Raw genomic sequence first — 48,012 nt, forward strand, 5'->3', positions numbered from 1 at the left:
CTCCCCCCCACCGTACAACCTCTCGCCCGGCAGTTTCCCGGCCTGCCGGACAGCGCGCTCGAAGCATTGCTGGCCAACATCAGCACCGTGGAGCAGGAACGCCTGGCAAACGGACGTGTGCCTCTTCGCATTGCCGAGGAAGCCCGCCTTCTGCAAGCACGGGGGCGGCTTGACCGCGCCATCCTTGGCATCTTCAGGCCCAGCCTGGCTAATGACGACAGCCAGCGCCTGATACAAGCGCTGCAAGCTGAGCACCCACAGGCCGACTCGGCCCAGTTGCTGCAACTCGCCCTGGGCGATCGCCAGCACTGCGCCTCACTGCTCGGCCAGCAACCGATCAACCCCAGATTCCGCTCCCCCTTGCGATTGGCCAGCGGCCAGCTTGGCTATCCCCTGAGCGGCCGAGGCTCCCAAGGGCGCGCCTTGCCAGCCGCGCGCCGGCTTCGGGCACTGTACCCCGAGCTCAGCGGCCAGCAGATCAGCGCACTGCAAACCGAACTTGCCTTGGGAGGCGACCTGGGCAGCGTGATCAGTCGGCTTGAAGTAGAGCAACGCACCCTCAACCGGGATCTCAATCGCTGGATTAACACCTCAGCCACCCTTGACGAACGCTTTGATCGGCAGCGGTGCACGGCGCGACTGCTGAGTGCTTCGCGCCGAGAAGGCGGCACGCAACGCGCAGCACTTGTGCTGAACCATATGCACATGGAAGCGCTGCCACCGTTCACTGCCCCTATGCCGCATATCCGGCAACTGGTAGTTGATGGGCTGCAGATGCGGCGCCTGGAAAGCGGTTTTTTGCCAAACTTCCCTAACCTGGAAACCCTGGAAATCATCGGCAACCCGGATATGGACGCCGAAACATTGTTCGAGGCACTCAAGTCTGTGCCACGGCTACGCGAACTGGCCCTGACAGACAATGGCTTGACCAGCCTTTCAGCCACTGCCCGACAGGCCATCGGGGCGATGCCCGGCCTGAGGGTACTGATCCTCAGCCGTAATGGGCTACGGCTCGATACTGCCAGCCTGGCCTTCCTGACGCGTTTGCCCCTGGATGGACTTGGCCTGAGCAGCAACCAGATCACACTTGATGAAAGCCTGGCCGTCCAGTTTCAGGACATGATCCACCCCAGGGTGTTACACCTGTCGGGCAACCCCCTGCGGCTGGCGCCAGACCTGCGCTTCATGGCCCGCCTGAGCCATCTGGACCTCGAGGGTTGCCAACTGCAGCAGTGGCCGCACAGCCTGACAATCCTGATGAGCCAGCCGCAGTATCAGCTGCGCTATCTGAACCTCTCCTTCAACCGCATTCGTACCCTGACAGATTTGCCAGGCGTGCTGCGAACCCCGTTCGCCCGCGATGTCGCGGCGCGCTTGCCGGAGCGCCGCTGGCTGTTCAACTACAACACCTTGGAAGCCCAAACACGCGAACGCCTGGGCAGCAGTGGCGTCAACGTATTCGAGCACGCAGGCGACATGCCGCAGTGGCAAGGCCTGTACCGTGGCCAGGCGAGCAGTGCCGAAGAGCAACTGTGGCGCGACCTGTTCGACCAAGGTGAGAATGCGGCGGTGCTTGGGGTGCTGGAGCGGCTTGCCCAGTCGGCAGAAGCGCGGCGCGATGCCGTGGCGTTGAGGGAGCGTGTCTGGAGCTTGCTGGAGAACGCTGCCCAGGACACCGTGCTGCGCGAACGCCTGGCCACAGTGGCCGGCGATTTCCCGCCAACCTGTGGCGATGCAGGTGCCGACGCTTTCAGTGCCTTGGAGATAGAAGTGCTGGCCCACGAAGCTGCAGGCCAGGCCGGTAGCCGAGCGGCCGATCTGCTGAACCTGTATTGCAAGTTGTATCGACGCGATCAGGTCAACCAACTGGCCGACCGTATCAGCTTGAAAAGGTCCGTGCGCAAACAGGCACTGCTCGATGGCGTCTTTAACGGCGACCTCCCCCCATACGACGAGCTCGACGACCCCTCTGCCTTTCCAGACATCGACCTTGAAACGGGGCTGGTGGACGATATCGAGCTGCGCCTGGCCTTGCGCCAGTCCTTGGCGACTGCGCTGGATTACCCTGAGCCGAGCCGAGGCATGCTGTATCGCGACACGGCCAGGGTCAACCAGACAATCATCAACCGTGTGAAAGCAGCAGTCGTGGCACTTGATACAGACGCCACAGCCCGGGAGCAATGGTTAAACCAGCAGCCGGGCTGGGTGGAGTACCTGAAACGGGAACATGCGGCACAGTTCAGCCTGATAACCGATTTTTGGCGGCCAGGCCTGGACTACCTCTACTACTGCCTGGATGAAACCGCCGACCCGGTAACGTCCCTGGACAACTCTGTGCGACGAGCATTGACCAGCGTCATGCCGGAAAACCCCTTGGATGCTCGGGGTGTTCTGCATCGCGTGGCGATCACCGAGCAGCAGTACCGTCAAGGCGTGGACTTGCTGACTGCCGAGCAGCAGCAGGTGGAACACGGCCTGCTGACAAGCCTCACCCGCCATACGCAGACAATGGGCAGTTAACCCGCAGTCATTGGCCGCGCAAGCCTTCAAGTAAGGCCTGCCGGCCACCTGCCTGACAGAACGCACGCAACACCCGCATACGCATGAGCGCCCTGGGCAGGCAATTATCTACCGCACAGTGCGCCCGCGTATGCGGCCCCATAGCGGCTCCCGTACACGGAGTGCCGACATGAGCCACACCCCTTATCACCACGCGCAAATGGCGCGTACCCTGCCCGGCTGGAGCAAGGCATTGCATGGCGAGCATGCCCGCCAGATCACGGCGCGCTTGCACAAGGACTACCAGGACGGCCAGGGCAATACCTACGCCTGGTATCAACAGGCAGACGAAGCTACCCGCCAAGCCCTGCAGCGCGCCATCGCCAAACGCGATGCAAGCAGCAGGGCCTTGCAGGCAGCGCTCGGCAACTTGCAGGGCGTCACCGAGTTCTGCGCCCCTTTGCTGCAAAAGCAGCTGAACATCGACACCCCGGTCACCCAGGCGCAATACGTTTATCAAGCGACCACGGTCAAGCAACCCGTCGGGCTGCCCACGGGTCCGGCAGTGCCCCATGAGCAGGGCGAGATCGTTGCCAAGGGGGCCCCGCAGTACCGCAGCCTGCTCGAAGCGGCCCTGCACAACTTCGAAGGCACTGCCGACACCACGCGGTTCAGTCGCCTGCAGCACAGCCGGCAGGACATCCGGGCCATGGCTGGTCTGACGTTGACAGGCTTCATTGAGCAATGCCGGGCGCTAAACCTGGGTCAGCGCTACCAGCTGCACCTTGACCAAATCTTCGCCGGGCCAAACAGGACCGAACTGCAAGCGCTGGCCATCAACGCACGGCGTGACGAGTTTCGTGTGCAAACCCGTATCGCTGGCTGCAAAGGCCACCTCAGCGCCCCCGGCGCTCTCGCGTTGCATGGCCTGTGTGCCGAACGCGCCGACCCCACCTATCAAGGGCGTCCCCTGCGTTGCTGGCAGTTGCAGCTGTTTGGCATCCCGATCCATGAGCTGCTGTTCATTGCCCCCCTGCAAAACCGCAAGCACGACCCGGTATTTCTCTACAACCCGATGGATGTCGATGCGCTCAGGGAGTTCGCCTCGCTGGGCGAAGCACGCAAGTATTTGCGCCAACAGCTGATGCAGGACGACTACCGCAAGCGCTTCGTCGCCCTGGCATTGCAGTCACAGCAGGCTACCTTGAGCAAGCGGCTCGAGCGCGCCCTCTACAGCAACGCCGACCAGGAAGAAGGGGCGCAGCTGAAACCCCGCAAGTCGGTACACCTGGAATCCATCGACAGAAGCTTGCCCGATGCCCCTTGGGGCCTACTGGAGTCCAGCCACCTTGCGCGCCTGAGAGCGGATGCTCGCAGGGTCGCGGTTCCCACCGAAGATGTTGACGCCAGGGTACGCTTGCAGAACATCGAATACTGGCTGGACCTGGGTATGACCGTGCTGAATGTCGCAGCGATGGTCGTGCCATGCCTGAACCCGATCATGTTGACCCTCGGCGCCGCGCAAATCATGGGCAGTGTATTCGAGGGCATCTCGGCCTGGGAGGAAGGTGACAATGAAGAGGCTGCAGCCCAGCTTGAGTCGGTGCTGCTGAACATTGTCACGGTCGCTGCCGTAGGTGGCGGTGCCGTGGCGCTGAAGGCTTCCGGCTTTGTCGACGCCATGCAGAGCATCGTCAAGGATGGCAAGGACTACCTGTGGAACGCCACGTTGAAGGACCATGCAAGCCCCGTGTCGATTGGCGAAGACCTTGAACCCGATGTGCAGGGCCGTTACACGGTTGACGGGCGTCACTACATACGTATCGAGGGTGTTGTGTACGAACAGTTGCAGGAACGCGGCCAATGGCGGATCCCCCACCCGCAAGACCCGCAGGCCTATCGGCCAGTGATTCGGGACAATGGCGCAGGCGCGTGGCGCGCGGCACACGAAGTGCCTCTGGAGTGGGATGACCTGCAGCTCTTGCGGCGTTTGGGGCCGATCAGTGAGGGCCTGACTGACAGCGAGTTGCAGGCCGCGCTGGAGTGCTCAGGGGTGCAAGGTGATGAACTGCGCCACACCCAGGTGGCCGCACAGTATCCGCCCACCTTGCTGGCCGACGCACTCGAGCGGTTGAAAGCGCCAAACCCGCCCAGGCTACCCGAAGAGGCCGGGCCGCTGGGCAGGCAATTCCCAGGCCTGCCGCAGCATGCCATCGAGCAGATCATGGCCAGGACCTGTGCCCGTGAACGCCTGCTGATGGCCCAAGGCAGGGTGCCCTTGCGCGTTGCCGAAGAGGCCCGGGCCCTGCAGGCACACACCCGCCTGAGCAGGGCCTTGCTGGGGCTGTATCGCACTGATCTGGCCACCGCCGACAGTGAGGTACTGGACCTTGCGCTGCAAGCAGAACACCCTGATCTCGATGCGCGCCAACGGTATCACGTGGCCATCGCCGACCGGGGGCATGCGGCCAGCCTGATCGGGCAACAGCCCATCAGGCCTGGTTACCGTTCGCCAATGCGCCTGGCCGATGGGCGCGTTGGCTACCCACTCAGCGGGAGGCTGCCTTGGCCCAATACTGCAGATCGACGTTTGCGTGCGCTCTACCCTGGCCTGAACGCAAGCGCACGCAATACATTGCGGGGCCAGCTACGCCAGCGCGGTAGCGTCTCGGCACAGCTCAGGGCACTGGAAATCGAGCGCGACACCCTTGACGACTCGCTGCGTGACTGGGCGAACCAAGGCAGTGAAAGCCAGCGCAACGCGCGCACCGTGGTGCGTGAACTGTTCAATGCCGCCTGGCGCCGTGACGACCCGTACAGCCTGACACTGCAAGACCTGGAACTCGACACCCTGCCATCACTGCCAGCGCGCTTCGATCACATCACCACCTTGAACATCCGCGCCATTGGCATCCGCCAGATACCGTCAGACTTTTTCCAGAGCTTCCCCTCGCTGCGCGTCCTGCGCCTGACGCAAAACCCAGAACTCGACTTCGAAGGGCTGTTCCAGGCACTGGCGGCCACCCCGCAACTCGAAGTACTGGATCTGGGCAACAACCAGTTGAACAGCCTGACTGAGGTAATGCGTCACCGGCTGGGTGGCCTTACCCGCCTGCGCCGGCTGAGCTTGCGTTTGAACAGGTTGCAGCTTGCCGAAGCCGACCTGCAGACCCTTGCACGGTTACCCCTCGAATACCTTGACCTGGAGAACAACCACATTGCGTTGAGTGAAGCCCTGGCAGCGCGTTTCGCCGACCTGCGCAGCCTGCGCCATCTGCGCCTGACCAACAACCCGCTGGGGCAGGCGCCTGACGTGACCGGCCTGACATTCCTGGCCAACCTGCAACTGCGCAACTGCGGCCTGCGTGAATGGCCACGTGGCCTCACCTCGCTGATGACGCCGACCGCCCCGCAATTGCGTCACCTCAGCCTGAGCTACAACCCGATCGGCGAGGTGCCGGACCTCGATCAGGTACTGGCCAGCCCCTTTGCCGAAGCCTTGCGTACGCCTGGACGCGATAGCTTCTGGGACTTCAATGAAAACAACCTGGATGCCGCCAGCAACCGCCGGCTGCGCACGGCAGGGGTCGAAGTGCACGGCGCCGATCAGCTGTCGGATATCAGCGAGGACTTCTGGCTGGTGGATGCCAGCCCGGAACAGGCGCAGCTCTGGGACGCGCTGTTCGAGGGTGATGCAAACCGCCATTTGCGCGAAGTGGTCGAACGCGTGGCACGCTCGCAGCAAGCCGAGCGCAACCTGCGAGCGCTGACCCAGCAGGTTTGGCAGCTGCTTGAACAGGCCGGACGTGACGAGGCGTTGCGCACCCATCTGGACAATGTCGCGCAAGATTACCCACCTACCTGTGGCGACGCCGGCACCGATGCATTCAGTGCCCTGGAGCTCGAAGCCCAGGTGTTCAGGCAAGTGGCCGAGGAAGCGGAGCGCCCTGCCTACCTGTTCACCTTTTTCAGAAGCCTCTATCGCCGCGAAATGGTCAACGCGCTGGCCGAACGGATTCAGCTTGCCCGCCTGGCCCGCCAGGCGCGCCTGCTGGAGCTGGAACGGCTGCCCGCCCAGGCTCAGCCCGCAAGGCTTGACGTACCTGAACTGGACCCCCTGGACGAACTGAGTGACGACGCCCTGCTCACCGGCGGCACTGACCTGATCGAAATACGCCTGGCCTTGCGCCAGTCACTGGCAGAACCGCTCAATTTCCCGGAAACCAGCCAAGGCATGCTGTATCGCCAAGAAGCGATGATCTCGGCACGTGTGGCCAGCAATGTCGAACGCGCTGTCCTGCAGCTCGACGATACTGTTGCCGAACGCAGGGCCTGGGTTGCCCGGCAGCCCAGCTGGCAACGCTACCTTGCCCAGCGCTTCGCCAGCCGCTTCGCCGCGCTGGATGAGCGTTGGTACCACGGCATGCAGTACCTGGATTATTGCCTGGATGGCGAAAGCGAAGCCGTCACCTTATTGGATGGCGCGGTGCTGCAAACCCTCACCGAGGTACTGCCCGCGCCACCGCTGGATGTAAACGGTCAATTGCACAGGATGGACTTGGGTAGCCAGGCTTACGACCTGGCCAGTCGGCGCCTGAATGCCGGGCGTGACCAGCAGCGCGAAGCATTGTTCGAAACGCTGACCCACGCGCAAGACCCGAACCGCTGAGCCTCTCAGGTTCACCTGAAGCCTCTCAGTCACGCCATTTGGGGCCGCTTTGCGGCCCTTCGCGGGCACGCCCGCTCCCACAGGGACTGCACATTTGGGAAGCTGTGGGACCGGGCGTGCCCGCGAGGGGCTGCAAAGCAGGCCCAGGAGTGCTTAGGCTTTGGCCTACTGCCCACGCAGGTCTTCGAAAAAGGCCTGCCTGCCATCCACCTGGCTGGACGCCCGCGGGGCAGCGGCCGCATCACCATTGGCGGCCTCGACATGCCAATAGCAGTGCTGCACTGCGCGCGTCACCGCCACGTAGGCCAGGCGTTGCACTTCGTCCTTCTGCGCCGTATCGAACGGCTGGGCGTCACCGGCCTTGCCCAGACCGGCCTGGCGATACACCTGGTTCTTGTAAGGCGAGCTGGTCAGGTAATGGCAGTCGCCCAACATGAACACCGCATCGGCCTGCAAGCCCTTGGCACTGTGGTAAGTCAGCTGTCGCAGCCGGCGCTGCTCGGCCGGCAATGCGGCCTCGGCGTGCAGCACGCTTTGCAGGTGCTCGCTCATCAAGGCCCTGTCACTGCCCTTGCGGTACAGCATCATGACCGTCTCGCCCCGTTGGTAGTGCTCGATCAGCGTCTCGCCCAGGGCAGCCTCATCACGGTCGAACACCTTGACCGGCGAGCAGGGCAAGCCGGCTGCCGGGCCGCTGGCGCGGGCTTTCTTGCCGGCAATTGCCGGGGTCCCTTTGACCAGGTGCTCAGCCGCGTCGATCACCTGCTGCTGGCAGCGGTAGTTGTCGACCAGCATCACCCGCGTGCTGGCCGGTGACGGGAAGGCTTTGCTGAACTCCATGAAATACTTGGGCGAACTGCCACGCCAGCCATAGATCGACTGCCAGTCGTCACCCACACAAAGCAATGACGAGTGCTGTGCATGGCGCCCGGTGTGCATGGCGGGGCCACGCCGGCGGATTTCTGCAAGGCTGGCACGCAACCAGCTGACGATCTGCGGCGACACGTCCTGGAACTCATCGATCATCAGGTGAGCCAAAGGCCGCAACAACGGGTCGGGCAGCAGTTGAAGGTTTTCCGGGTTGTTCTCGCCGAACAGGGCGAACATGCGGTTGTAGCTCATCACCGGCGGCGACTGGTCCAGCAGGTGTGCCTCCAGTGCCTTCCAGTACAGCGCCAGGGCCTCGAAGAACAAGGCATCGCTGTCGCCGGAAGGAAAGCTCATTGCCGCCACCGCGTTGTTCACGTCCAGGCCAAGGTTCTCGATGAAGTTGGCCGCACCGACAAAGGCATCCAGCAACGGCGCCGGGGCCAGTTCACCCTTGACCTTGTACTCGAACCCGGGGCCGGCCACAGCATCGCCAGCCAGCGAAGCCGCCAGGCGCCGGGCCATGGCGTAGTTGTCGAGCCAGATCAGCGGCCGATCACAAAAGGCCTGCAACAGTGTGCGCTTGACCGCCCACTCGGCACGCACTGCCAGCTTGGCCCCGGGGCGCTGGTACTGCGCGCTCTCGGCAGGGTCGAAGCCCAGCACGACCAGAGGCCCTTGGCCAGCCAGGCGGCCATGCACATGGAAGCGGCTGCCCCGGATATCCACGGTTTCGCGGCAAGGCTCTATGCCCTTGATCGGCCAGGCGCCGGCGGCGAACCACAGGTCCTCGATCACGTCGCACAGTTCTTCGTCGCGCTGGGCCGCCAATTGGGTCACCTGTGCACGCTTCTGTACGTCGGGGTTGTTCGGGTCCAGTGGTTTCAGCTGCAAGACTTCGCTGCGCAGCAGCCCTACCAGCTCGGCAAAACGCGGGCTCTCGCCCAGCAAGCCGCTGTAGCACTGGTTAAGTTGCTGGCGCTGGGCATCGTTAAGGCGCAAGTCGAACGGGTTACTGTCAGCCTCGGCTTCGCGCCCGGCAGGCATCTCGTTGCCCAGGGTTTCGAATGCGCGTACCTGGCCGAAACCCGGCAGGCTGCGCACCAGCGGCAGGATGCGTGAATGGAAGGTACGCACCAGCTCGCGCGCCTGTGCCGGCTGCAGGTTGATCTGCCACAGGGCGAACACCTGCAGCAGGCGCTTGATGAAGTCCTTGCGCGACTCGCGGGTGAACGTGACCACGGTCATCGCGTCCAGTTCGTAACCCAGATAATGGCGCAGCAGCAGAATGCGTAACACCAGCGACGTGGACTTGCCTGCCCCGGCGCCGGCCACCACACAGGTAGACGGGGTGTCACTGAAGATCAGCTTCCACTGCGCGGCACTGGGCTGCGCCTCGGCGGGCAGGCGCTGGGCGACATCGGCCTTGAAGCGTTTCTTCAGCTCGGCCGTCAGCGGCAGGCGCCAGTCGTCGAACAGGTTGTCGTCCCGGCCGGGTACCGCAGCGGTGTCAGGGCGCGAATCGCGAATCACCAGTACCTGGCGCCCAGCCTCATAGCCCTCCAGCCGACCGCGCTCCAACCCCTCACGCACACCGTCGGCATGCCCAGTGCGCTGGCCCGTGGCGTGGCCCAGGAACCAGGAGTCACGATGCTGGGCTTGCAGGCGGGTCAGGCCACGCCCCAGCAGGCGGGCGGCCAGGCGGCGAAACCAGGGCAGTTGTGCAGGCGGCGTAAGGTCGGCGGGGGCCTGGGGTTGCTCGTGGGCCACGGTCACTCCGTTGAAAAACAAAAACAGCCGGCATGTTCGCCGCATCGACGGAAAATCGCCAGCGAATGCTTGCAGATCAGTGGATTAGGCGATGAAGCGAGTCAAACACCGCAAAAATAATATCGACCATTATGATTGTTTTGAGCCGATATTTACGCTTATTTTCGATGTTTCTTTAGCGCATCATGGCGTCATTCCACTGATTCAAGGAGCACGATCATGCTGCAACTGCGACCCTTTGAAGGCCTTGGCCACGCCAACCACGGCTGGCTCGATGCCCATCACCATTTCTCGTTCGCCGAGTACCACGACGCGCAGCGCATGCACTGGGGCAACCTGCGTGTATGGAACGACGACCTGATCGCGGCTGGCAGTGGCTTCCCGCCGCACCCGCACCGCGACATGGAAATCATCACCTATGTGCGTGAAGGCGCGATCAGCCATCAGGACAGCCTGGGTAACAAAGGCCGCACCGAGGCCGGTGACGTGCAGGTGATGAGTGCCGGTAGCGGCATCGTGCACAGCGAGTACAACCTGGAAGACGTCGACACGCGTATTTTCCAGATCTGGATTGTGCCTGAGCGCACGGGTGAAGCACCGCAGTGGGGTAGCCGGCCGTTCCCCAAAGGCGAGCGTGGCGAAGGCTTCGTCACCCTGGCCAGCGGCCGTGCCGGTGATGAAGACAGCCTGCAGATTCGTACCGATGCCCGACTGGTAGCTGCCACCTTGCGTGCAGGTGAAACCGCCGAGTATCGCTTTGAGGCCGCACGCCGGGGTTACCTGGTGCCGGCCAAGGGGCTGGTGGAGATCAATGGGCTGCGGGCCAAGGCGCGCGATGGTGTGGCGATCGAGCAGGAAGAAGTGCTGCGGGTCACCGCCGTCGAGGACAGCGAGATCGTGCTGGTGGATGTGGCCTGAAATCGCAGCGGACAGGGCTCCCACAGAGTCCCTGCCAGATCGATGAGTCATGGTTTGTTCTAGGAGAGCGGGCTTGTGCCGCGATTGGGGCGCACAGCGCACCCGACTGTCGACAATCCTCGCCCAATCCCGCTGAACATTGGCGCCATCGGCCACCCTGCACTAGCGTTGTGCTACCAGCCAGCCCCAACGTTCATGCGGAGCCCTCACCCATCATGCCGGACCTGCGCCCGAACCCGACGCTGTGCCTGGAGTACCGTGCCGACCAGCCGATTCATTACGCCTTCCTCGAACAGGCCGGCCGCTGCCCGGATGCCACCGCCATCCTGGCCCGGCACACCACCTGCAGCTATGCCCAACTGGCGCAGATCAGCCAGGGCATTGCCGCCTGTCTGCTGGAACAATCTGCCAGTGGCGCCGATCGTGTGGTTATCGTCGCCAGCCGGGGCGCGGGTCTGGTGTACGCCATGCTCGGCTGCCTGCGCGCCGGCCTGGCCTTCACCGTGGCCGACGCCGCCTACCCGCCCGCGCGCATCGGGCAGATCATCCGCACACTGACGCCGGCTGTGGTCTTGCGCTGTGGCGAGGCATCCGTCGATACCGACAGCCCCCTTGTCATATCGGTGCCGGAAACCACCGCCGAGGCACTGCAAGCCTTCCCTTGCCACTGCGTCGCGCTGCCCAGTGTGAGCCCCGAGCAACCGGCTTACATCACCTTCACCTCGGGCAGCACCGGTGAACCCAAGGGTATCGTTACCCATCACGCGCCCCTGGTGCATTTCATCGACTGGCATGTGCGCCAGCATGGCTTCACCCAGGCCGACACCTTCTCTCTGCTTTCCGGTCTGGGCCATGACCCGGTGTACCGCGACGTGTTCACGCCCCTGTCAATTGGCGCAACCCTCGCCTGCCCCGCCCAGTCGACCCTGACCGACCCGGCACGGCTGGCAGGCTGGATTCACCAGCACGGCGTGAGCGTGATCCACCTCACCCCGCCGCTGGGCAAGCTGATCGAAACCGGCGCACACTTGAATGGCCAGCTACTCGAACAACTGCGCTACCTGTTCTGGGGCGGCGATGCGCTCAGCCCGGCGCTGTACCAGCACATCCGCGCCATTGCGCCCAATGCTGTCAACGTGAACTTCTATGGCACCACGGAAACGCCACAAGCCATGGCCTTCCATACCCTCGACCCTGATTCGGACAGTACCCGGGTGCCCTTGGGCAAAGGCATCGCCAATGCGCAGCTGCTGGTGGTCGACTCGACCAACCAGTTGGTCAGCGTGGGCGAAACCGGTGAAATCCTGATCCGCAGCCCCTACCTGTCGCAGGGATACTGGGGCGACCCGGCGCTGACCGAGGCCAAGTTCATCGCCAACCCGTTCACCGGCGCCGCAGGCGACCGCTGTTATCGCACCGGTGACCTGGGCACCTACCTGGCCGATGGCAGCGCCAGTTTCCTGGGGCGCGGTGACAACCAGGTCAAAATCCGTGGCCATCGCATCGAGCTGGCGGAAATCGAGAACGCCATTACCCGTCACCCGCTCATCGGCCAATGCGTGGTGGTAGCCAACCGCGACAGTGCGTCGCCCCGGCTGGTTGCCTATTGCGTTGGGCAAAAACCCATACCCGCCGATGACCTGCGCCAGGCGCTCACACGCCAGTTGCCGGACTACATGGTGCCGGCGCTATTCGTGTTCCTCGACGCCCTGCCGCTCACCCCTAACGGCAAGGTGGACAAACCCGCCCTGCCTGCGCCATTTGACGACAGTGCCCACCCACCTTTGTCCCCTCTGGCCGAAAAACTGAGCTCGGCCTGGGCTCGCATTCTGCAGGTGCCACGCCTGGACGCCAGGTTGAGCTTTGTCGAACTGGGGGGCGACTCGTTGTCATTCGTGCAGGCCTCGCGGGTGCTGGAGGAGCTGATCGGCCACCTGCCGCAGCGCTGGGAAACGCTGCCGGTGTGCCAGCTGGCCGAGCTGAGTGCGCCCCCCAAAGGCGCGTTGCGGTCGATGGAAATGCCGGTGTTCGTGCGCATGCTCGCCATCATCCTGATCGTGGTCGGCCACCTGAGCGAGTTCGACCACTGGCTGATCGTCGGCGAAACGTCTGTGCTGTTCCTGGTGTCCGGCATCAGCCTGGCGCGGTTCCAGCTCAAGGCAATCGACGAACGCGGCGATGCCCGCACGCTGCTCAGGTCGCTGGCGGCCATTGTGGTGCCGACGCTGTTGTACACCGCGCTGATCCAGTTGGTGTTCGACCGGTTGCACTGGCAATCACTGCTGCTGGTGTCCAACTGGTTCCCGGCCAATGAGGTGAGCCTGTTCAATTACTGGTACATCGAAGTGCTGGTACAGATGATCGTGATCATCGGTATCGTGCTGTCGATCAGGCGCGTACGTCGGGTCGTCCTCGCCGACCCGTTCCGCTGCCTGATCATTGCCAGCTGTGCGCTGGTGGCGCTGGATGTGCTGCTCAACCGCTTCGTGTTCGACGCCAGTGCGCTGCTCAACAGGGTACCGCAGCACTTCCTGGCGGTCATGGTGCTGGGCATGGCCGTGCACCATGCCGACACCACAGCGCGCAAGTGGGTAGCCAGCGCGGTGGCCGTGCTGGTGGTCGCCGAGCTGGATTTGATGGCGGTTGCCGGCGTTGGCTGGGAGGCTTTCTCGCGCTATGTCGATATCGCCCTGCCAGCAATCCTGGCCCTTATCTGGTTCCGCTCGGTGCCAGTGCCTGCCCTGGTCGCACGGGCGGGTGCGGTCATCGCATCGTCAACCTTGTTTATCTACCTGACGCATTTCCAGTTCCAGTCGCTGGCAGACCATGTTTTAAGGCACCCGTTGTTCGAGGTAGCCCTGGCACTCGCCGGAGGGGTGCTGGTGGGTTACTGCTGGAACACCCTGTTGCGTCTGCTGTTTGCGCGCAGGCACAAGCAGAACCAGGCGCGTGAGGCTGATTCGGCCAGGCGTGCTACCTCTGCCTGAGCTGAATTGCCGGCACGGGATCTGTGATTGCAAACCCTGAAACACTCTGCCTAAAATGCGAACAATTAACATTTGCAAGCATTTTCAGGCGGCACGGATGAGCATCCCGGATGTAGCGTTCACTTCTCAAGTCAGCCAGCTGTACCGGGCCCAGAGCAAATGGTTGCATAACTGGCTGAAACCGCGGGTGAACTGCAGCCACCTGGCAGCAGACCTGGTCCAGGATGTGTTCGTGCGTGTCATGTCTGCCGCCGACGCCGCCGTCAAGCTCGCCGCCGTACGCGAACCCAAAGGCTACCTGGCGACCATCGCTCGCCGCCTGATGATCGATCACCTGCGCCGGGTGCACCTGGAAAGGGCCTGGCTTCAGGTGCTCGCCGAGCAACCCGAAGCACTGGACATCTCACCAGAGCAACGTTTGGCCTTGCTGCAAACCTTGTTCGAACTCGACGCCATGCTGGCCTCGCTCGGGCCCAAGGTACGTGAAGCATTTCTGCTTTCGCAGATCGACGGCATGCCCTACAAGCACATCGCCATCCAGCTGGGTGTTTCCGAAGTCAGCGTGCGCCGCTACATTGCCAAGGCCGCCGAACACTGCATGATCTACAGCCTTGGCCATGGCCAGTGAGCATGAACCTGAACGCCGAGCAACTGGCCTCGCTACGCCAGGCCGCGCACTGGTTCAGCCAGCTCAACAGCGGTGAGGTGCAGGCCAGTGATTACTCGGCCTGGCAACTGTGGCTGAATGCAACGCCCGTCAATGCCTGGGCCTGGCAGCAGGCCGAGCGCCTGCAAACGCGCATGGCAGCAAGCGAAAACCCGGCATCGGCACGGGTGTTGGCGCTGGCAGCGCATGACCGCAACGCCAGCCGTCGGCGGGTGGTCAAGGCAGGCTTGCTGCTGCTGGGCGGCGGCGCGCTGGGCCTGGGGGGGTACCGCGAGGTCAAGCAGTCTGCAGTGTTGGCAGACCTGCGCACCGGGGTGGGCGAACAGCGCTCGCTGATGCTGAACAATGGCACCGCGCTGATGCTCAATACCGCCTCTGCGGTCGATGTGGATGACGCGCTCGACCCTGCGCGCTTGCGCCTGCGCCAAGGTGAAGTCATGATCACTGTGCCGGCGCGCCAGCACTGCAGGGTCAGCACCCGAAACGGCACGGTCGAAGCCGGCGAAAGCCGCTTTGCCCTGCGGCTGTTCGATGACGGCAGCAGCCTGGAGGTATTTGCCCGGCAGGCCCGTGTAACCCTGAGCTCGGGCCAGACCCTGCTGGTAAACAGTGGCGAGCGTTGTCGCTTCAATGAGCAAGGCTTCGCCGCGCTGGAACCCGTCCCCCTGGCCGCAGATGCCTGGGGCCGCGGCTTGCTGATTGCCAATGATCAGCGCCTCGACGCCTTCATCAGCAACCTTTCACGCTACCGCCCGGGCTGGCTGCGCTGCGCGCCAGCCGTGGCAGGGCTGCGTATCAGCGGCACCTACCGGCTCGACGATACCGACCAGATCCTGCGCGCGCTGACCACGTCGCTGCCGGTGCAGGTACAGGTGCGTACGCGTTTCTGGGTCACCATCACGGCGGCGTAAAAAAATGCTGGGCGCCTGATCACTTTGCCAGGGCTTATCCGACTCATAGGTATCCCGACTTTTACCTATCAGAGAAACGCGACGATGACCTGCCGCTTCAAACCCAGGCCTTTCACTGCGCCAGGCCTGCGCACCTGCCTGCTACTGACTGCACTGCTCGCGGGGCCTGGCGCTGCCAGCGCTGCGCAAGCCCATGACTACCACCTGCCACAGGGCGACCTTGGCGAAACGCTGACCCAGTTCGCTGCCGAGTCTGGCATCGTGCTGTCGTTCGACACCCACTGGACGCGCGGTAAACGTTCGCCTGCGCTTGAGGGGCGCTATGACGTCGACCAAGCCTTGCAGATCCTGCTCAGTGGCACCGGGTTGCAGGCCACCCGGGAAAGCGACGGGCGCTACTCGCTGCTGTTGAGCACCCAACAGGGGGATGTGCTTGAGTTGGCCCCCAGCCGCGTCGATGCGCTGGGGCTGGGTAACGTCACCGAGGGTACCGGCGCCTACACCACCGGCGGTTCTACCAGCGCAACCAAACTGCCACTGACCCTGCGCGAAACGCCGCAGTCGGTCAGCGTGATCACCCGCCAGGTTATCGACGACCACGGCTCGCAAGACATCGGCGACGTGCTGCGCAACACGCCCGGGGTTTCGGTCCAGGCGTACGACAGCGAACGCATGGAGTACTCCGCACGCGGGTTTGCCATTACCAACTACCAGTACGATGGCATCAATACCATTTACGACGGCGTTTACGATGAGGGCGTGACCCACGTCGACATGGCGCCCTACGACCGCATCGAAGTGATCAAGGGTGCCACCGGCCTGATGACCGGCTCTGGCGACCCCTCGGCGACGGTCAACCTGGTGCGCAAGAAGCCCACTCAAGACTTCAAGGCGTCGATCACCGCCAGCGCGGGGTCCTGGGACAACTACCGTACCGAAGGTGATATTTCGGGTTCGCTCAACGACAGCGGTAGCGTACGTGGCCGCCTGGTGGGGGCCTACCAGGACCGCAAGTCGTACCTGGACCACTACAAGCAGAAAAAGGATGTTTACTACGGCACTCTTGAAGCCGACCTGACACCCGACACCCTGCTCACCTTCGGCATCGACAACCAGACCACGACTCCGCGTGGGTCGTCGTGGACCGGTAACCCGACTTACTTTTCCGACGGCAGCCGCACCGATTTCTCGCGTTCGCACAACCCGGCGGCAGACTGGAGCCGTCGCGACTTCGAGTCAACCACGTACTTCACCTCGCTGGAGCAGGCCCTGGCCAACGACTGGAAGGTCAAGCTCAGCCTCAACCACATGATCAGCGACCATGATACGCGCCTGGCGTCTGCCAGCGGCGGCAACCCAAACCCGGCAACCGGCGAGGGCATGTTCCTGTACTGGGGGCGTTGGGAAGGTCACCGCGTGCAAAACACCGCAGACGTGAATATATCCGGCCCGTTCACCCTGTTCGGCCGTGAGAACGACCTGGTGGCAGGCTTCATGACCTCGCATTCGAAGCAGACCGGCGATACCTACGACGCCAGCGCGTTCGCCATGGTGCCCGGCTCCATCTTCGACTGGAACGGCAAACTGCCGGAGCAGAACTTCCCGAAAAACGGCGATTACACCACCACGCAAAGCCAGAATGGCGCCTATGTGGCCACCCGCCTGAGGCCGACCGACAAGCTCTCGGTCATTCTCGGCACCCGGGTCAGCACCTTCAAGTACAACGATGATCAGGACTATTACCCAACGTCTTCGTTGAGCGACACCCACGCAAGCTACAAGGAACACGGTGTGGTCACCCCCTATGCGGGCGTGGTCTATGACCTGGACGACACCTACTCGGTGTATGCCAGCTACACGTCGATCTATCAGCCGCAGGTTTACAAGGACATCAACGGCGCCACCCTCGCACCCGTCGAAGGCGACGGCTATGAAGCCGGGCTGAAGGCTGCCTGGTACGACGGCAGGCTAAACGGCACCCTGGCGTTCTTCCGCATCGAGCAAGACAACGTCGCTTCCAATATCGGCACCAATCCGGTGACCAACGAAGGCATCTACAAAGCCATTGACGGCGCCACCACCAAGGGCGTCGAACTGGAGCTGGCCGGCGAACTGGCACCCGGCTGGAACGTCACCGCCGGCTACACCTACGCCCGTACCCGCGATGCCGACGACCAACGGATTTTCGGCTTCCCACTGGCAACCACCAAGCCCGAGCACGTGGTACGGCTGTTCAATACTTACCGCCTGCCTGGCGCATTCGACCAGCTGACCGTGGGCGGTGGGCTGCGCTGGCAGAGCGGCTTCTACGGGAATATCTACAGCCCGATCGCCAACGACTATACCCGCATCAAGCAAGGCGGCTACACACTGGTGGACCTGATGGCCCGCTATCAGTACAGCGAGCACTTGAGCTTCACGGTCAATGCCAACAACGTGTTCGACAAGGTTTACCTGACCGGGCTTGGAAACTTCGATACCACGTACTACGGCGAACCACGCAACCTGATGGTCACGACCCGCTGGGACTTCTGACAGGGCGGTGAACCAGCGCCCAGCCATTGTGGGAGCGGGCTTGTCCCGCGAGGGGGACCGTGCGCTGCATGGCACCGGCTTTGCCGGTGTTCGCGGGGCAAGCCCGCTCCCACAGGACTGACAGACTAGCCTGCCTGCACGATGATCTGGCACTGCAGGTCTTAGCGTTGTCCCGCCAGTTCGGCCAGCACTTCAGCCGAGGTCGTGACGTGGCGAAAGTGATGCTGCCACAGCTGGATCCCCAGCTTGGCCGACCGGTCCAGTGAAGACCCAACCGTCATGTCCGTCACCAGGGTGGGCGTCAGCCCCGCATCGAACAGGGCAAAGCCGGCGGCCAGCACACAGGTTTCGGTCTGCAGCCCACACACCAGCACGCGCTCCACACCCAGTTGCCTGATGTACTCGATGGCTTCGGCGCTTTGCCCGTAGCCATGCTTGACGAACACCTGGTCGGCTTCGACCAGGCTTTCGTCCTCGGCAGCCGGGTGCCAGCCGAGCTGCCGTTCGAACGGCGTGACCTGTTCGTCGTGCAACTCGACCGAGGCAACGGTAGGGATGTTCGCTGACAACCGTCGCAAGCCATCGACCAGCCACTCGGGCGGGCTGAAGGTGGACTGGACATCGACGATGAGCAAAACCTGGCGCATAGCGTTCTCCCGCCATTGGCAAAATGGCGCGGAGTATACCGCGTGGCGCGGGGGCTTGATCACCAGTCGTAGGTCAGCTCTACCGACGCAACCCGCTCCTGTCCGTAATAGCAGCCAAACGCGTAGTTGCAGTCAGAAACGTACTCGCGATCGAAAATATTCTGAACATTCACGCTGGCCTGCAGGCCACGCAGGCTTGGGTCGAGCTTGGCCAGGTCGTAGCTGACGGTGGCGTCATACACGGCGTAGGCCGGTACTTCGAAGGTATTGGCCGAGTTACCCTGTTTGCGGCCGGTATAACGTGCCCCGGCGCCAAAGGTCAGGCCATTGAGGGTGGCCTGGGTGAAGTGGTAATCCACCCACAATGTGGCAGACACCGGGGCCTGCGCCTCGTTGCGGTTGCCCTGGTCGCCATAGGTGCTTTTGGTATAGAACGAGTCGATGTAGGTGGCCGCGGCCAGTACATCGACATTCTCGATGCTGGATTTAAGCTCCAGCTCCACACCACGGGAGCGCACCTCGCCATTTTGCGTCTGGTACTGCGGGTACTCGGTATCGCCGGTCAGCATGTTTTTCTGTTTCACCTGGAACACCGACGCCGTGAACAAGGTCCCGTCGACAGGCTGATACTTCAGCCCCACCTCGTATTGCTCGCCTTCGCTTGGCTCGAACGCCTTGCCACCGCGCTCGGGCGCTGCCGTGCCCACGGTTGGCAAGAACGACTGCGAATAGCTGACATACGGCGCCAGGCCAAACTCGGTGACATAGGTAAGGCCGATGCGCCCGGTGAACTTGGTGTCGCGTTGGGAGGCAATGCTGTGCGCCAGCAGATCCTTGTTGTCGACTTCCGCCCAGTCCTGGCGCCCGCCTACCGTCAGGATCCAGTTATCCAGCTTGATCTGGTCCTGCACGTAGACCCCGGTCTGGCGCAGTGTATTGTCCCAACGGGTATCCAGCACCGGCGTTACGTTGCTGGTGGGGTAGTTGTTCTTGCCATACAGGTCGACCGGCAACACGTTGTAGGCGTTGTAACCATCGTACTTGCGCGAGAAGTGACGGTAGTCCGCGCCGGCCAGCAAGGTGTGCCGCAGTGCGCCCGTGTCAAAGGTGTACTCCAGGTTGTTATCGAGGGTGTAGGCGATGTTGTGCTGACGCCAGTCAAGCTTGACCCGGTTGGCGCGGGTGTAGTCGACCACATCACCTTCTGTCACGAAGCTGCGCAGGTAAAAGCCTTTGTAGCGGTCTCGTACGTCGGTGTAGCGCGCGGTAGATCTGAATGCCAGCTCGTCATTGAAACGGTGGCTGAAGTCATAGCCGAAGATGTACTGGTTGCGCTTGTAATCGTTGTACCGCGAGTCCCCCGAAAAGAAGTCGCGGTCGATATGCTGGCCTGTCGGGCCACGCTTGAGCGAGCCGATCATCGGCAACGTCTGATAATCGGGCAGGCCATCATCACGCTGCACTTGGGCAAGCAGCGTCAGGGACGTGTCTTCGTTTGGCGCCCAGGTCAGGCTCGGCGCCAGCAACAAGCGCTCGCTGTGCGAGTGAGCGACCATTTCGTTGCCTTTGTCGGCAACCCCGACCAGGCGATAGGTAAAGACCTTCTGCTCGTCCAGCGGGCCGCTGGTATCGAAGGCGCCGTTGACCCGGTTGTAGCTGCCAGCGCCAAGCTTCACCTGGCTACGCGGCTCGCGGGTGGGGCGCTTGGAAACCATGTTGATCAACCCACCCGGCTGGTTCTGCCCGTACAGCACCGAAGATGGGCCTTTGAGTACTTCGATACGCTCCAGCGTGTAGGGGTCGATCTGGGGTGCACCCCCGAGGCTACCGGCGTACGGCAGGTATGCGCCGTCCAGGTACAGCGGGGTCGGAGCAAACCCGCGGCTGGTGATTTCGTCAGCAATGCTGTTGCGATCGGTAAAGCCGCCGGTGGCCAGGCCCGGGGTGTAGCGCAGCGCCTGGGTCAGGTTGCGCGCGCCCTGGGCTTGTACCTGGTCGGCGGTGATCACGTTGATGGCCTGAGGGATCTCCAGGATGGGCGTGTCAGTCTTGGTCCCGGTGGCACTGCGGCTGGCAACGTAGCCATTCACGGGCCCATAGGCGGACTCCGCAGCCGCACCGGTGATGCTGGTGGTATCAAGCTGCAGGGTCGAATCGTCACCGACCATGGGCAGCAGCGAGTAGCTGCCATTGGCCTGCTTCAACACCTGCAACCGGTTACCCGCCAGCAACTGGCGCAGGCCGGCATCGGAGCTGTAGCGGCCATGCAGGCCGGGCGACTTCAGTGCCTGCACCGATGACGGCTCGAAGGACACCGTCACTCCCGCAGCCGAAGCAAATTGCGTAAGCGCCGTGGCCAGGGGGCCGGCGGCAATATCGAACGAAGTTTCGGCCTGGCTTTGGGCAATGGCAGGGCTGGCCACCATCAGCGTTGCCAATGGCGTCGCCAGCACCACACTGAACATTGCGCGATTCACGGCACGCGCCAGTCTGGTTTTGGTCGAGTTGATCAAGAGGATGCGGTTGCAATCGTTGACAGCGAGCATGCGGTTTCCTTTCGCCCTGCGGCAGTGTTTTCATTGCGCTTGGTGCGCGTCTACCTACAAGTCGAACGAGAACGACAATCGATAACCCCCCCAGGCAAAAAAATCGCCAGCCTTCAGGCCATGACACTCAATCAAGCATCCTGGGGCCGCGTTGCGGCCCTAAAATGCTCAACTACCGGCATCAGGCTTCAGGCAGCCTCGACGCGCGTCCAGTAGCGGCTGAAGCGACGAATGCGCACAGGCAGCGTGGTCGTGAGGTTTTCCAGGACGATATCGATGTCGCCCAAGTGAAACGCCCCGGACAGTCGCAACCCACCCACGGCCTCATCACAGCCCAGGTACCCAGGCCGATACCGCTGCAGTTCGCTGACAACATCGGCGAGGCGCCAGTCATCCACGATCAACATCTCGCGGGACCAGGCGTCTGCCATCGCCGCTAGCGGTGTCACGTTGCCGGTTTTCCCCGCGCTGAATTCCAGCTGTTGCCCGGCCTCTACCCGCACAGACGCCAAGGCAAGTGCACTGCGCACCTCCACGGCATGCTGCAATACACAGACCCGCACAAGGTCGTTGTCGCAGCGCACGATGAAGCGCGTACCGAGTGCGCGGACGCTACCCTGCCCGGTATGCACGACGAAAGGCCGAGACAATGCATCCGAGGCGGTTTGCACCAGAATCTCTCCTTTGAGCAACTCAAGGGCCCGCCACTCGCCGTTGTAGCGAATATCAACAGCAGTGTCGGTGTTCAGGCGCAACTGGGTCCCATCGTCCAGCCGCAACGAACGCTGCTGGCCAACGCCTGTGCGCACATCGGCTGTCAACCGTGCAACGATGCCATCCTGCAACACCACCCCCCCTGTCGCGCTCCCGACCAGCAGCACTGAAAGCACCTTGAGGACCTCACGTCGCTTGGCCCTGGCACTGGTTAACGTCGGCCGTGCAATGCCGGGCGTAACCTGCGCCAGCTTGCCCTGCAAGCGTGCCAGGCGCTCCCAGGCCAGCAAGTGTTGCGGGTTACTCGACAACCAGCGCTGGTGCGCCGCTCGCAGGGTGTCATCCGCCCCGCAGCGCAGCTCGACATACCAGCGTGCGGCAGCCTCCAGTGTATCGCGGTCCAATGGTTCGGCCGCCATGGTTCAGGCCTCGGCCAGCATCAGGCAATGGGTCAGCGCCCGCACTGCATGCTTTTTGACAGTAGTGAGCGAAACATCCAGGCGCCGCGCAATTTCCACATAGCTCAAGCCATCGAGCTGGGCCATGAGGAAGATCTCGCGGGTACGCGAGCCCAGCCCGTCGAGTAGCCGATCAATTTCCAGCAGGGTCTCGATGATCAGCAGGCGCGCCTCCGGCGAAACTTCTACAGGCTCAGGCCGTGCCGCGAGGGTTTCCAGGTAGGCCTGCTCCACGGCACGCCGCCGAAACATGTCGATCATCAGGCTGCGGGCAATACTGCTCAGATAAGCCCGTGGCTGTTGCAGCTCGGCCGCCTTGCGCAGGGTCAGTACCCGCATGAACGTGTCCTGGGCCAGGTCGGCCGCATGCTCCACACACCCGAGCTTGCGGCGCAGCCACCCGCACAACCAGGCATGATAGTCCTCGTAAAGCGTGTGCACGGCTTTTTGCAGGGAAGGGTCAGCACAGGACATGGTAGAACCGATGAGAGCGTCTTTAATAATGACTCTCATTTAACCTGAGTCTGACCGGATTTCGCAATTGCTTTGCGCAGCGGTCATGGGAAACCAAGGTCTTCGGCCAGGCCCAAGAACGCTGAGCTGACGATGCGCCATCGCAGGTGGTCAGCCAGGTTCCACTCGGCCCGCATCAGGATGCCTTGCCCATCGAGGGCCCAGTTCAGGGCGACCTCGCCATCGTTTGTGCTCAGGCTGCCGCGCACTTTCACCGACTCGCTCTGCTTGCCGCGGCTGAGCCGCCAGATGCCGAACGCGGCATCGTTCTGGCGCAACACGATGCAGTTGTGGCTGGCCAGGTCTTTTGGTGCTTCAGGGGTGCCGTGGGCCTCCAGGTAAGCGGGCGCCGCGCACAACCGGCGGCGGTTGGCAGCGATCTTGCGCGCGATCAGGCGCGAATCAGGCAGCTCACCAAAGCGAATGGCCACATCGATAGTAGAGCGTGCGGAGTGGCAGGACCTGGGCATGCCGGAGACCCTTTGGGTGAACCGTGTTCGCGAGTTCGGGCCGCTGATCATCTCCATCGATACCAAGGGCAACAACCTGTTCGAGCAGAACAAGGTCCGCTTCAACGAACGTAAAGGGGCAGTGATCGAGAAGATCATCAGCCAGGTGCGCTTCATCAAATAACCAAGCCACTTTCGGGCCGCTGTGCGGCCCCAAGACAAGCAAATCAAGCCTTCGACAGTTCGCCAATCTTCTCCAGCCGCGCCCGCACGATGTTGCGGCTGATGTTCAGCAACCGCCCTGTCTGCAACTGGTTGCCGTGGCAATACCGATACGCCGCCCTGAACACCGTCTCCTCAATATGCTCATACAAATTCGGCACGTTCTGCTCGAACAACGCCAGCAACGCGCTTTCCAGGTCAGGCGGTGCCGCGCTCGCTGCCGGCAAATACGCATGGGCCGCAGGCGCCGCCACCTGTGGCCGCATATCGACCAGGTGCAGGTCCGCCGGCGCCACCACCTGATACCGGCACACCAGCAACGCATGGTGAATGGCGTTTTCCAGCTCGCGGATGTTGCCCGGCCAGCTATGCGCCAGCAATTTGCGTTCGGCATCCGGGCTCAACGAAGCACGCTCGTAACCCAGGCGTCGGCAATGTTCCTCGATGAAGAATTCCGCCAGCGGCAGGATGTCCCCCGGCCGCTCGCGCAACGGCGGCAAGCGAATCGTCGCCACATGCAGGCGGTAGAACAGGTCTTCACGAAAGTGCCCCGCCACCACCGCATCGGCCAGATTGACGTTGGTCGCCGCCACCAGCCGGACATTGATCGGAATTGGCGTTCGTGAACCCAGGCGCACCACTTCACGCTCCTGTAGCACCCGCAGCAACTTCACCTGCATGTTCAGCGGCAGGTCACCGATTTCATCCAGGAACAACGTGCCGCCATTAGCCGCCTCGAACCAGCCAGCCTTGTTACTGGTGGCGCCCGTAAACGCGCCTTTTTCGTGGCCAAACAGCTCGCTCTCCACCAAGGTTTCGGCAAAGGCACCGCAGTTGACTGCCACGAATGGCTCACGCCCACGGCGGCTAAGGTGGTGGATATGACGGGCGACCAGCTCCTTGCCGGTGCCGGTTTCGCCGATGATCAGGGTGTTGGCCTCGCTGGGCGCCAGGCGCTCGATGCGGCTGAGCAGTTCCTGGGAGCGCGGGTCCTTGAACACGAGCACGGTGGCACGTACCGACTTGGTCAGCTCGCGGGCATTGGGGTGGGTGATCAGCGACATAGGGGCATTCCTGGCAGTTGACGCGCAGGCCCATAGTGCATGAAACAAATTAGATCAAAAAATTATTAATTAATATTTAGATATTCGAATTAAGAATATTCAAATTTTCAGCAGCTGATTGCTGCCACAGCAGCAACCCGTCAGCACTCCCCTGCCCGCCGATCAGCAGACCTTGCCTTGCACACCTACGTGCTCATGGCTGGAGGCCCTGTAAATAGGGGGCTTGCGCCACTTCAAGGCATGCTGGCATGCATTTCGCTCCTGGCCTGTAGAACCTTTGCCTGGAGCTGCACATGAACAATCCCTGGCGTAATGCCCTCGCCCTGCTGGGCGGCCTGTTCCTTAGCCTGACTGCGCTGGCCGCCGAGCCACCGGCGGCGGTGCGCATCGCCATTGTTGCCTTCACCCAGGGTGGCGCCCCGGTGTTCGGCGGCATCCCGGGGCGGGTGATTGAAGAAGGCTGGCTGGAACAGCAACTGGCCGCCCGCGGCGTGAAACTGCAATGGACCGCCCTGCCGCATGCCGGCGCCGGGCCGCAGATCAACGAAGGCTTCAGCAACGACAGCCTGGACTTTGCCGTACGCGGCGACCTGCCCTCGGTCATCGCCGGCGCCGGCCAGGTGCCGGGCAAGCTGGTGGTACCGGGTGGCAGCGGCAACAACATCTACCTGGTAGTACCGAGCAACTCGACGGTGCGCAGCATTCAGGACCTCAAAGGCAAGCGCCTGGCTTTGCACCGCGGCCGCCCGTGGGAGTTCGCCTTCAGCAATTTCCTGCAAAGCCAGGGCCTGGCACTCAGTGATTTCAAGATCGCCAACCTCAACCCGCAAGTAGGCGCGGCTGCGGTGTCCGCCGGCAAGGTCGACGCTGCCGTGCTGCTCAACGAAGCCTATGCCCTGGAAGACAAAGGCGTGGCGCGCATCCTCTGGTCGACCAAGCAAGGCGCCAACGACTGGCGGCTGGTGTCGGACCTGTGGGGCACTGATCGCTTCGTGCAGCAGCACGCCGACCTGACGCAGCTGGTGGCCACCGCCTGGGTGCGCGCCGCCTGGTGGATTTCTCAGGAGCAGAACCGCGACGCCTACTACGGGTTGTCTTCGCGCGCCGGTGTGAGCGAAAGCGTGCTGCGCCGGGACGACCAGGACGACCCGGTCGTGTGGAAGGCGCGCTGGGCACCGAAAAGCGATGCCCAGCTCAAGGCCCACTACGACGCCCTGGGCCAGTACGCCCTGGCCAACCGGCTGATCCGCACGCCCTACGACATTACCAGTGACCTGGCCACAGGCTTTACCCGCCAGGCGCTGATCGACCTGCAACTGACCCACTACTGGCCGTCCCTCGACGCCCAGATCAGCCAACAACCTTGAGAGCCTTACCCATGAAACTGCCTGCTTCGCTCGTCTTCGGCCTCAGCGCCCTGGCCCTGTCCATCGGTGCCATGGCCGCCGAAACCTACGCACCCAAACCTGATCCGCAGCAGGGCGATGGCCGTGTGTCGGCCTTCTACACCTGGAGCAAGGCCATCCCCGGCACGCCCGGTAAACTGCTGCGCAGCGAACCGCTGGACCAGGCACTCAGCCTGCCCAACGCAGCCAGCGCGCAACGCATTCTCTACACCTCGCTGGATGGTATCGACGGCAAGACCCCGATCGTGGTGTCCGGCGCACTGTTCATTCCCAAAGGCCAGGCACCGGCAGGCGGCTGGCCGGTCGCCAGCTGGGGCCACGGCACCGTCGGCGTGGCAGATATCTGCGCACCGTCCTGGGCTGGCCGCAGCTACCGCGATGTGCAATACCTCAACCGCTGGCTCGATGAGGGCTACGCCATCGTCGCCACCGACTACCAAGGCCTCGGTGTACCGGGTGGCCACCCGCTGCTGAACAACCGCATGGCCGCCTACGGCATTCTCGATGCGGCCAAGGCGGTGGTCGCCGGCGTGCCAGGGCTGGCAGACAAGGTGCTGATCATTGGCCAGTCGCAAGGCGGCGCCGGGGCCTTTGCCGCCGGTGCCTATGCGGCGACCTATGCGCCCAAGCTGGGCGTCAAGGGCAGTATCGGTACGGGGGTGATCTACACCGTGGGCTCGAAGAATGTCGGTGAACAAGACCAGGACAAGGTCGACCCGGCCCTGGCCTATGGCTTCTACACCCTGCTGGCTGCGCAGCAGTACGACCCAAGCATCGACCCGCGCGACTTCTACACCGACAAGGCCTTGCCGCTGTTCGAGCAGGCGCGCACCAGCTGCCTGTCAGCCTTGGTCAGCGACGTGGTCGGCACAGGCCTGACCCCGGCCAACGCCAAGAAAGACTACAAGGGCGACCAGCTCAAGCCATGGCTGGCGCAGGTGTCGTACCCGACCCTGAAACTGGCCCAGCCGATCTTCATCGGCACCGGCGCCGAGGACAAGACCCCCGCCGCCGCTACACAGGTGGCGCTGATGCAGGACGCCTGCAAGGCCGGCTCGGTGGTGCAGGGCCACCTTTACAAGGGCCTGGGCCACAGCGAAACGGTGAATGCCTCGCTGAAGGACTCGATCCCCTTCGCCCGCCAGGTCATCAGCGGCCAGCCGGTCACCCCCAATTGCAGCCCAAGCGTCCAGTAAGGAGGCCAACCCATGAGCATCGAATTCTTCACCCGCCTGCCCTTGCATGGCGAAACCCAGTTCCTCCCCGGCGACCCGCGCAACCGCGGCGACTGGCATGCGGGCGGGCCCAGCACCGGTGCGGTGTCGGGGTTTGCCGTGGGTGATCACTTCACCTATATCGACTACCTCGGTCAAATCGCCCGCGCCGCTGAAATAAACGGCTTTGGCGGCGCACTGATGGTCAACGCCCCCACCGGCGAAGAGCCATGGACGGTGTGCTCGCTGCTGGCACGGGAAACCCGCACGCTGAAATTCGTCACCGCGTTCCAGCCCTATCACTACACCCCGTGGGTGGCCGTGCAACAGGCCGCGACCTACCAGCGCGCCACCGGCAACCGGCTGGTGTGGAACATCATCAACGGCGGTTCCGATGCCATCCAGCGCCAAGTGGGCGACTTTGAAGACCATGACCAGCGCTACGCCCGTGCCACCGAATTCATGGACGTGGTCCGCGGCTATTGGCACAACGAGCAGTTCCACTACGAAGGCACCTACTACCGCGCCGAGGGCGGTGGCCTGCGCGGCCCGCTGAAAAAGGCCGAGCTGCCGCTGATCTGCACCGCAGGCTCGTCGGTGGCAGCGCGCGAGTTCGCCGCCAAGCACGCCGATTTCTACCTGATGCGCGCCGAGCACCCGGACGAGATCGCCGCGCTGATCGCCGACATCCGCGCCCGGGCGCTGAAGTGGGGCCGTACCGACATCCGCTTTGGCCTGTCCATCGACGTGATCGCACGCGAGACCGAAGCAGCCGCGCTGGCCGAGGCCAAGCGCTTCTTCGACGAAGGCGTGGCCAAAGGCACGGTCAAGGCCCGCGCCGCCCACGCCGGCCTGCGCACGGCGCGCAAGCTGAGCTACGAGCACGGCTACAGCGACCAGGACCAGCAGCAGGCCTTTGACGACTTCTTCATCCACCCCAATGTGTGGACCGGTTTCGGCTACATCGGCATCCCGCCGGGCTGCGCACTGGTGGGCAGCTACACCGACGTGGTGGCGCGTATCCGCGAGTATCACGGCATCGGTGTCGATCTGTTCTTCCTTGCCGGCTACCCGCACCTGGAAGAGGCCTACCGCATCGGCGAACACATCCTGCCGCACTTCCGTGCGCAGCGCGCAGCCCTTGCCCGCCCGGCAGCCGAACCCGTGCAACTGCACGCCAGCAACGGGGCCTGACGCCATGGCCAGGGACGGTTACCCACTGAGCCGGCGCGGCTTCCTCGGCCACGCTGGCGTGCTGGCGGGCGGGCTGCTGGCCGGCTGCGGCCCCGCCGACAGCCCCACCCACGCTGCAGCCGACCAGCCGCGCCACGGCGGGCGCTTGCGCCTGGGCATCATCGACGGCAACCAGAGCGGCAACCTCGACGCCCACAAGCCCATCGGCAGCGGCATCGTGCGTGGCTTTGCCCTGTACAGCAAACTGTGGGAATGGGACGAGCAGATGCAGCCGCGCCTGGCCCTGGCCGAGTTCGCCGAGCCCAATGCCGATGCCAGCAGCTGGACCTTGCGGCTGAAACCGGGGCTGGAATTCCACCACGGCAAGACCATCGACGCCGACGACCTGATCTTTTCCATCCGCCGCCTCACCGACCCGCAGCTGGCCTCGCCCTATGCGGCGCTGCTGCACTGGGTAGACCGCAACAACCTGGTCAAGCTGGACGACCGCACCGTACGCCTGGGCTTTCGCGAGGGGCGCAGCTACCTGCCGCTGGCAGAAACCTGGGTCAACTTCGGCGGCATCGTACCGGTGGACTACCACCCGGTCACCAACCCGGTCGGTGCCGGGCCGTACAAATTGAAAAGCTTCACCCCAGGCCAGCGCTCGCTGTTCACCCGCTTCGACAACTACTACAAGCCCGGCAAGCCCTACGCCGATGAACTGGAGATCATCGACTTCAAGGACCAGACCGGCCGCCTGGCAGCGTTGCGTGCGGGGCAAATCGACATGGCCAACGTCATGTCCACCGAGCACTTGCAGGTACTGCAGGCCGACCCTCGGCTGCGGCTGCTGAAATCGGTGAGCGGCAACTGGCTGTCGTTCGACATGAACACCGCCAAGGCGCCCTTCAACGACCCGCGCGTACGGGAAGCATTCCGCCTGCTGGCCGACCGTGACGAATTGGTGCGCCGTGCGCTGAATGGCCAGGGCCGGGTGGCGAACGACCTGTATGCACCCTTCGACCCCACCTTCGACCACAGCCTTGGCCCGCGCCCTCATGACCCGCAGCGTGCGGCGCAGTTGCTGCGCCAGGCCGGCCATGAACAGTTGCAGGTGGATCTGGTGACCACACCAGGGCCGGGGCTGGCTTCGGCCCTGGTATTGGCCGAGCAGGCCCGACGTATCGGCGTCACCCTGAACGTGCGCCAGGTCGACCTGGCCACCTTCCAGGGCCCGCAGCGCGACGACTGGACCTTGAGTACCGGCGGCAGCATCGGTGCGCCGTTCCTGGCCAGTGCCATCCACACCGACGCGCCGTTTGCTGTAGCCAACAAGACCCACTTCCACGACCGCGAATTCAGTGAGGCCTTCCTCGCCGCAATGGCCCAGCCGGACCTGGAGCAACGCAAAGCGCTGGTACACCGGGCGCAACGCATTCAGTACGAGCGCGGCGGCATGCTGATATGGGGCTTTGCCGACCTGCTCGACAGCGTCAGCACCCGCGTGGGTGGCGCGCAGGCCGAGCAATCGCTGTTCAGTACCTGGCGGTTCGAGAGCCTGTGGCTGAAAACCTGATCCGCCCCAAGACAGCCTATTCCCCTGTGGGAGCGGGCTTGTCCCGCGAATAGGCCCGCCTGGACACCAGAGGTGCATGGCCAGGGCTTCGCCCTGGTTCGCGGGACAAGCCCGCTCCCACCGAACCTCCTGACAGGCTTGAGAGATACCCACCCAACCGCAGGCGCGGCTGCGCCCTCGCTTCTCCCACATTCCTGCTATTGAACGAGGCCCAGCCAATGCCCCGCGTGACCTTGCTGCACCCCAAATTCCCGCCCAGCGCCCTGGCGCTGGCCATGCTGGCCGCCAGCGCGCCGCTGGCCCACGCCCAAGACACCCAACTGCAAACCGTCACGGTGCAGGCCGAACAGACTGACGACGATGCCCTGCCCACCCGACCGCCCGCCTCGATCTATGGCGGCCTGGAAGCCAAGGTGCTGGACACCCCGCGCTCAGTCACCCAGATCAACGCCGAGCAACTGGCCAACGACCCGATCCGCAGCTCCGACGACCTGGTCAAGTACGCCCCCGGCATCACCCGCGGCGGTGGCCAGAACGCCGGCATCGCCCCGCAGATGCGCGGGCAGAATACCGAGGTGTTCCAGGATGGCCAGCGCGCCTACGGCGTGCGCCACCCGGCCAACTTCAACGCCTACGAAGGCGCCGACATCGTCGCCGGGCCGTCGTCGGTGACCTACGGCTCGGTCAGCGGCAGTGGCGGCTACGTCAACTACCTGAGCAAGAAGCCTGACTTCAACCGTTTCCGCACCAAGCTCAGCGGCGAAATCGGCAGCTGGATCCCCGATGGCGAATCACGCGATGCCACCAAGTTCAGCATCGACAACACCGGCCCGCTGACGGACAACCTGGCTTACCGGGTGAGCATCACCCGCCAGCGCCAGGAAGACTTCTACGACAATGTCGAGAACAACTTCGACGCCTTCTACGGCGCGCTGGCCTGGCGCAACGACAACCTGCGGGTGGACTGGAACGCCGCCTACGACGACTACTTCGACTACAACATCACCCACGGCTGGAACCGCGCCACCCAGGACCTGGTCGACCACGGCAAGTACTACGCCGGCCGCGCCACACCGGTCATCCAGAACGGCAATACACTGTGGTCGCCAGTGCTGTCCTCCGGTGCCTCCGATGCCCAGGTGCTGGGCTGGGTGCAACGCCAGCGCAATGCCCAGGGCCAGTACCAGGTGGTCAACGGCAGCTTTCAGGGCGCGTCACCCAATACGCAGGCCAACCCCGGCAGCCTGCGGGGCTGGGTCTATGACCCGTCGCTGGCGGGCAACGGCCTGACCTCCTTGTCGTCACAAACCGGCCAGCGCGCGCAGGACGAAAACCGTTCGCGGCGCTTTACCACGCAACTGCGCATCGAAGGCGACCTGACCCCGTCGATCACCTTGGCCAACAGCACCTTCTACCAGCACTCCACCGACACCACCGATGCCGTCGGGGCGTTCCAGGTGCAGGGCAAGGACGACATCTTCGACAACCGCTTCGAATTCCGCGCACGTGGCCAGTGGCAACTGGGCGACCTGACCCTGGTCGACGACAGCAACACAGGGCTGATCTACCGCCGCGAGCGCAACGAGTCGATCGCCGCCAACAACAGCTTCGGCAGCACCATCAACGCCTATGACCTGACCCTCGACCCCACCTTGAAAAACCCCGGCGACCTGCTCGGCCTGAACGGCCGCAACCCCGCCGGTGGCAACGCCGCCTGGATCGGCCAACCCGGTGTGCCGCAGCTTTCCAGCTACTACGGCTGGCTCAACCTGTCCGCCATGTACCCGGCCGGGCACGGTCTGTATGCAGAATCGGTGGCGCCCTACACCGCCGACAGCACCTGGACCACCCAGACGCTGTTCAGCCAGCACAACCTGCGCCTGGGTGAACGTGTGGGCCTGAACGTGGGCGCCAGCCGCAGCTGGATCGACGCCCGCATCGAAAACCCGTTCGTGCTGACCGGCGGCAACCCGCGCAAGGACTCGGATAATTACCGGCTGTTCTCGGTGCAGGTCAGTCCCTATTTCAAACCCACGGAAAACAGCACGCTGTACTACACGTTCGACCGTTCCCTCGCAGTGAATACCGGCTTCTTCACCAACGGCCTGGGCTGGGGCAGCGGCACGGGGGCCAACCAGCTCAACCCACTGGCCTTCGAGAGCCTGAGCGTGTTGCATGAGGTCGGTTTGAAGGTGGAGGCTGTGCCCGACCAGCTGTTCTTCACCCTGGCTGCCTACAAGCAGGCCCGTGACCAGTCGCCGGACAGCAACAACAACATTGCCCGGCTGATCGTCAAAGGCTGGGAAGCGACCCTGCGCTACCAGGACCAGCACCTGCGCGGCGGCCTCAACCTCAGCCGCATCAGCGCCTACAACGAGTTCACCAGCCAGGCCGGGTTTGCCTCGGCCGGCTTCATCCCCGACAACGGCACTGTGTTTGGCGACAACAACAGCCTCAACCAGCGCCCGGCCGGCAAGTTCGATGCGGTGCAGATCCCCGAATACAACGCTGGCGGGTATGTCGACTACCGCTTCGACTCAGGGTTTGGCGTTGAGCTTTCCGGCTGGTGGACCAGCAGCTGGTACCTGAACCTGAGCAAGACGGTGAAAGTGCCGGACGAATACAACCTCGATCTTGCCGTGTACTACCGCCAGCCGCAGTGGGGCGTGACGGTGCGCATGCTCAACGTCACCGACGAGCTGAATTTCGTCAGTGGCCTGGCCGGGTCCACCAATACCTTTCTGCAACCGATGCCGGGCCGCACGCTGCTGGCCCAGGTCGATTACCAATTCTGATTCCTCCTCAACCTGAAAGGCCTTAGCCATGTCCATTGAATTTGTCGGCATGATCTTCCCCCGCCAGTGGTCCGAGACCCGTGGCGTACGCACACCCGACTTCGACCTGCCATTCATCCGTCACCACGCCCGCGCCCATGAGCATGCCGGGTTCGACCGGGTGCTGATCGCCAGCGGCCCTGGCAGCGCCGACAGCCTGCAGATTGCCGCCTATGCTGCCGCGCACACCGAACGCCTGGGTTTCATGATTGCCCACCGCCCGGCGCTGACCGCGCCGACGGTGGCCGCACGGGCATTCGCCACGCTCGACCACACCACCGGCGGCGGGCGCATCCGCCTGCATGCAATCACCGGTATCACCGCCGAGCCGCAAGAGGGGGACACGCTGCTGGACAAGACCGAGCGCTACCGGCGTGCCGACGAATACCTGGAGATTGTCCGCCGCACCTGGACGGCCGAGGCGCCGTTCGACTTCGAGGGCCGCTACTTCAATATCAAGGGTGCCTTTTCACCGGTGAAGCCGCTGCAGCAGCCGCATATCCCGATTTCCTTCGGAGGCTCGTCCGACATCGCCTACCAGATCGCCGTCAAGCATGCGGATCTGTATGCGCTGTGGGGGGAACCGCTGAGCGGCGTCGCCGAGCAGATCGGCAAACTCAAGGCTGCCGCGAACGCCGCAGGGGTGGCAGCGCCAAGGGTCAGCCTGTCGGTGCGGCTGATCCTGGGTGCCACCGAGGAGCAGGCCTGGCAGCGTGCCGAACAGATCCTCGCGCAGATCAAGGCCAACCCGCAATTTGCGGCTAACAGCCCTTGGCAGAAACGCATCAAGGGCACCGGTTCTGAACGCCTGCTGGCAGCCGCCGCCCGTGCCGACCGGCATGACCGGGCGTTGTGGATGCCGACGGCGACGGCGGTGGGTGCCTATGGCGATACCACCGCACTGGTGGGCACGCCGGAGACCGTGGCCCAGGCGTTGCTCGATTATGTCGACCTTGGGGTGACCACCTTTCTCAACCGGGGCTATGACCCGCTGTATGACACGGTGGATTACGGGCGCTGGGTGATACCGGCGGTGCGCGAGGAAGTTCGACGGCGCCAGGCCCGGTTTGTGGGGTGAAGGTGGGGGGGTATGGCTGTGGGGTGCATCTGGTTTGCCGGGTGCATGCCTTGGGTTGTTTGGCGCCTGTGAGATCGAGCGCCGCCCGCGCGGCGCATCGCGACGCAAGGCCGCTCCCACATCTGTTTCGGGCCAATTACTCCTGTGACATGGGCGCGCGTCCCCTTGGCGCCCACCTCAATATCGAGACGGGCCAACAAGGCGGTCGCGCGCATTGGTACAGGTATGACTGGCCCGAAACAGATGTGGGAGCGGCCTTGCGTCGCGATGCGCCGCGCGGGCGGCGCTCGGTCTCACAGGCGCTGCATACCCCAAGGCAAGCACCTAGAGGCCAACACGCAACCTGGGCGAATGCTCCACCAGCGTGCGGGTATAAGCATCAACCGGCCGCCCCAGCACCTGATCGGCAATGCCCTGCTCCACCACCCGCCCCTGGCGCAACACCAGCACGCGGTCGGCAATCGCCCGCACCACCCCAAGGTCATGGGTGACGAACAGCAAGGTCAACCCCTCCCCCTGCAAGCGCTGCAACAAGGCCAGTATCGATGCCTGCACCGACACATCCAGCGCCGAGGTGATCTCGTCACATACCAGCAACTTCGGCTCGCAGATCAACGCCCTGGCTATCGCCACCCGCTGGCGTTCACCCCCAGACAAGCTATGCGGATACAAGTCGGCCACACGCGCCGGTAGCGACACCCGCTCCAGCACGGCCTCGACCCGCTCGCGCGCTTTACCACCGCGCACCCCGAAAAAGTGCGCCAACGGCGCGCTGAGCGTTTGCCCGATGGTCTGCCTCGGGTTCAAGGCCCTATAGGGGTTCTGGAACACATACTGGATCTGGTGACGCAGCCGCGCATCACGTTCGCGCGCGGCAAACGCCAAAGGCGCGCCGGCGTAACTGAGTTGCCCCTGAACGTTTTCGCCCAGCCCGGCAATGGCCCTGGCCAGGCTGGTCTTGCCCGAACCCGACTCGCCCACCAGCGCCAGGCACTCCCCTTGCCTCACCCGCAGAGACACATCGAACAACACCTGGCGATCGTAAGCTACGTCCAGCCCCTGCACCTCCAGCAACACCGCTGCGCCCGGCGCAGCAGCCGCCTCGACAGCCGCTTCACCGAGGGGCAGCGGCTCTCGGTGCGGCACCAGGCAGGCCACTCGATGCACGCCGTCATGCGCCAGCAACGACGGCTCGATCACTGAACACTCTGCACGACGCCTGCCGCAGCGCGGCGCAAACGCACAGCCATCCGGGCGCTGCCCCGGTGCCGGTGCATGCCCGGCAATCGCCTGCAAGGGCTGGCGCCGGGCAATGTCAGGTATGGCCGCGAGCAAAGCGCGAGTGTAGGGATGCGACGGCGCGCGGAACAACGCCTCACGCCCCGCCACTTCCACCAGCCGCCCGGCGTACATCACCATCACCCGGTCGACCAGGTCACGCACCACCGCCAGGTCATGGGTGACGTACAGCGCCGCCACACCTTGGTCACGGCACAGGCGCTTGAGGGTCTGCAGCACATGGGCCTGGGTGGTAACGTCCAGTGCGGTGGTGGGTTCGTCGAGTACGATCAGCTTTGGCCGCAAGACGAACGCCAGCGCCAGCATCACCCGCTGTTGCTGCCCGCCAGACAGTTGATGCGCAAAACGCCGCAGGAAGCCGTCGTCATCGGGCAAGCCCACATCCAGCAGGGTTTCGCCGATGCGCTGGCGCACCGCTTCACGCGACAGCGCAGGCTGGTGCGCCAAGAGGGTTTCACGCAGCAAAGCCCCCAGGCGCAGCGCAGGGTTCAGCGCCGTGGCCGGGTCCTGGGCGACGTAGCCGACCAGCCCGCCACGGGCCAGGCGCAAGGCCTCACCTTCGAGCTCGAGCAGCGACTGCCCGGCCACCACCACTTGCCCGCCAACGATACGCGCACCCTGCCGGGCATGGCGCAGCAACGCCGTGGCCAAGGTGGTCTTGCCCGAGCCGGACTCACCCACCAGGCCAACAATCTCGCCCGCTGCAACGCTGAAGGACACCTCGGCCAGCACATCAACCTGCCCGGCCAGCTCTACCCGCAGGTCGCTGACCTGCAACACTTCACTGGCCACATTCAACAGCGCGCTCATGGCTGCTTCTCCCCAATCCGGGCACTGGCCCGGCCAACCCCTTCGGCCAGGATGTTGGTGCCATAGGCAAACACCCCGATCAGCAATGCAGGTGCCAGTACGGCCCAGGGCTGCACCAGCAGGCCGGCCTGGTTTTCGTTGATCATCAAACCCCAGTCGGCCGCTGGCGGTGCCACCCCGTAGCCCAGAAAACTCAAGCCGGACAGCATGCCCACCGCCCAGGTCAGCATGTTGCCGAAGTGCACCAATAGCGGCGTGAGGATGTTCGGCAGGATTTCATGAAAGAGGATGCGCCAACGCGGGTAACCCATCATCTGCGCCGCCTCCACGTACTCCTGCCCGGCGACCGCCACGGCACTGCCGCGGGCCAGGCGGACAACCCCCGGGGTAAAGGCGATGGCCACGGTCAGCACGATCAGCCAAGGTGCACGGCCGAGCATGGACACGATCAGCAGCACCAGGATCAGGTCCGGGAACGCCAGCGATACGTCCGCCGCCCAGCTGATCGCCTGGTCCAGGCGCCTGCGCGAGAAGCCGGCCAACAGGCCCAGGCTGCCGCCAACCAGCAATGCGAGGGTGGCTGCTGCCACCGACATCCACAGCACCGACAGGCCGCCGCTGAGCAACCGCGAGAGCAGGTCGTGGCCCAGAAAATCGTGCCCCAGCGGTGCCCCGGCAGCCGGGGGGCCGTACACCGGCCCGACCATCGCCGTGGGCGCATGAGGTGCCAGCCAGGGGCCGAAAGCGGCCAGCAGCGCCACCATCAAGGTGATTACAGCGCCACGCCGCACCTGTGGGTCGGCCAGCCAACGGGATTCAATCATGGGTCGCCTCCTGGGCAGGGGTGCTGCGCGCGCGTCGCCACCAAGGCCGAATGCCGCGCCGGATACGGCGGATCATCCGCACCCGGCGCGCCGTGCGCAGCTTGGGGGTGAGCAATACGGTCAGCAGGTCGGCCAGCAGGTTGATCAGCACCACCGCCACGGTGATGACCAGCACCACGCCCTGGATCATCGGCAGGTCGCGCATCTGGATCGCCGCATTCAACGCAGTGCCAATACCGGGGTAGCTGAAAATCACCTCGGCCAGCAATGCACCGCCGACCAGCGTGCGCAGGGTCAGTGCCACGCCCTGGATCGCCGGGGTCAGGGCATTGGGCAAGGTGTGCCGCCAGACGATGCGCCGCTCGGGGACACCCCGCAGCTGCGCGGCGATCACATACTCGGACTCCAGCGCCTCGATCATCGAGGCCCGCACCATGCGCGTGAGGTACGGCAGGGCCGTCAGGCTCAGGGCCAGCACCGGTAGCACCAGTGACGGCCACTGCCGCCACAACGGCAACTGCGGGTCGAGGATCGACACCGCCGGCAGCCAGCCCATGCCCGGCATTGAAAACAGCAACACCAGGCCGATCGCCAGCAGAAAGCCCGGCGTGGCCTTGAGCAGAATCAACGCCGACAGGCCCCAGCGGTCCAGCCGGCTGTCGCGGCGCAGGGCCAGGCTCACCCCCAACAGCAAGGCCACCGGCACCACCAGTGCCAACACCCCGGCCAGCAGGGCAAGGGTGTGGCCCAACCGGCCGAACAGCAGTTGTGCCACCGGCACCTGTGAGTCCAGTGAAATGCCCAGGTCCCCGCGTAATGCTGCGCCTAGCCAGCGCAGGTACTGCACCAGAATCGGCTGGTCGAGGCCCAGTTGCCGTTGCAGGGTGAGGATGCTTTCCAGCGGCGCATCCGGGCCGAGAATCACCCGCGCAGGGTCAGAAGGCAGTGCCTGGGTGGCGATGAACACCACCAGGCTGATCACCCAGGCCGTGAGCAACCCGTAACCGAGGCGGCCGATGAACCAGGCCAGCCAGGCCGGCGTGCGGGGCGTGTGTCGAGGATCAGGCATTGGGGTTCAACCAGAGTTCGTCAAAGCGCCAGGAGGCGAAGGTGGTCTGTTCCGGGGCAAGCCCGCCAACCCTGGACGACGCCGCATCGAGCACGTCGGAAAAGCCCCAGATCAGCAACCCGCCACGTTCGTGCTGGATGGCCTGGGCTTCATGCACCAAGGCCCTGCGCCGCGCCAGGTCGGGCTGGGCCAGGGCTTGCTGGAACAGTTCGGTAAAGCGCGGGTCGTGGAAGTTGCTGCGGTTGTAGATGGCCTGCGGCGCATCGTTGTGCAGCGCCGAGGCGAGAAAGCCGCGCGCCGGGGTCGACCCGGGCGACAGCTGCCATTGCTCACGTTGCGGGCCGTTGAAAACGGACCCGTCCACCTGGTTGACCTTCACCTGCACCCCGGCCTTAAGGGCCTGCTGGGCAAACACCAGCGCGGCGTTGACGCCAGGCCCTGGCGTGGTGGTCAGTTCCACACGCAAATCGTCCTGCCCCGCCTGGCGCAGCAGCGAACGGGCCTGGTCCAGCGCGTAAGGGCGCTGGGCAATGGCGTGGTTGAAGGTGGGGTCGTGAGGCGAATACAAGTCGTTGGCCACCCGGCCAAAGCCATTGAGCCCACGCGCCACCAGCTCCTGGCGGTCGGCCAACAGGCGGAATGCCTGGCGCACCCGTACATCCTGGAACGGCGCCTTGGCCAAGTTCAGGTTGAAGCCGGTGAACGAGGTGCTCGGCGAGGCGTACAGCCGCAGCCGTGGGTCGGCCTTGAGCAGTGCACTGTGCTCAGCCTGCACACCACTGGCCACATCGATCTGCCCGGCGCGCAGCGCTGCGGCCCGCGACACCTGGTCCTTGAATTCGATGATTTCCAGCTCGTCCGCGTAGGGGCGATTGGGCTTGTAGTAGTTTTCAAAACGGGTGTAGAGCGAGCGCTGGCCAGGTATGAAGCTTTTCAGCCGGTATGGCCCGGCGCCCACCGGGTTGGTCACCGGGTGGTAGTCGGTGGGCACGATGCCGCCGAAGCTGATCAACGTTTCATCGAGCGGGTAGAAGCTTTGCCCCTGCTTGAAACGTATTTCAATTGTGCGCTCGTCCAGTTTGCGCAGTGCCTGCCGATCGATAGCGCCGACCAGCCCGGCGAAGGGCGAGGCCAGCTGCGGGTCGGTCAGGCGCAGGATCGAGAACAGCATGTCGTCGGCGGTGATGCTTTTGCCGTGGTGAAACTCCAGCCCAGGCTTGAGGCGGATGGTCCAGGCGCTGGCGTCGGCATTCGGCTCGGCGAACTCGGCCAGTGCCAGGCGCGTGCTGACGTCGGCGTTCCATTCCCAGCACTTGGCGTACAGCGCCCAGCCCCGGATGATGCCGCCGCCCACCGGCTTGTGCGCATCAAGGTTGCCGGCCTGGTCGCCATCAATAATGCCCACCCGCAAGCGCCCACCGTGCACCGGCGTGCCCGGCAGCGCCGCACTGGCCGCTGAAGACGAGCCGCTGTCGCAGCCACTGAGCAGCCCCCCCAGCAGCAAGCTGCCGCCAACGGCCAGGCTGTTGCCGAGAAACACCCGGCGCGAAAACAGCTCGCTCATGACCTTCTCCTTACGCCGGTTGCGCCACGCCGGGCTTGCTGACTGCGCCCAGGCGCGGCACCTCGAAGCCATGGTCCAGGTCAAGCAGCGGGAACAGCAGGTCTGCCACCCGGTGCGCCTCATCGATCAGCGGGAAGCCTGACAGGATGAATGCCGACGTGCCCTGGGCCTCGTATTCACGGATGCGTTCGGCGACCTGTTCGGCGCTACCCACCAGGTACGTGCCGGCTGCCGGGCCGAGGATGTTGAAGCCGAACAGGCTGGGGCCCAGCCAGACGTTGGGGTAGATCTCCAGCTCGCGGGCGGTGGGCAGCCGCCCGGCGCGGAGGCTGTCGAGGTTGCGCTGGATGCGCGGGTCGTCGCTGACGTAGCTGTCGAAGGTTTGCCCCGGCGGCAACTGGCGTTCGATGGCCGCGCGCGCGGTGGCCAGCGAGGTGCGCTGCAACAGGCGCTCGGCATGGGCCCAGGCCTCTTCCTCGGTTTCGCGCACGATCACTTGCAGGCGGGTGCCGTAGGTCAGCTCACGGCCAATCTTCGCCGCCTCGGCCGCTACCCGGCGGAACTTGTCGCCGAGCTTTTGCGGGGTGTCGGCGAAGCTCAGGTACACGTCCAGCAACTGCACCGAATGGGCCACGCCCGGTGCCGACGTGCCGGCGCCCCACAACGGAATGCCGGGCTTTTGCTTCGGTGGGTGCCAACCGCCCAGCGGGTGATGGGCGGCGGCCGGCGAACGGGGTGAAAGCTTGACGTAGCGGCCGTCGTAACCCACCGTTTCACCGGCGTAGAAACTCTGGAAGGCGCGCCAGTATTCCAGGCTGAAGTCGTAGCGTTCATCGTGCGGGTAGTGCACGCCCAAGGTAGCCAGGCCGGCATCGTTGCCGTTGACCACGTTGAACAGCAGGCGGCCGTTGGAGAACTGGTCGAAGGTGAGCGCCCATTTAGCCAGCACCGCTGGCGACAACTCCCCCGGGTGCTGGGCGACCAGAAAGCGCAGGCGCGTGGTGGCGTCGATCAGTGCTGCCGACACGGCCAGGCTTTCGTTGGGGCTTGAGCCGAGCAGCGAGCCGTAGAAGCCCAGACGGTCAGCGGCGATGGCCAGTTGCTTGAGGTGTTCGAAATCGGTGTGCCAGCGGCCTTCGGGCTCCCAGGGATAGGGGCCGTCGGGGGTGGTGAGGTACCAAAGGATTTTGACTGCCATGGGGCTGGGTCCTTTTCAGATGAGGTGTTTGAGGGCAGGCCTCTGGGGCTGCTGCGCAGCCCTATCGCGACGCAAGGCCGCTCCCACATTGGTCGGCGTACGCGGGCCTTGTGGGAGCGGCCTTGTGTCGCGATAGGGGCGCAAAGCGCCCCCAGCGATCGCATCAGTTGCGCCGATCGATGCCAGGCACCAGGCCCAATTCGGTAGCACGGTCGTACAACCCGCTCATCTTCCACTGCTGGGTCAGCACCCCTGGCCCGTAAGGCCGCGACCCGCCCAGGGCATCGGCCAGCAACTGGATCTGCGCGCCCTCCTCCAGCAACAGGATGAACTCCGCCGTGGCCCGCAGCCCCTGCTTGCCCCACACCGTGGAGCCGCCGTTGGCTTCCAGGATGGCCAGGTTGAACGGGTTCTCGGCAATCTTGTCGAGGATGAAGTCCACCTCGGCCTGGCGCCGGTCGATGTACACCGGCAGCTCGCGGGCCAACTGATAGCGTTGCACCGGCACGTAGTGGAACGGCAAGGTGCGGTGGGTTTGTGCCCAGGCACCGAGGTACGGGCTGTGCACGTGCGACACGGTGGTGACGTCGGCGTGGGTCTGGAACAGCTTGGTGTAACGCCCCAAACCGCCTTTACCTTTGCCGACGATGACGTTGCCCGCAAAATCGGTGACGGTGGCCTGCAGCGGCTTGCGATGGTTCCACGGCCCGCCGTAATTCACCGACACCAGCAGCTCTTCACCCGGCACACGTTCGATGAAGCCAACCGTGCCATTGGCGGTAATGGTGTTGGTTTCGCGAAAGACGCTGAAGGCCGCTTCGGCGTCGGCCACTACCTGGTCGATAAAGGCTTGCAGTTCGGCAGTGACAGGGCGTTCGTTGATCAGTACGGTCATGTTCAATCTCCAGTCAGGTCAGGCGCGGCGTTGGGCCAGCAGTTCATGGGCAGCTTGCAGAGGCCGCGGGTCGACCCAGTCGGCAATGGCGAAATCGGCTTCGAGGAAACCGTGCAGGTACAGAAAGTCCTTTTGGGTGCCGAGGAAGGCCAGGCGCTGTGCGGACAGGTCCGGCGCCAGCGTGGTGTGGAAGTCACCGCGGTAGGCCTCGGCCACACCCTGGCTGCCCGCGCGGGTTTCTTCTTCGAGAATGCGGTTGAGCGCGTCGCGGTTGCCGGCTGCCCACTCGGCGGCACGCAAGGTCTGGGCAAGGAAGCGCACCACCAGGTCGAAATGGTTGTCGAGCAGGCGTTGATGCACGGTGATCGGCCGTGGCGTGCCGTTGTTGATGCGGTGGCGCGGGTCGGGCAGCAGGTCGAGGTCGACGCCCACCACCAGGCCCAGCCGGCGTGCGGCATCGGCTGCTGCCGCGCCCTTCACGTACACGGCATCGACTTCACCGCGCGCCAGGTATTCCAACCCCGACCACAGCCGCTGCAAGCCCAACGCCGGGGTGGCGGCACTGGCCTGGTCGAGCAGGGCCACTTCCACCAGTTGCACGTCATCCAGGTGCAGGCCCGCCGAGGCCAGGGCGCCTTTGTAACCGTGAAGGCTCATGGCCCGGGCAATGCTGCCAGGCCGGCTGTCGCCCCAGGCCGGCAGCGCCAGGCGTTTGCCGCGCAAGTCGGGGGCGCTGCGGATGCCGGAGTCCGGGCGGACCAGGATGGTTTGCCATTCCTCGATCCAGGTCAGGCCGATCAACCGACTGGGGGAGCCGGCCGCACGTGCCGCCAGCGCCGGCACGTTGCCGCCTTCGCGAAACAACCCGGGCAGTTGGTGATCGTAGTGGTGATGGCCTAGCTGGCGGGCCTCCTGCAAGGTCGAGACAGGCAAGCCATCGGCGGCGAACTCTTGCTCCAGCCAGCCGAGTTTGTAGGCCAGGCCTGAGGCGGTGGGCACAGGGCAGCGGGTGAACCAGATGCGTTCCAGGGCGGATGGGTCGTCTGCCAGGCGGTTTGCTGTGGGGGTTGCGAGGGTCATGGGGTGGCTCCTTGGGCGTCGTGCAAGCACCATTGCAGCGTACGTGCCAACCGCTGGAGGCCTTGATTTCCGTAGGATTGGCTGTTGTGTCGGAGGGCTGGGTGCTTGGCTGGGAGCAGGATTGCGGGCGGGGTGCTGCCAGATCAGCAACATGACTGCTGCTGAGGCAGCAAAGGCCGCTGGAAGCCACACAGGATGTGGCCTGAAGAGGGGTGGCAAAGATATTGCTCTAGGGCTTGGTACCGCGGTGTGGCCATTCGCGGGCATGCCCGCTCTCACAAGGGCCAGCACAACCCCCAAGGGCAGTGCTGCCTCTGTGGGAGCGGGCAAGCCCGCGAAACAGGCGCACTGGCCCTTCTGACAATTCGAGACCCCACCATGAGTGCCATAGAACCTTCCCCTGCCCGCCGCCTCACCAGCGAAACGGAAGCCATCGAAACCGCCCGCCAGGTCGCCGCGCACATCGCCGAACTGGCCGCCGACCCGCGCAACAACGGCCAGCTCCCCCACCGCCAGGCCGAGCTGTTGTCCAGCAGCGGCCTGACCGCCATCGCGGTGCCCGCCCAGTTCGGCGGCCTCGGTGCCTCGGTGCAGACTGTGGTGGAAACCGTGCGCCTGGTCTCCACCGCCGACGGCGGTGTCGGCCAGCTGCTGCAAATTCACAATGTGATGCTGCGCGGCATCTTTACCGGCTACCCCGACGAAATACGCGACCGGCTGATTGCCGACGTACTCGCTGGCAAGCGCTTTGGCAACGCCCTGGCCGAAGTCGGCGGCAAGAACAAGTTCGCCCTCAAGACCCGCGTCGAGCGCCGCGCCGATGGCCAGTGGGTGCTCAACGGCAGCAAGTTCTACTCGACAGGCTCCTACCTGGCCGAGTGGATCTCGCTGACCGCCGCCAGCGAAGACGGCGGCGTCGGCGTGCTGCTGCACCGCGACACTCCGGGGCTGACCCTGATCGATGACTGGCAAGCCTTTGGCCAGCAGAACTCGGTGAGCGGTACGGTGAATTTCGACAACATCGTGCTCGATGAGCGCTACCTGACCCGCCGCAACGGGCCGATGAAACGCACTGGCCTGACCTTCCCGCAGATCCTCCACGCCGCCATCGACACCGGCATCGCCGCTGGCGCCTTGCAGGCGGCTGTCGAGTACTTGCGCGAGCATGCCCGGGCCTGGGTGGAGAGCGGCGTGGAGCGCGCCAGTGACGAGCCGCATGTCATTCGCCAGGTCGGTGAGTACGCCGTGGCGCTGCGCGGCGCTGAGTCGGTGCTGCGCGAGGCGGCGCGGGTGTTCGACGAACACGAGCGCGACCCGGAGAACAAGGCGTTGCAGGATGAGCTGATCCTGTCGGTCGCTACCGCCCGTGCGCATTCCGATGCTGCATCGCTGAAGATTTCCAGCGACTTGTTCTCGTTGCTGGGGGCCAGCGCTTCGCTGAGCAAGTGGAACCTCGACCGCTTCTGGCGCAATGCCCGGGTGCACACCACCCACGACCCGATCCGCTGGCGGCTGCACAACGTGGGCAACTACTACCTGAACGGGGCAGACCCGGGGGAGTACACGGCGGTGCTTAATGCCAAGGAGAGCCAGGGCGCTACCCGCCGTTGAACCCAGCTGGAGCCGGGGGGGCGCGTCGCGCCCCATTCGCGGCACAAGGCCGCTCCTACAAGGGCGGTGTCGCATTCTGATCGAGCATCTACATGAACCACCCGCTTCTTCGGGCATTGGCCATCTACCGCGAAATGCCTTGGCGCTTTGCTCTGGTCACTGCCTTGTACATCGCCGGCAACCTCGGCCTGGCCTGGCAGCAGTGGCTGATCGGCCATGCGGTCGATGATGTCAGCGCCGGCCGCGCCGTGCTGCGCCTGGCCGACGGCAGCCTGGACGCCAGCGTGGCCTGGCACTGGTTGTGGCTGCTGCTGGCCATCGCCCTGGGCCGCGGCCTGCTGCAATACGCCGCCGCCGTGCTGTCGCTGGTGCTCAGCCAGGCCCTGCTCACGCGCCTGCGTGAACGCATCCTCAGCCAGGTGCAGCGCCTGCACCTGGGCTATCACTGGCACCACGGCATGGGCGAACTGGTCACCCGCACCACCCGCGATGCCGACAAAGTGCGCGACGCACTGATCACCTTCTGGCGGCAGATCATCGAAACCCCGCTGGTGGTGCTCGTCGCGGTGGGCCTGTTGAGCTGGTACGACCCGCTGCTGGGGCTGGTGCCACTGCTGCTGACCGGCGCCGGGCTATGGCTGTTCGTGGTGCAGACCGATCGCCTGGTCACGCTCGACCGCGCCGTGGCCGCTGCCTACGACCAGGTCAGCCAGGACCTGGCAGAAGGCATCGGTGGCGTGCGGGTGATCAAGGCCTTTGGCCTGGAACAGCAGCGCATTGCACGCTTCGCCCGGCAGGTCGAGGTGTTCACCGACCATGCCCGCGCCGCCCTGGCCTACGCCAGTTCACGCATTCCGCTACCGCAGGCGGTGGTGGCGCTGGGGCATGTGTGGATCCTGGTATACGGCGCCCATCGCGTGGCGGCTGGCGCGCTGGGCATCGGCGAGCTGGTCACTTCGCTGCTGGTGGCCACCACGCTGGTGTTCCGCATCGAAGGCATTGGCCGGGTGATGCAGACCTTTGCCGATGCGCGCGCCAGCGCCGAACGTATCTGGCAGCTGCTGGACGAACGCCCGGCCATCGTCGGCGGCCATGCCACCCTGCCCGAGGGGCCGTTGGGGCTGAAGCTGAACCAGGTGCAAGTCAGTGCAGCAGAAGCTGGCCGGCCTATCCTGCAAAATTGCTCGCTGACCCTGCTGCCCGGTGAGGTGGTGGCGCTGGTCGGCGCCACCGGCACGGGTAAAAGCCTACTGGCCAGCCTGCTGCCACGTTTGGCCGATGTACAGCACGGCAGCGTGCAGGTCGGTAGCGACACTGCCGGTTGGTACAACGTACGCGACCTCGACCTTGCCGACCTGCGCCGCCGCGTGCACGTGCTGGCGCAGGAAAGCTTTCTGTTCTCCGACAGCCTGGCCGCCAACCTGCGCATGGCCGCACCACAGGCCAGCGACGCCCGGTTGCGTGAAGCCTTGCGCCTGGCCGCCGCCGAGGACGTGCTGGAGCGCCTGCCCCACGGCCTCGACACCCCGCTAGGCGACCGCGGTGTGACCCTGTCCGGCGGCCAGCGCCAGCGCCTGTGCCTGGCCCGGGCGCTGCTCGGTGCACCCGACATCCTCTGCCTGGACGACGCCACCAGCGCCCTGGATGCCCTGGGCGAACGCCAGGTGCTGCACAACATCCGCCGCCTGCACAGCGCCAGCGGCCAAGGCCCGACCTTGCTGCTGATCACCAGTCGCCTCTCCACCCTGCTGCTGGCCGACCGCGTGCTGATGCTGGAAAACGGCCGCATCACTGCCAATGGCAGCCATGCCGAACTGTGCACGAACAACGCCCATTATCGCGACTTGCTGGGGATCGACCATGACTGATGCGCAGCACACCCCCGCCAGCGATATCGACATCGAGCAGCGCTTGGCCCGCCAGGCGCTGGACCGGGGCATGTTCCACCGCTTGCTGCCGCTGTTGCAGCCCATTCGCGGGCAGATCCTTGCCGTGATCGGCATCGAGCTGCTGCTGGTGTTCACCGTGTTCCTGCGCCCGTGGTTCGTGCGGGAACTGCTGGACAAGGGCCTGGTGCCCAGCGCCGACCACTGGCTGCTCGACGAGCGCCTGGTGCTGTGGTTGGGCCTGGGGTTGGCAGCCAGCTGGCTGGGGCGCTTTCTGCTGGCCGGGGTATCGCAGTTCATCGCCGGGCGCGCGGCGATCGGCGTGCTCAATGCCCTGCGGGTGAAAGTGTTCGCCCATGTGCAGGCGCTGTCGGTGAGCTACTTCGACCAGACCCGTGCCGGGCGCATCATTTCCCGTGCCGACCGGGACGTGGATGCGCTGGAGCCGTTGCTCGTGCAAGGCCCGCCCGAGCTACTCGGCGCCCTGCTGCGTTGCGGCCTGGCAGCGGTAATGCTGTGGCGTATCGAGCCCAGCTTCTTTTACAGCCTGGCGGCCACAGTGCCGTTGCTGGCCGTGGCCACTTGGCGCTTCAAGCGCGTGTCGCAACGCAACTGGGCCAAGGTGGCCGAGCAGCGCAGCCGCTTCACCGCGCACTTGGTGGAAAGTGTGAGCGGGGTGCGGCTGATCCAGCAATGCGGGCAAGCGCAGACCAACCAGGCACGCTACCGGCGCCTGCTGGAGGACTTCAACCAGGCGCTGATCCGCGGCAGCCTGCGCGCCGGCTGGTTCGCGCCGTTTACCGCGTTGCTCAGCACCGCCGGCATGGCCGTGCTGTTGCTGGTCGGTGCCCATGGCCTGGCCGAGGGCAAGGTCAGCGTGGGGCAGGTGGCCGAGAGCCTGTTCTACGTGTTCCTGTTCCTTGGCCCGCTGCAAGAGCTGTCAGACCTGTTCGAGCGCTACGCCACCGGCAGCGCTTCAGCCCAGCGCATCTTCCTGCTGCTCGACACCCGCCCGCAAGTGCTCGACCCGCCCGCGCCACACGCCCTGACCCGGGCGCGCGGCCAGGTGGACTTCGACGCGGTCGGCTTTGCCTATACCCCTAACAGCTCGCGCCCGGTGATCGACGGGCTCGACCTGCACATCCGCGCCGGTGAAGTGCTGGCCATCGTCGGCCCCTCCGGGCATGGCAAGAGCACCCTGGTGCAGTTGCTGACGCGTTTCTACGAAGTGCAGCACGGCGCCGTGAAGCTGGACGGCATCGACCTGCGTGCGCTGGCCCAGCATGACTTGCGGCGCAACGTGGGCGTGGTGCTGCAGGACAACGTGCTGTTCAGCGGCAGCATCCTCGACAACCTGCGCCTGGCCGCGCCCGACGCAGACGATGCGCAGTTGGTGGCCGCCGCCCGTGAGCTGGGTGCCGACGAGGTGCTGGAACGTCTGCCGCAGCGCTACCACACCGAAGTCGGCCCGCTGGGCGCGCACCTGAGCCATGGCCAGCGGCAGCTGGTGTGCCTGGTGCGGGCTTACCTGGCCGACCCGGCGGTGCTGGTGCTGGACGAAGCCACCTCGGCGGTGGACGTGCACACCGAGCGGCGTATCCAGCGCGCGCTGCGCAGGCTGTGCCAGGGGCGCACTGCAATCATCATCGCCCACCGCCTGGCGACCATTCGCGATGCCGACCGGATTGCCGTGGTGAAGCATGGTCGGGTGGTGGAACAAGGGGCGCATGCCGATCTGATCGGGCGTAGTGGCGCGTATGCGGCGCTGTACCAAGCGTATCTGCGCAGCGCCGGGGAGGTTGCAACCGAGCAAATCGGGGTCTGACTCGTCGGCCTCTTCGCGGGGCAAGCCCGCTCCCACAGGTATGGCGCCGGACTGACTGACAGCGCCGAACCTGTGGGAGCGCCTCTTCGCGGGGCAAGCCCGCTCCCACAGGTATGGCGCCGGACTGACTGACAGCGCCGAACCTGTGGGAGCACCTCTTCGCGGGGCAAGCCCGCTCCCACAGGTATGGCGCCGGACTGACTGACAGCGCCGAACCTGTGGGAGCGCCTC

The 48,012-nt window shown here is 64.6% G+C and carries 29 protein-coding genes and 2 pseudogenes; 17 read left to right on the forward strand and 14 right to left on the reverse strand.

The window, feature by feature from the left end; all coding sequences use genetic code 11:
- Together AC07XM_RS24030 and AC07XM_RS24035 are read left to right on the forward strand one after the other, a co-directional pair.
- Positions 1-2,520 (forward strand): NEL-type E3 ubiquitin ligase domain-containing protein (locus AC07XM_RS24030; protein ID WP_495045630.1); only part of this gene is annotated, 2,520 nt, incomplete at its 5' end.
- Between the two features lie 169 nt (positions 2,521-2,689).
- Positions 2,690-7,168, forward strand: coding sequence for a dermonecrotic toxin domain-containing protein (locus AC07XM_RS24035; protein WP_102689834.1), 4,479 nt, complete (start codon positions 2,690-2,692; stop codon positions 7,166-7,168).
- Between the two features lie 165 nt (positions 7,169-7,333).
- On the opposite strand, the gene AC07XM_RS24040 is transcribed toward AC07XM_RS24035, so the two are convergent.
- Complete coding sequence (locus AC07XM_RS24040; RefSeq protein WP_102689835.1) at positions 7,334-9,850, reverse strand: UvrD-helicase domain-containing protein; 2,517 nt, start codon at positions 9,848-9,850, stop codon at positions 7,334-7,336.
- 174 nt (positions 9,851-10,024) lie between these two features.
- On the opposite strand from AC07XM_RS24040, the gene AC07XM_RS24045 reads away from it, so the two are divergent.
- The 5 genes from AC07XM_RS24045 to AC07XM_RS24065 all read left to right on the forward strand — a co-directional run bounded on the left by AC07XM_RS24045 (position 10,025) and on the right by AC07XM_RS24065 (position 17,823).
- Positions 10,025-10,723, forward strand: a complete 699-nt coding sequence (locus tag AC07XM_RS24045; protein ID WP_016486065.1) for a pirin family protein — start codon at positions 10,025-10,027, stop codon at positions 10,721-10,723.
- A gap of 215 nt (positions 10,724-10,938) precedes the next feature.
- The gene (locus AC07XM_RS24050) at positions 10,939-13,710 is read left to right on the forward strand and encodes an amino acid adenylation domain-containing protein (RefSeq protein ID WP_102689836.1); all 2,772 of its coding nucleotides are present in this window, start codon (positions 10,939-10,941) and stop codon (positions 13,708-13,710) included.
- Positions 13,711-13,807: 97 nt separating this feature from the next.
- The gene (locus AC07XM_RS24055; protein ID WP_023047927.1) at positions 13,808-14,338 is read left to right on the forward strand and encodes a sigma-70 family RNA polymerase sigma factor; all 531 of its coding nucleotides are present in this window, start codon (positions 13,808-13,810) and stop codon (positions 14,336-14,338) included.
- A 2-nt stretch (positions 14,339-14,340) separates the two neighbouring features.
- Entirely contained in the window at positions 14,341-15,288 is a 948-nt protein-coding gene (locus AC07XM_RS24060; protein WP_102689837.1) for a FecR domain-containing protein, read from the forward strand.
- An 84-nt stretch (positions 15,289-15,372) separates the two neighbouring features.
- Entirely contained in the window at positions 15,373-17,823 is a 2,451-nt protein-coding gene (locus tag AC07XM_RS24065; RefSeq protein WP_102689838.1) for a TonB-dependent siderophore receptor, read from the forward strand.
- 161 nt (positions 17,824-17,984) lie between these two features.
- Here the strand turns inward: AC07XM_RS24065 and AC07XM_RS24070 are convergent, their stop codons facing one another.
- The 5 genes and pseudogenes from AC07XM_RS24070 to AC07XM_RS24090 all read right to left on the reverse strand — a co-directional run.
- Positions 17,985-18,470 (reverse strand): isochorismatase family protein, encoded by a 486-nt coding sequence (locus AC07XM_RS24070; protein ID WP_016486059.1) that lies wholly within the window; start codon positions 18,468-18,470, stop codon positions 17,985-17,987.
- A 59-nt stretch (positions 18,471-18,529) separates the two neighbouring features.
- A complete protein-coding gene (locus AC07XM_RS24075) occupies positions 18,530-21,016 on the reverse strand; it encodes a TonB-dependent siderophore receptor (protein ID WP_016486058.1) in 2,487 nt (828 codons plus the stop codon).
- A gap of 188 nt (positions 21,017-21,204) precedes the next feature.
- Complete coding sequence (locus AC07XM_RS24080; protein WP_023047922.1) at positions 21,205-22,149, reverse strand: FecR domain-containing protein; 945 nt, start codon at positions 22,147-22,149, stop codon at positions 21,205-21,207.
- Between the two features lie 3 nt (positions 22,150-22,152).
- The gene (locus tag AC07XM_RS24085) at positions 22,153-22,662 is read right to left on the reverse strand and encodes a sigma-70 family RNA polymerase sigma factor (RefSeq protein ID WP_102689839.1); all 510 of its coding nucleotides are present in this window, start codon (positions 22,660-22,662) and stop codon (positions 22,153-22,155) included.
- Positions 22,663-22,802: 140 nt separating this feature from the next.
- Positions 22,803-23,138, reverse strand: a pseudogene (locus AC07XM_RS24090) (LysR substrate-binding domain-containing protein); the annotation flags it as partial.
- A 1-nt stretch (position 23,139) separates the two neighbouring features.
- Between AC07XM_RS24090 and AC07XM_RS24095 the strand changes: the two are divergent.
- Positions 23,140-23,334 (forward strand): annotated as a pseudogene (locus AC07XM_RS24095) (L(+)-tartrate dehydratase subunit beta); the annotation flags it as partial.
- 43 nt (positions 23,335-23,377) lie between these two features.
- Here AC07XM_RS24095 and AC07XM_RS24100 read toward each other — a convergent pair.
- Entirely contained in the window at positions 23,378-24,436 is a 1,059-nt protein-coding gene (locus tag AC07XM_RS24100) for a sigma-54 interaction domain-containing protein (RefSeq protein ID WP_016486053.1), read from the reverse strand.
- 293 nt (positions 24,437-24,729) lie between these two features.
- On the opposite strand from AC07XM_RS24100, the gene AC07XM_RS24105 reads away from it, so the two are divergent.
- The 6 genes from AC07XM_RS24105 (at position 24,730) to AC07XM_RS24130 (ending at position 33,720) form a co-directional block, all read left to right on the forward strand.
- Positions 24,730-25,803 (forward strand): ABC transporter substrate-binding protein, encoded by a 1,074-nt coding sequence (locus AC07XM_RS24105; protein ID WP_095114854.1) that lies wholly within the window; start codon positions 24,730-24,732, stop codon positions 25,801-25,803.
- 11 nt (positions 25,804-25,814) lie between these two features.
- Positions 25,815-27,038, forward strand: a complete 1,224-nt coding sequence (locus AC07XM_RS24110; RefSeq protein ID WP_016486051.1) for a lipase family protein — start codon at positions 25,815-25,817, stop codon at positions 27,036-27,038.
- Between the two features lie 12 nt (positions 27,039-27,050).
- Positions 27,051-28,250 (forward strand): LLM class flavin-dependent oxidoreductase, encoded by a 1,200-nt coding sequence (locus AC07XM_RS24115; RefSeq protein WP_102689840.1) that lies wholly within the window; start codon positions 27,051-27,053, stop codon positions 28,248-28,250.
- A 4-nt stretch (positions 28,251-28,254) separates the two neighbouring features.
- Positions 28,255-29,808 carry an ABC transporter substrate-binding protein gene (locus AC07XM_RS24120; RefSeq protein ID WP_070086548.1) on the forward strand — a complete coding sequence of 518 codons (1,554 nt, stop codon included), beginning with the start codon at positions 28,255-28,257 and terminating at the stop codon, positions 29,806-29,808.
- Between the two features lie 218 nt (positions 29,809-30,026).
- On the forward strand, positions 30,027-32,603 hold the full coding sequence (locus AC07XM_RS24125) for a TonB-dependent receptor (RefSeq protein WP_102689841.1): 2,577 nt from the start codon (positions 30,027-30,029) through the stop codon (positions 32,601-32,603).
- Positions 32,604-32,631: 28 nt separating this feature from the next.
- Positions 32,632-33,720: an LLM class flavin-dependent oxidoreductase gene (locus AC07XM_RS24130; protein WP_095114850.1), complete on the forward strand. Its 1,089-nt coding sequence runs from the start codon at positions 32,632-32,634 to the stop codon at positions 33,718-33,720.
- Positions 33,721-34,044: 324 nt separating this feature from the next.
- On the opposite strand, the gene AC07XM_RS24135 is transcribed toward AC07XM_RS24130, so the two are convergent.
- From AC07XM_RS24135 to AC07XM_RS24165, 7 genes are all read right to left on the reverse strand, one after another.
- Entirely contained in the window at positions 34,045-35,829 is a 1,785-nt protein-coding gene (locus tag AC07XM_RS24135) for a dipeptide ABC transporter ATP-binding protein (protein WP_095114849.1), read from the reverse strand.
- Positions 35,826-36,653 carry an ABC transporter permease gene (locus tag AC07XM_RS24140; RefSeq protein WP_070086545.1) on the reverse strand — a complete coding sequence of 276 codons (828 nt, stop codon included), beginning with the start codon at positions 36,651-36,653 and terminating at the stop codon, positions 35,826-35,828. Before AC07XM_RS24140 ends, AC07XM_RS24135 begins: the two co-directional genes overlap by 4 nt.
- The gene (locus AC07XM_RS24145; protein ID WP_102689842.1) at positions 36,646-37,722 is read right to left on the reverse strand and encodes an ABC transporter permease; all 1,077 of its coding nucleotides are present in this window, start codon (positions 37,720-37,722) and stop codon (positions 36,646-36,648) included. Before AC07XM_RS24145 ends, AC07XM_RS24140 begins: the two co-directional genes overlap by 8 nt.
- Entirely contained in the window at positions 37,715-39,286 is a 1,572-nt protein-coding gene (locus AC07XM_RS24150) for an ABC transporter substrate-binding protein (protein WP_102689843.1), read from the reverse strand. The genes AC07XM_RS24145 and AC07XM_RS24150 overlap by 8 nt, the downstream gene beginning before the upstream one ends.
- A 10-nt stretch (positions 39,287-39,296) precedes the next feature.
- Entirely contained in the window at positions 39,297-40,484 is a 1,188-nt protein-coding gene (locus AC07XM_RS24155) for an LLM class flavin-dependent oxidoreductase (RefSeq protein ID WP_102689844.1), read from the reverse strand.
- Positions 40,485-40,647: 163 nt separating this feature from the next.
- On the reverse strand, positions 40,648-41,379 hold the full coding sequence (locus AC07XM_RS24160) for a class II aldolase/adducin family protein (protein WP_016486042.1): 732 nt from the start codon (positions 41,377-41,379) through the stop codon (positions 40,648-40,650).
- A gap of 18 nt (positions 41,380-41,397) precedes the next feature.
- Positions 41,398-42,459 carry an ABC transporter substrate-binding protein gene (locus tag AC07XM_RS24165; RefSeq protein WP_102689845.1) on the reverse strand — a complete coding sequence of 354 codons (1,062 nt, stop codon included), beginning with the start codon at positions 42,457-42,459 and terminating at the stop codon, positions 41,398-41,400.
- Positions 42,460-42,837: 378 nt separating this feature from the next.
- On the opposite strand from AC07XM_RS24165, the gene AC07XM_RS24170 reads away from it, so the two are divergent.
- The 3 genes from AC07XM_RS24170 (at position 42,838) to AC07XM_RS24180 (ending at position 47,781) form a co-directional block, all read left to right on the forward strand.
- Positions 42,838-44,070, forward strand: coding sequence for an acyl-CoA dehydrogenase family protein (locus tag AC07XM_RS24170; RefSeq protein WP_016486040.1), 1,233 nt, complete (start codon positions 42,838-42,840; stop codon positions 44,068-44,070).
- A 92-nt stretch (positions 44,071-44,162) separates the two neighbouring features.
- On the forward strand, positions 44,163-45,938 hold the full coding sequence (locus AC07XM_RS24175; RefSeq protein ID WP_219735998.1) for an ABC transporter ATP-binding protein: 1,776 nt from the start codon (positions 44,163-44,165) through the stop codon (positions 45,936-45,938).
- Positions 45,931-47,781, forward strand: coding sequence for an ABC transporter ATP-binding protein (locus AC07XM_RS24180; RefSeq protein WP_024717693.1), 1,851 nt, complete (start codon positions 45,931-45,933; stop codon positions 47,779-47,781). The genes AC07XM_RS24175 and AC07XM_RS24180 overlap by 8 nt, the downstream gene beginning before the upstream one ends.
- The last annotated feature ends 231 nt before the right edge of the window (positions 47,782-48,012 follow it).

The organism is Pseudomonas sp. GW460-LB5, from assembly GCF_059423245.1.

Bases quoted from the DNA above. Each gene is read 5' to 3' on its own strand.
- AC07XM_RS24035 (WP_102689834.1), top strand. From the start codon at position 2,690: ATGAGCCACACCCCTTATCACCACGCGCAAATGGCGCGTACCCTGCCC.
- AC07XM_RS24040 (WP_102689835.1), bottom strand. From the start codon at position 9,850: ATGCGGCGAACATGCCGGCTGTTTTTGTTTTTCAACGGAGTGACCGTG.
- AC07XM_RS24045 (WP_016486065.1), top strand. From the start codon at position 10,025: ATGCTGCAACTGCGACCCTTTGAAGGCCTTGGCCACGCCAACCACGGC.
- AC07XM_RS24050 (WP_102689836.1), top strand. From the start codon at position 10,939: ATGCCGGACCTGCGCCCGAACCCGACGCTGTGCCTGGAGTACCGTGCC.
- AC07XM_RS24055 (WP_023047927.1), top strand. From the start codon at position 13,808: ATGAGCATCCCGGATGTAGCGTTCACTTCTCAAGTCAGCCAGCTGTAC.
- AC07XM_RS24060 (WP_102689837.1), top strand. From the start codon at position 14,341: ATGAACCTGAACGCCGAGCAACTGGCCTCGCTACGCCAGGCCGCGCAC.
- AC07XM_RS24065 (WP_102689838.1), top strand. From the start codon at position 15,373: ATGACCTGCCGCTTCAAACCCAGGCCTTTCACTGCGCCAGGCCTGCGC.
- AC07XM_RS24070 (WP_016486059.1), bottom strand. From the start codon at position 18,470: ATGCGCCAGGTTTTGCTCATCGTCGATGTCCAGTCCACCTTCAGCCCG.
- AC07XM_RS24075 (WP_016486058.1), bottom strand. From the start codon at position 21,016: ATGCTCGCTGTCAACGATTGCAACCGCATCCTCTTGATCAACTCGACC.
- AC07XM_RS24080 (WP_023047922.1), bottom strand. From the start codon at position 22,149: ATGGCGGCCGAACCATTGGACCGCGATACACTGGAGGCTGCCGCACGC.
- AC07XM_RS24085 (WP_102689839.1), bottom strand. From the start codon at position 22,662: ATGTCCTGTGCTGACCCTTCCCTGCAAAAAGCCGTGCACACGCTTTAC.
- AC07XM_RS24100 (WP_016486053.1), bottom strand. From the start codon at position 24,436: ATGTCGCTGATCACCCACCCCAATGCCCGCGAGCTGACCAAGTCGGTA.
- AC07XM_RS24105 (WP_095114854.1), top strand. From the start codon at position 24,730: ATGAACAATCCCTGGCGTAATGCCCTCGCCCTGCTGGGCGGCCTGTTC.
- AC07XM_RS24110 (WP_016486051.1), top strand. From the start codon at position 25,815: ATGAAACTGCCTGCTTCGCTCGTCTTCGGCCTCAGCGCCCTGGCCCTG.
- AC07XM_RS24115 (WP_102689840.1), top strand. From the start codon at position 27,051: ATGAGCATCGAATTCTTCACCCGCCTGCCCTTGCATGGCGAAACCCAG.
- AC07XM_RS24120 (WP_070086548.1), top strand. From the start codon at position 28,255: ATGGCCAGGGACGGTTACCCACTGAGCCGGCGCGGCTTCCTCGGCCAC.
- AC07XM_RS24125 (WP_102689841.1), top strand. From the start codon at position 30,027: ATGCCCCGCGTGACCTTGCTGCACCCCAAATTCCCGCCCAGCGCCCTG.
- AC07XM_RS24130 (WP_095114850.1), top strand. From the start codon at position 32,632: ATGTCCATTGAATTTGTCGGCATGATCTTCCCCCGCCAGTGGTCCGAG.
- AC07XM_RS24135 (WP_095114849.1), bottom strand. From the start codon at position 35,829: ATGAGCGCGCTGTTGAATGTGGCCAGTGAAGTGTTGCAGGTCAGCGAC.
- AC07XM_RS24140 (WP_070086545.1), bottom strand. From the start codon at position 36,653: ATGATTGAATCCCGTTGGCTGGCCGACCCACAGGTGCGGCGTGGCGCT.
- AC07XM_RS24145 (WP_102689842.1), bottom strand. From the start codon at position 37,722: ATGCCTGATCCTCGACACACGCCCCGCACGCCGGCCTGGCTGGCCTGG.
- AC07XM_RS24150 (WP_102689843.1), bottom strand. From the start codon at position 39,286: ATGAGCGAGCTGTTTTCGCGCCGGGTGTTTCTCGGCAACAGCCTGGCC.
- AC07XM_RS24155 (WP_102689844.1), bottom strand. From the start codon at position 40,484: ATGGCAGTCAAAATCCTTTGGTACCTCACCACCCCCGACGGCCCCTAT.
- AC07XM_RS24160 (WP_016486042.1), bottom strand. From the start codon at position 41,379: ATGACCGTACTGATCAACGAACGCCCTGTCACTGCCGAACTGCAAGCC.
- AC07XM_RS24165 (WP_102689845.1), bottom strand. From the start codon at position 42,459: ATGACCCTCGCAACCCCCACAGCAAACCGCCTGGCAGACGACCCATCC.
- AC07XM_RS24170 (WP_016486040.1), top strand. From the start codon at position 42,838: ATGAGTGCCATAGAACCTTCCCCTGCCCGCCGCCTCACCAGCGAAACG.
- AC07XM_RS24175 (WP_219735998.1), top strand. From the start codon at position 44,163: ATGAACCACCCGCTTCTTCGGGCATTGGCCATCTACCGCGAAATGCCT.
- AC07XM_RS24180 (WP_024717693.1), top strand. From the start codon at position 45,931: ATGACTGATGCGCAGCACACCCCCGCCAGCGATATCGACATCGAGCAG.